Genomic DNA, 57,671 nt, shown 5'->3' on the forward strand with positions numbered 1-57,671 from the left:
CCCGGGGGCGCCTGCGTGTGGCCCGCGTCCCCCGGGGGAGGGCCGGGGGGGGGGGGGGCGGCCGGCGGGGGGGGGTGGGGGGGGCCCCCCCCCCCCCGGGGGGGGCCCCCCCCCCCCCCGCGCCGCCGCGAGGCGAAGAGGCCCGGCTTCCGCGCCCGTGCGCGCTCTTCCTCACCTCCTCATCGGGGCCTTCGCCGCCTTCGCCTTCGTCGCCCCGACTGTCCGCTCTCCCAGTACGGTCACTCGCGCCAGAGCCGCCGCCAGCAGTGAGGCTTACGGCGACAACGGGTGCCGCAGCTCAGCTGGCCGGAGCCGTCAGGTACGTCAGGTACACCCCTCCCCCGCAGTCGGGCATCTTCCGTAGGGTCCAGCGGCCGTCGAAGGTCGGGGAGGAGAAATTCGACTCGGCGTCGTCCTCCTCCACCTCTCCCTCCTGCAGGGTGTATCCGGCCTCGGGGAGCTGCTTCTGCAGGAAGGCCAGCGTGCGGTCGAAGCCGCTTGTGACGACCGTGGCGACGACGAGTCGCTCACCCGAGCGGCGCTCCACCGAGGTCACGAGCGCGCCATCGGGCACCGGAAGGTCCGCCGGGAATTCCTTGGGCAGCGGCAGCGAGGCGGCAGTGGGACAGCCGCCGGGTGTGGTGACGATCGGCGTTGCGGCCAAGGGTTTGGCATTCCTTGTCGGCGCCGAGCACCCGGTGACGGCCGGCAGGCCGAGGACGGCGGCGGCCAGTACGGCAGCCAGAGGCCAGGACTTCACCTACTGACCTCCTGTCGGGTTCCTGCGCTTGCCGGCGACCATGGCGTCGTAAGCGCCGTACAGCGTGTTGCCGGAGGCCTGGCGGGCGATGGAGGCCAGTGCGTCATAGTTCTGCGCGCCGCCGGTGGCGCAGGCGCCGGTGCAGCCGTCGGCGTAGGCGGCGAGCACACGGCCCCGGGCGTCGATGGTGATGTCGTTGAAGTCCAGGAGATTGCGGTCCTTGCCACAGGTGGTGCCACCCGTGCAGATCGACCCCTTCTGGACCGGGTCGGTGGGGGTGGCGTCCGCGGTGACCCAGGACTGTCCGCCGTCGTAGGTCGTGGCCACGTACAGGTGCCAGACGCCCTTGAAGTTGTCCGCGTCCTGGTAGTTGCCGCCGGTGGTGGTGCCCAGGAAGGCGAAGGCGGCGCGGTTGTCATCGCCTGCGGTCACGGCCGGGAAGACGACGTTCTTGATGCCGAGGGACGCGCTGACGTTCTGGTCGTACAGCCACGTCCTGCCCTTGTCGTGGCTGACGGCGATGCGTGCGGTGCCGTCGCTGTTCTGGTAGCCCATGTAGACGGTTCCGCCGGCCCCGATCCCGACGCTCGGGTCGGAGTCACCGGGGGTGCTGGAGGGGTTCTTGCGGACGCTCCAAGTAAGTCCGTTGTCCTCGGAGACGGCCACGGCCTGGTTGCCGCCGCAGCCCTTGTTCGGCACGTACACCGTGCCGTCCGGTGCGGCCTTCACATGCCCGTGCAGGCCGCCGCAGTTCAGCAGCGAGTACATCGGAACGGCCGGCCCGTACGTCAGACCGCCGTCCCGGCTGACCGCGCAGGAGGCGTCGGCTATGTCCTGGGAGCAGTAGTAGACGGCGTTCGGATACGACGTGACCGGGCCCGGGCTCCCTGGGGCGAACGGGCCGCCGCCGATGCTCTGGTGGTCGACACCGGAGTTGATGCCGGAGCCGCCCGTCGGCGTCCACGTTTCGCCGTCGTCGTCGGTGTAGCAGGTCAGGGCCGTCTTTCCGGCCAGCTGCGACTCGAAGGTGCGGTGGGTGGCCGGATCGGTGAACAAGATCGGGTCGAGGCTGGTGGTGCTGCCCTGGGGGCATCCATTGGCCGCACTCGCGCTCTTGTCCCGCCAGGTGGCGGCACCGGCGCTGTCATAGGTGACCTTGAGCGTCGAGGTGTACGCCTGGAACATCGCGGCGCCGGTGGCGCGGTCGACACCGATCGAGGGTTCACCGGCGTCGTGTGCGTGCGTGAGGCTGTCGGGTGCCGAGGAGTTCGCATACGTGGGGGGAACTGCTGTACTCGGCGGCGGATCGACCGGGTTGGCGACCAGGCTCGCGGTGCCGGTGAAGCTGTCGCCGAGCGGCGCGTACGGCACCACGCGCACCGTGTACGACGCCGCCACCGCCGGCAGCAGCAGGCGCTCGGGGTCGCTGGTGGAGGCCGCCGCGGCCACTTCGTGGCCGTCAGCGTCGAGGACGTACAGGTCGAAGTCGGCAGCAGGGTCGGGCCACTTGGCCTCGACGCGCAGGCTGTGACCGGCGTCGTAGCCCACCGGCACCGACACCTTCAGGGTGTAGTCGTCGCAGAGTTGCGGGCTGCCGCAGCTCACCGTCCCGGTGGTGCCGGAGACGTTGGGGACGGCGAAGGGACCGGCGCTCCACGTGATCGTGGGTGCTGTGTCGCTGACCGTTCCGGAGCGCGGTGTGGCGGCGTCTGCCGACACGCTCGGCAGAGTGCCGACGAGGAGCGCCAGCAGCCCGAGGACGACACGCCCCCGCGACCGCGGGTGACGCTGACGACAGAGTGCGGAGAGGAGAGCCACAAGCACCTCAAGGGTTCCGAGTCGGACAAAGGGCGATCGTGTGCGGCGGTACGGGCGGGGCCTTTGTCTGCTCTACGGAGAGGCGTGCGACGTCCGTCGCGAGAAGTCGAAGTGTTTCCGGCCCTGCTTGCCGAGGCCGAAGAGGTTCAACCTCATGCAGGCCGGTCGGCCCAGTGGGGGACCTTGTCGGCCGCGAGCCGCGTGTCACCCCCCGGTGGCGGACAAGAAGCCGCGTGGCCGCCCGTCGCGGCAGGCGGCTCACCGCGGCAGCGGTGGGCGCCAGCGGCACTGCCGACTGCGATTGCGGTCGGCGAGCAGCGAAGGAGCAAGAAAAGCTTGGGAAAGGTGCAGTCTTTTGCTCGTTTGGGGACGATAAAACACCCATTCATGCGCCGTGGTTTCATGGAGGTGCGCACATTGTGGCGTACACCACCGACAGGGAGTTGTGAGACATGGCGGCACCACAGGCCCGGTGGAGCGCGCTGCTCGAGATGCTGACGCGCGACGGGCGGATCGAAGTCGAGGCGGCTGCCGAGGAGTTGGGGGTCTCCACCGCGACCATCCGGCGCGACCTCGACGAGCTGGCCCGCCAGCAGATGGTCACCCGCACACACGGCGGGGCGGTGATCAATGCCATCGCCTACGACCTGCCGTTGCGCTACAAGGCCGCGCGCAACGCTCCGGAGAAGGAGCGGATCGCGCACGCGGCTGCCGCGCTGGTGAAGGCCGGCGCCGTGGTGGGACTGAACGGCGGCACCACGACCACCGAAGTGGCGCGGGCGCTGGCCACCCGGGCCGACCTGAGTTCCGGCGGTGCGGAGACGGCGGTCACCGTGGTGACCAACGCCCTGAACATCGCGAACGAGTTGGTCGTACGGCGCCATGTGAAGCTCGTGGTGACCGGCGGGGTGGCCCGGCCGGCGTCCTATGAGCTGATCGGGCCGCTGGCCACCGAACTGCTCGCCGAGATCGCGCTGGACCAGGTCTTCCTCGGGGTCGATGCCATCGACGTGGCCCACGGCGCGACCGCCCACCACGAGGGCGAGGCCAGCATCAACCGGGCGCTGGCCCGCCGCGCGCAGCAGGTCGTCGCGGTCGCCGACGCCTCCAAGCTGAACCGACGGGCCTTCGCCCGTATCTGCCCGGTGGAGAACATCGACGTCCTGGTGACCGACAAGACCGCCTCGGACCAGCTGACCGAGTCGTTCACGGCGGCCGGGGTCGAGGTCATCCGCGCCTGACGGCGCACACCGCTCCCGACGGCACCGGCGCGGATCCCGGCGTCGTCCCCGGACACCACCCGCCGTCAGCCCGGCCACGAGGTGGCGATCCACGAAGACGAACAAGAACACCACCGGCACGATCGCGATCAAGCGAACTGGCGAACAGGTACTGCCACTGCTCGTGGCACGAGGTGACGAAGCCGGGAATCGCCCTGGTCAGGGTCATCCGGTTGCCGGCCGAGGTGACGGTGAGCGCGACCACGTACTCGTTCCACGCGCCAGTGAAGGTGTAGACGAGCGCGGTCAACACACCGGGCATCGCGAGCGACAGGGCGACGCGGGTGAGGCGCCGCGCCCGCGGACCCGGTGCCGGGCGGTGCGGCAGGCCACATCTGGTCGCTCACAGACCCTGACGTGGGGGAACGCTCTGCTGTTCTCGCTGTACGTCGCCGGGGCGGCGACGCCGCTCACCCTGGCCGTCGGGCTCCCCGCCGCGCCGTCAACAGCATCTCGCGGCGCAGGGGCGCGAGAAACACCAGGGCCACCAGCCATCCGACGGCGGTGAGCAGAACGGTGCGCAGTTCAGGTAGACCAGCACCACGGCCAGGACCAGCCCGAAGTTGACGACGGCCATGGTGGCCGACTCCCCCACCGACTGGTTGTCGAAGGCGAGTTTGTACAGGTAGGTGGTGGTCGTGTCGATGGCGAAGCCGGGGCCGCCGCGCGTCATGGCCCAGATGACGGGGAACGAGTTGAACCCGTTGATGACGTTGATGATCGCGGCGACCACCAACGAGGGACGCAGCAGCGGCAGGGCGATGGCCAGGTAGCCGCGGACCGGTCCGGCGCCGTCCATCCGCGCCTCGTCGTCCCCTACGGCGGGGATGCTCCGCACTCCGGCCAGCAGGACGAACGAGGTGAACGGCGCGAGACGAACACCGCCACGCCCATCAGCACGGACGAGGCCCACGGCACCATCAGCGCCCACCGCACCAACCGGCGCCCGAAAACCGGGAGTTGAGCAGTGGGACCGGCCGAGCAAGACCACGACCGTGACGACGCGGATGACCCACACGAGGATGCACAGCAGCACCCCGGGCAGATCGCCCTCGGCGAACAGGTCGGCGTAGTTGCGGAGGCCGGCGAACCCTTGGGACAGTCCGGTGGAGCTCACCCGCGCCCGGCCGGACGACCATGGTCAGGATCATCGCGGGCCCCAGCCACAGCAACGGCTCCAGCGCGCGCCATGACCTGCTTCCGCTTCGCGACGCGGGTGTACGGCCACCGACGTCACTCGCCCTTCTGCGCGGTCTGCAGGACCTTCCCCGGGTCGCCGGCCGCCACAGCCGTGCCGATGCGCTGTTTCACGGCGCCGTCGACCGCTGCCCAGGCGGGGTTGTCTTGTGCGTGCTGCCGCCCTTGCTCGGCGGGGGCGCGACCCCGGTGACCTCTCCATCGTCAGCGTGCGCACATAGGTGAGCGTGTCTAGATTCTCCTGATTGTCCTGCTGGTCGATCGCCCGCTTGCCCGAGGTGTCGGTCCATCCGCCGCCGTTGTTCATCGCCCGGATGTGGAACTCGGCCTCGGTCTCGGCCCAGGTGGATGGCGGCCGGGCGATGCCCGCCTTTTGGAGTCCATCTGCTCGCCCGCACTGCCCAAGGGCACCACCATCCGCGTCTGGGCCGACACCGACGGAAAGATCACCGACCCGTCCCTGAGCCCCAGTCAGATCCGCAACCGCGCCAGGGAGTCGGCCGTCATCGCCCCCCTCGGCATCCACGCAACCGCAGCCGCCGCCCACCGGACCGTCAGCCGCGTCATCGCAGGCGATAAACGCGGCGACATCGGCGCTGCCCCTCGGGATACTGGTCGCCCATGGATGAGGTCCAAGTCGTCGTCGCCCATTCCGAGCGCGTGACTCTCCGCGTCGGCGACGTGTTCCTGAAGGTGGACGCCGATCAGGCGCGCATCGACGACGAGGTCGAGGCGATGTCCCTCGTGCCGGTCCCGACCCCTGAGGTCCTGTGGTGCAAGCCGCCCGTGCTCGCGATCGCCGCGCTCCCGGGGACGACGCTTGGGCGCCTCGGCGGGCCGTCGACCGGGTCGCCGGCGGCGTGGGCCGCGGCGGGCGCCGCCATCCGGAAGCTGCACGAGGCGCCGCTGCCGCCCCGGACAGGCCGGGCCGGGCGGAGCATCGTCGAGCTGGCGGCGGAACTGGACGACGAGTGCGAGTGGCTCGTGACGAACGGCGTCCTGCCCGCCGACCTGGTCACCCGCAACCGCCAGGTCGCCGAGGCCGCGCTCCGGCCCTGGACTCCGGCCTTCACCCACGGCGACCTGCAGATCAATCACGTCTTCGTCGACGGCGACGAGGTCACGGGCATCATCGACTGGTCCGAGGCGGGCCAGGGTGATGCCCTGTACGACCTCGCCACCTTCACGCTCGGACATGAGGAACACCTCGACGACGTCATCGCCGGCTATGGCAGCGGCATCGACCTCGATGTGATCCACGCGTGGTGGTCGTTGCGCAGCCTGCTGATAGTTCGCTGGCTGATCGAGCACGGCTTCGACCCCTTCGCGCAGGGCTGTGAGGTCGACGTGCTGAGATCCAGGATGTGAGGGGGCGCACACAGGCAGGCCCGACTGCTACGCGTCCGTTCTTACGCGTCGAGCAGGCAGCAGGCCATCCCCTGGGGCGCATCGCCTGCCCCGCCACGCTGGTCGACGACATCAGGGCCCAGCAGAGAAACGGGTTGTAGTGGCTGGGCCTGAGCTGGACCACCAGCGCCACCACGAACACCAGGACAGCGCGATCTTGGTGAGGAAGTAGCCGAGCTGGGCGCCCGCCCCCGGAACGGGACGGGAGCACTGGGCGACGAATCGGCCGCCATCGGCAACCGTGCGTTCGCCCCTGGCAGACACCGTCTGAACGTTTCCTCAATGCCCGTCAAGGCAGGTCAGGCCGCGTGCCGGGCACTCCGCGCCTGCTCGGTGACGTCCCTGCGGGTCACGGCCAGGTACGCGACCAGTCCGAGGATGACCGTCAGGAAGAGCGTGCTGGTCACAACCGCGCCAAGACCCATGCCGCCGTCACCGTTCGGCCGGGAGAGGTAGTCGCCGAGGGAAGCCCCGAGCGGGCGGGTGAGGACGTAGGCGATCCAGAAGCTCCACACCGCGTCCAGGCCCAGCTGGAAGTGGGCGAGTCCCACCGCCGCGATGGCCAGGCCGAACAGCACCGCGGACAGCCAGTGGCCCAGGCCTATGCGCTCCGAGACCAGGTCGCCCGTGGCGGTGCCGAGGGCGAAGGTGAACAGCACGGCCAGCCAGTAGCAGGACTCGCGGCCGGTGGTGTCGATGCGGTGGATCGACAGCGTTCGCTCGCGGCGGTACCAGACCACGAACACGATCGCGAGGGCAATCGCGAACACCGTGGTGCTCGTCTCCAGCGGGACGCCCATGTTGTCGGTGAGGTTGTCGCTGATCAGAGTGCCGACGACGCTGACCAGGGCGACGGCCGGCCAGTACACGCCGGCCCGGTACGCCGTGGTGTGGAACTGGAGGGCCAGCACAACCGCCAGCAGCACGCTCATCAGCACCGACACCCCGGCCAGACCCAGGTCGGCCTGCTCGTTCAGCAGGCCGGCGGCGGTCTCTCCGACCGTCGTGCACAGGACCTTGATGATCCAGAAGTAGACGGTGACCTCGGGGACTTTGTTCCAGCCCAGTCGGCGGCCAGACGACGGCGCAACAGACCCACCCGCCGCCGGAATCGCGGTTGCCTCAGGCGTTTCATAGGTCATGGTGCACGACCGTGCCACGGGGTACCTGAACGCATCCTGACTGCCGCGCGGCACCGCCTGCCCCGCCCGTCGCACACGAGCTACGACCCGCCGCCCACCCATCCGCTGACCGCGCGATTGCCTGGCTGCGGCATCGACTCGGCCGGGCGGCGGTCCTGTCCTACGGGCCGCCGTGACTCCTTCCGGGCCCCGGGCTGTGGCTGCGCCGGACCCACGCGTTCCTCCTGTACCAGACACCGGACAGCGACAATGCCGGTGGCCCTGGTCGGCCCGGGATGTCTCCAGCGCGCCGAACACCGGTGCGTGCTGTTCCGGCCCGGCCGCCCATCGCTGGTCCACCGACGCCGTCGATGAGCCTGGGGTGACAGTGGGGCGGTTCGAAGCCGTTGGCGCCGGCTTCGAACCGCCCCAAGGGGGCTTCTCGGCACATTCGACCCGCAGCCGGGCGCTGTGCGGTCGGTCAGCCCATGTCCGTCAGGAGGGCGTTCAGTTCCTTTTCCTGCTGCGCAGGCGGCATCGGCGGGTTCGAGTGGTCGATTCCGAAGGTCCCCAGCACCTTGTCCATCTGGGCGTCGATGGAGGTCCAGCCGGTCTGGTCCAGCGGCTGCAGCGAAGCCTGGTCGGCATCCCACAGGTCACGCAGCGACTGTGCGGCCGCGTGCGCGCCCTTCGCGTTCCCCGAGCGTGCGTCCTTGAGCGAGGTGGAGGCGAGGCTCTTCAGGGCGGCGACCTTGGCGGGCGGGAACTTCTTCACCGCCTGGCCGGGAGCCATCTGGACGGCGGAGGTGTTGTCGGCTTCCGGCGCCGGACCAGTGTGCGGCTGACCGTGGGCCCACACCAGCAGGCCCGTGGTCGCGACGGCCAACAGGCCGAAGCCGGCCAGCCCGACGCGCTCCCTGCGCGGGCCGCCGCTGGCGTGTGCGGCATGGGCTGCCTCGTAGGTCTCGGTCACGTCCGAGCGCGTCACCGTCAGGTAGACCACGGTCGCCAGGATCAGGCCGAGGAAGATCAGGCTGGTGGTGAAGGTGCCCAGCGCCAGGCCGGTCGGCTCGCCCGGCTGAGCGACCTTCGGGGAGGCGAGCCAGTCACCGATGTTGGCGCCCAGCGGGCGGGTCAGGATGTAGGCGAGCCAGAAGGACAGCACCGGGTTCGCGCCGAACTTCCACAGCAGCGTGATCGCCGCGATGAGGCCGAGCGGCAGCAGCACCGAGGCGCCCGGGCTCCAGCCGGTCAGCTCCAGGGTCCAGTCGCCGGTCGCGGTGCCGAGCGCGAAGGTGACGAGAACGGCGAGCCAGTAGAACGACTCTCGCGGCAGCGTGGTGACCGAGTGGATCGAGAGGGTCCGTTCACGCACCCACCACACGCCGAAGACCACCGCGAGCAGCACCGAGAACACGGCGGAGCTGATCCACAGCGGCACGTTCAGCTGGTCGGTGAGGATGTCGGTGTACAGGGTGCCCGTGACGCTGACAACGACCACGGTCAGCCAGTAGGGGAACGGAACGTACCGCTTCAGCCGCAGCTGGACCGCCAGGACCGCTACGAACACCGCGGTGAAGATCCAGGCCGTGTTCACCAGGCCGACGCCCAGTTTCATGTTGATCCAGTCGGCGAAGCTCTCACCCACGGTGGTGCACAGGACCTTGATCACCCAGAACCAGATGGTGACCTCGGGGACCTTGTTGAGCATGAGGCGCCCGCTGCGCGTGCGTGCTTCCGTTGTCGTTGTCATGCAGGGAGGTTTACGCGGGGAACCTGCAAGCAACCTGACTACGTGGCCGCACGCGCGGCCGGGAGTGTCATCTCGACGTGGCCGCGGCCGTCCGCGATCGCGCGGACCTCCACACCGGCCGAGGCGGCGATGCGCCGGACCACGGTCAGCCCCAGCCCATATCCATCGCCGCCGGTCACACCCGCTTCGAAGACCCGGTCGACGTCCGCGGGATCGAAGCCGGGGCCGTCGTCCAGGACGTCGACCACGATGGCCTCGCCCTGGTTGCGCGCGGTGACCCACACACGGGACTTCGCATGCCGCAGGCTGTTCTCCAGCAGGGGCGACAGCAGCGACACGGCGACGTCGGCCGCCACCGCCACCTCGACCTTCGCGGGAAAGGCGACCTCGACCGGGCGGCTGCCGATCGCCTGCCGCGCCGCGGAGCGCAGATCGCACCGGGTCCCGTCGTCCGTCCGGGCGCGCGCCGCGCGCAGAATCGTCGTGATCGCCGTATCGAGGCGGTCGACCTCGCTCAGTACCGCCTCCGGCGCCACCGGCTCGCCGGACAGCTGGGCCAGCTGCGCCTCGCCCCGCAGGACCGTGAGCGGTGTCCGCAGCTCGTGGGCGATCTCGTCGGTGAGCCGGCGCTCGTCCGCCAACGCGTTGTCGACCCGCTCCAGAAGGTGGTCCAGGGTCTGTCCCAGTTCCCCGAACTCGTCACGGGGGACTCCGAGGTTGAAGCGGCGCCCGGGTTCGTGATGGCCCCAGTCGTCGGCGAGGGCGGCCATCTCGTGCACGACCCGCAGCGCGCGGTGCACTACGAGGTGTGCGACACCCCCGGCGAGGAGGATCGTGAGGCCGCCCAGGATCAGCGACAAGGTCAGGCTGCGCTGCTCGGATGTCTCGTACGGCGTGAGGTCCACCCGGACGATCACCATGACGTGGTGGCCGTCGATCGGGACCTGTCGTGCGTACAGGAGGTATTTGCCGACGGACGCGGTCTGCGATCGCGTCGAGTCCGCCAGTTCCTCGACGCGATCGACCACGCTCGGCGGTACGTTCCCGTCGATCAGGCGGCCGTCGGCATACACCCAGGCGACCTCGTCGAGCGCCTCGCTGCTGTTCTCCGTGAGCACGACACGGCCGCCTTTGGCGGTGACGTTCGCCGCGACCGCCTCGGCCCGCGTATGTGCCAGATCGTGCGCGTCGGCGTCCGTCACCCGGCTGAGCAGCACGTGCGAGACCACGACCAGGATCGCGACCACGGCGGTGGCGATCAGCACGGTGAGCGCGACGACGCTTCTGCGGAATCCCGTCACTGCCATCGGTAGCCCACGCCGCGGACGGTCGCCAGACGCTCGGCCACACCCAGCGGACCGAGCTTGGCCCGCAGCCGGCGCACGTAGGAGTCGAGGGTGTTGTCGCTGACCTGCGCTCCGTGCGGCCATCCGGCGGCGACGAGGGCGTGGCGGCGTACCGCGTCGCCCTGCGAGGCGATCAGGCGGCCCAGCAGCCGGAACTCTGTCGGGGTCAGACTCATGCTCACCGAATCGTAGGTCACCACGTGCTTCGCCGGATCGAGGACGACCTCGTGCGGTGTCGGCGCCACGGTGGCCCGGCGCAGCAGCGCTCGGACGCGGACCAACAGTTCCGGGATGTCGAAGGGTTTGGTCATGTAGTCGTCGGCGCCGGCCTCGAAGCCGCCCACCTTGTGCTGCAGACCGTCCAAGGCGGTGAGCATCAGTACGGGTACGTCGACGCCGCGGGCCCTCAGGGCCAGGCAGACGTCGCGGCCGTCGGCGTCGGGCAGGCCGAGATCCAGGACGACCAGCTGCGGCGCCGGTGCCAGCTGCCGCAGCAGGCTGTCGGCCGTGGCGGCGACGGAGACCGTGTGGCCGTCGTGCTCCAGGGCGCGCCTGAGGATGCCGCGGACCGCCGCGTCGTCTTCGCACACCATGATGAAAGCCACGTGCTGACCCTAGATACTCGCGTTCCAGTTCTCCATCTGCCCTGGTCAACCGCCTTGCAGGTCGGAGAGGTGAGCCGTATGGACTCCGTGCGGAGTAGCCACCCTTCGGCTGCGGTCCACTGACTGCGAGCGCGGCGGTCGGGGACCCGCAGTCGGTGTGGGCGTGGATGCGCGCGGCTTAACGCAGCGCTGCGGCGACCAGGCCTTCGAGAGCCTCACGCTGGACTTCGCCGCCGTTCACCAGCCGGTCGAAGACCAGTCCGTCGATGCAGGTCAGCAGGGTGTGAGTGCGGTTGTCGACGTCTGTGACGCCGTGCGTGACGAGGAACTGCCGGACGGCCTCACGGCCGACGTTCTCGCGGGGCACGAGGATCTCCCGCAGCTCCGGGTCGCGCACGCTCTCGACGGCGCAGGCATGGCGGGCGAGTGAGCGGCGGCGGCCCTCGCCGGTGAGCCGCTGCCGGGTGAGCAGCACCATGCCGTCCACCAGCTCCTCGACGGTGTGCAGGGGTGCGAGCTCTTCGGCCAACGTCTGAAGTTCCGCCTGGTCGAGTTGGACCAGGCGCGTGACGAGTCCGGTCAGCAGTGCGGCACGGGTACGGAAGTAGGCCGAGGTGGTGCCGGGCGGCATGGCGGATTTGCGGTCGACCGCGCGGTGGGTCAGGCCGCGCATCCCTTCGTCGGCGAGCACGTCGAGAGCCGCGTCTGCAAGAAGGGTGCGCCGGTCCGAAGCCATGGCCTCTTTCTACACCCGTAGAGACTCGGGATAGGGTGCCTTCTACAGGTGTAGAAGAAGGGGGCTCCGGCATGGGGAACACGGCAGTGGTCATCGGAGGGGGCATCGGAGGGCTGGCCGCCGCGATCGGTCTGTACCGCATCGGATGGGACGTGAGGGTCCTCGAGCGGGCGTCCATGCTTGAGGACGCCGGGGCAGGCATTTCACTGGCCGCCAATGGCCTGCGGGCCCTGGACGAACTCGGCGTCGGCGAGGCGGTGCGGGCTGCATCGCGTGGTCAGTACAGCGGCGGCACCCGGACGCCCCGGGGCCGTTGGCTGGCTCGGATGGACGGCTCGGCGTTGGAGAAGGCGGTGGGTACGCCGATCATGGGCATCCCCCGCTCCACCTTGCACCGGCTGCTCCGCGACTCCCTGCCCGGCGGATCGCTGGTGATCGGCACGGAGGTGGCCGGGGTCGAACAGACCGGCCCCGGGACGGTTCAAGTCGACTGCGGCACCGAGGTCCTGAACGCCGATCTGGTGGTGACGGCCGACGGCATCGGCAGCAAGGTCCGCAGCCGACTCTTCCCGGACCATCCCGGCCCGGTCTACAGCGGCTCGACGGTGCTGCGCGCCGTCACCGAGCGCGTGGTTGATCTGCACGCCGACTTCGAACTGACCTGGGGCCGAGGCACGGAGTTCGGGCACATCGCCTTCGTGGACGGGCGGGCCGAGTGGCACGCCGTCCTCAGCCACCCCGCCGGAACACGGTTCGCCGACCCGCTGGCCGGACTGCGCCGACGGTTCCACACCTGGCACGACCCGATACCCGCCCTGCTCGACGCGACCCGGCCCGAGGCCGTGTTGCATCACGACGTGTACGAACTCCGCACGCCGCTCCCCTCATACGCGGTCGGCCGGATCGCGCTGCTCGGCGACGCGGCCCATGCGATGACCCCCAACCTCGGACAGGGTGCCTGCCAGGCACTGGAGGACGCGGTCACCCTGACCGCCGTCCTCGGCACCGAGTCCACCGTCGAGGCCGCACTCGCCCGCTACGACGCCGAGCGCCGGCCCCGCAGCCAGGCCGTCGCCCGGGCTGCCCGGCAGGCCGGGAGAATGGGCCAGCAGCTTTCCCACCCACTGGCCGTCCCCCTGCGGAATACGGCGATGCGACTGACACCGTCCCGGGTCGCCACCCGTATGATCCTTCGTCATCACGCCTGGGTCCCGCCGTCGCTGAACTGATCCGGTTCGTGCCGCCAACCGAGCTGTGCACCACGAGGCGCGCGACACCGCAGGGGCCGTGGCCGTGCCCAGCACCACCGCGTTCAGGGCGAAGTGCAAGGGAGACGGCCGACCCTCAGCCGACAGGGGCGAGGATCCCGGGCGTGCCCCGCGGCCGGGCTCCCCCGCGAAACCGGCTGGAGACAGCCACGGCTCCCGCTGCGGGCGCAGTGCCCCAGCCCGAGCAGAAACAGGAGCAGGAGCAGGAGCCGAACCTGAATCAGTCCGGTGGCTCGGTTCGGCAGTTGCGGCCTGCCGTTGACCGAGCCGGAAGCCGTTACGCCCCGGCCGCCTCGATGAACTCGCGCACGGCGGTGCGCGGGTTCCCCGAGCGGACCAGCGCCTCGCCGACCAGCACCACGTCGGCTCCCCAACCGCGGTACTCCGCGACGTCCTCCGGACCCGTCACGCCGGATTCCGCAACCTTGACCGTGCCTTCCGGGATGGCCGTCACCAGGTCGGCGAACACCTTGCGATCCACGTCGAGCGTCGTCAGATCCCTCGCGTTGATGCCGAGAAGCTCGGCCCCTGCGGCAGCGGCACGCCGCACCTCGTCGGCCGTGTGCGCCTCCACGAGCGGCGTGAGACCCAACTCCTTGCACAGCCCCATCAGATCGGCGAGTTGGCCGTCGTCGAGTGACACGACCATGAGCAGTGCAAGGTCGGCGCCGTGTGCGCGGGCTTCCCACAGCTGGTAGGGGTCGACGATGAAGTCCTTGCGCAGCACGGGTACGTCGACCCGGGCGCGTACGGCGTCGAGATCGGCGAGGGAACCGCCGAAACGCCTGCCCTCGGTCAGCACGCTGATCGCGGCGGCACCGCCGGCCGCGTACTGGGCCGCGAGGGACGCAGGGTCGGGGATGTCCGCCAGCGCACCCTTGCTGGGACTCTTTCGCTTCACCTCGGCGATGATGGACACCCCCGGCGCCCGGAAAGCGGGCAGCGGGTCGAGCGCGGGTACCGCGTCCGCCACCCGGGAGCGCAGCTCCGCCAGCGGCGTCGCACGCCTACGCTCCTCCAAGTCCTCGCGAACTCCCGCGAGGATCCCGTCAAGAACGCTCATCGTCTTCTCCCTGTGTCGATTCGTCTGCCGCTGTGGGCATGCCCGGGCCGGCGTGAGGCCGTGCGTCACCCACGTCCAAGTCGTACGGGGAGTACGGTCTCATTCGGATCGATCATGGCGCTGGTCCGGGTCGGCCGCGAGGCGCGGACGCTGAACTCCTCGCGGATGATCCATGAAGTGCCGTGTCCCGGAACTGGCGACCTCGAGGCTGCATGCAAGCGCTCGGCGCCTCCATGCAGCCTCGGTGTATGGAGTCGAAACCGCGGCGGAAGGGCTCAGGCCAGACCGAACCGCTCGGCGTGGACTTGCCGCTCGGGAACCTGCAGGGCGCGCAGTGAGCCGAGCACGGCCGCGGTCATCGCGGGCGGACCGCAGACGTACACATCGCGTTCGGCTATGTCGGGAACCAGGGCATGGAGACTGTCCGGCTCGAACGGCGAACTCCCCTCCGCCGTACGGCCGGTGACCAGATGCAGCTTCCCACCCCGATCGGCGACCAGGCCTTGTACCTCGTCGGCCAGCACGGCTTCGTCCTCGCTGCGCACCCGATGGAGCACGACGACGTCACCGGAGGATTCCTCCTCCAGCAGGGCTCGAACCGGTGTGATCCCCACTCCCCCGGCGATCAGCAGCGCGCCGGGCCGCGTTCGGTGCAACGAGGTGAATGCCCCGTACGGCCCCTCCACGAACGCGCGGCTCCCGACCGGGAGGTGCCGCAGACCGGCGCTGGCGCTGCCGACCGCCTTGGCGGTCAGGCGCAACGTACGGCCGTCGGGTACCGCCGACAGCGAGAACGGGTTGGCCAGCCACCAGTGGTTGTGCCCGGGGAACCGCCAGATGCAGAACTGGCCGGCCCGGGCCGGGAGCTTGTCGAGGTGGCGGCCGGTGACATGCACCGACACCACGTCGTCCGATTCCAGCACCACCGCCGAGACCTCGAACCGGTGATAGGCGTTGCGCCACACGGGCATGACGATCCGCCCAGCGATCAGGGCACCGAACGAGAACAGCCACAGGAGCCACCAGTAGATCTTCGCGAACGCGGAAGAGGTGAAGGTCGTGGTCTCCTGCAGCTGGTGGACGAACGCCAGCCCCAACGCCACGTACAGCAGCAGGTGCAGACCGTGCCAGACCTCGTACCGCAGCCGCTGCCTCACATACCGGGCGGAGACCGCGGCGACCACGACGACGATCGCCGCGGCGCACATTCCGAGCAGGGAGGCCGGCACTCCGGCCAGCGAGAAGAACGTCTTCGTCATCGACGTCGCACCGAGCCTCGCGAAGCCCAGCACAATCAGCACAGCGTGGGTGAGGATGGTCCAGAGCAAAGTGAAGCCGACCCACCGGTGCCACACCGTCAACCGGTCCATGCCGATACGGCGGTCGAGCCACGGCAACCGGGCCACCAGCAGCAGCTGGAACAACATCAGCACGGCGGCATGCAGGCCGAAGAACTTGGCGGCGGTGAGCACCCCGTTCTGGCCGGTCCCGGCGGTGAGGAACAAGACCTCGACGATCACCAAGTTGACGATGACAAACGTCCACAGCGCCCGCCGCGCCGCCACCACCGGAGGTATGGTGCTCTGCCGCACCTGCGAAATCGTCGCCTCCACCGCTTCCCCTCTTGTCCATGTGACGCACTCGCGCCCGGCACACAGGTCTCGAGGACCCCAAGGCCCTCACCCGGCGACCGTCCCGGCCGCTGTCGCTCGGTAGGTTGAGTGATTAAGGGCTTAACCACAAGCCATCACAGGGCAGTTGAGGTACACATGACGAGCTCGCGTGTCTGGCGGCGTCCCACGCTCGGCGCCGTGGCCGCACGAGCCGGGGTCTCCACCGCCACGGTGTCGAACGCGCTCAACGGCACCGGGCGGCTGTCCGAGCAGACCAGACAACGCGTGCTCACCGCGGCCCGCGAACTCGGATACGCCCCGGCCAGCACGGCCCGTGCCCTGGCCCGCGGCAGCACCGGAGTCCTCGGCCTGACCATGACGACGTACGGCGACCTGCCCGTCCCGTACACCGAGATCCCGTACTACGCACAACTGGCGCTGGGCGCCATGGCGGCGGCCCATGAACGCGGCTATCTGCTCACGGTGATGCCGAGTTCGATGTCCCCGTGGATGTGGCTCAACACACCGATGGACGGCGTCATCCACGTCGGACCCCGTGCCGAGGACCCGGTGCGTGCCATCCTGCGCGAACGCGGCATACCGATGATCAGCGAAGGCCGCCCGCCCGAGTGCAGCTGGCGCGACGCATGGGTGGAAGCCGACCACGGAGCGGCCCTGCGTCTGCTGCTCGGCCACCTCACGGACTCCGGCGCCCGGCGGATCGCGCTCTCCCTGCCCCTTCACGACGATGCGTACCCGCATCTTGTCGCGGACGCCTACCGGTCCTGGTGCGACGAACACAGCACGCCCGTCCTCGTCGAGGAATACGCCTCACTGCCCGACTACTTCACGACCGAACAGAACGCGGTCAGCCGCCTGCTGCGCCACGATCCACGACCCGACGCCGTCATCGGCGTCTACTCCGACTCCGGCCACAACATCCTCGCCGCCGCCCGGCAGCACGGGCTTCGGGTGCCGCGAGACCTGCTGGTCGCCTGCGTCAGCGAGGATCCCGACTACGCGACGACCAGCCCACCCCTCACCACCGTCAGCCTCTGCCCGGACCAGGTGGGCGCCGAAGCAGTCGACCTGCTGATTGCTGTCATCAACGGCCGCAGCGGCGTGGACCGGCGCAGGCTCGTCCCACCCGCAATGATCCCTCGTCGCTCCACCCGGCACCCCGGGCAGCAAGACATGGGATGTCAACAGAGGAAATGAGACAGTAGGCGACCCCTCTTCGCCAATGACCCCAGACTTCTGACGATTCATGGGATGTATCGCCTGGGGTCGTGGTATCCATACCGGTGCGCTTTGCACTCGCAGAAGGGACGCTGCATGAGAAGAACCTGGTTAATACCGCTGATCACGCTTGTCGCTCTCGCACTTGGGATGACGGCGGCAGGCGTGGCCCCTGCCTCCGCCGCCTCCAACACGCCCTTGCGGCTCATGCCGTTGGGCGACTCGATCACCTGGGGCGTGGGCAGCAGTACGGGCAACGGCTACCGCGGTCCTTTGTGGAACGAGCTCGCGGCGGACGGCCATCCGCTCGACTTCGTGGGCACGGGGCGCAACGGTTCGATGTCCGACCCCGACAACGAAGGCCACTCCGGGTACCGCATCGACCAGATCGCCGCACTGGCCGACGCCTCGCTGACCCGGTACCGGCCCAACGTCGTGACGCTGGAGATCGGCACCAACGACCTCAACCAGAGCTACCAGGTCTCCACGGCCACCGACCGGCTGAAGTCGCTGGTCAACCAGATCACCGCCGACGTCCCCGACGCGACCGTCCTCGTGGCCTCCCTGGTCGTGTCCACCAGCGGCTCGGAGGAGCAGTACCGGGCCGCGTACAACCGGGCCGTCCCCCAAATCGTGAGCGACGCCCAGGCGGCGGGCAAGAAGGTCGCCTACGTGGACATGAGCAGCCTGACCACGGCCGACCTGTCCGACACCCTGCACCCCAACGACTCGGGCTACCAGAAGATGGCCGACGCCTTCCACCGCGGCATCCAGTCCGCGGACGGCGCCGGGTGGCTCAGGAACCCCGCTCCCGCCCCTGCCCGCGTGCAGTCGGGCATCGCCGGCAAGTGCATGGACGTCAACGGCGCCAACACCGCTGACGGGACCGCCGTCCAGACCTGGAGCTGTGGCGACAGTGCCAACCAGCTCTGGTCCGCCTACACCGACGGCACCCTGCGTTCCCTGGGCAAGTGCCTCGACGCCGCCGGCGGGGCCACCGCCAACGGCACCAAGGTGCAGCTCTGGGCCTGCCACGGCGGCGCCAACCAGGTCTGGCAGCCCTACAACGGCGGATACCGCAACCCCGCCTCGGGCCGCTGCCTCGACGTTCCGGGCTTCTCCACCACCGACGGCACGCAGCTCCAGCTGTGGGACTGCAACGGCGGCTCCAACCAGAAGTGGACCACCCTGACCGCCGGATGACCTCCGCTCCCGGGATCCGGGCCCTGTGCGGGCCCGGATCCCGGGATGGGTCATTGATCCTCCGAACCGGTCATGCCGTCAGTCGCCAGAGGGATGTGGTTTCGGCGCTGCGTGCTGTATGGAGTGCGTCGGCGGTGTCCATGGAGCGTGGGTGCCGGGGCTTGGTGTCGATCTTGCCCATGACGCGGAGCTGCGCTTTCTGGATGGCGCCGAGCAGTTGCCGACGTGTCCGGAGGCCGAGGTGCTCTGCCAGGTCGGACAGGACGAGCCAGCCCTCCCCGCCCGGCCGGAGGTGGGCGGACAGTCCGTCGAGGAAACTGTGGAGCATGGTGCTGTCCGGGTCGTAGACGCCTTGCTCGATGGGACCGGCCGGACGGGCGGGGAGCCAGGGCGGGTTGCACACGATGAGGTCGGCGCGGCCCGGCGGGAACAGGCCGGGGCCCGACACCTCGATACGGCCGGTCAGCGCGAGCCGGTGGGCGTTCTCCCTGGCGCAGGCAAGGGCGCGTGGGCTGATGTCGGTGGCCACGACGCGTTTGACACCGCGGTGGACCAGGACCGCGGCGAGGACGCCGGTTCCCGTCCCGAGGTCGAATGCCGTACTGGTGGCAAGGTTGCGCCGGGTTGCCGGTGGCAGTGACGTGCGGGCGACCAGGTCGACGTACTCGCTTCTGACGGGAGCGAACACGCCGTAGTGGGGGTGGATTCGAGCCCCGAGCGCCGGCACTTCGATCCCCTTCAGGCGCCACTGATGAGCGCCGATCACTCCCAGCAGTTCACGCAGAGAGACCGCCATGGGCCCCTTCGAGGGGCCATAGGCTGCCAGACACGCCTGGCGGACGTCAGGGGCCCGGCGCAGCGTCAGGATGTAGTCGTCGTCCAACAGCACAAGAAGCTTTCCGAGGACACGGGCGCGGTGACGACTCCTGCGGCGGTGCAGGTGGAAGTTCTCGCTCGGAGACAGCCTGGACTTGAGCGGCTTGCGGTCGATGCGGCGGCCCATCGCCTGGAGGAGTTGCCGGGCGTTGTGGAAGTCGCCTTGCCAGAGCAGGGCTGTTCCTTCGCACGCCTGCCGGTAGGCGTCGTCGGCTTTCATCCGGTCGTCGGCGACGACGGTTCGTCGAGGGAGAGGGGCGGCGTTCTCGGAATGCCAGAGGGCGGACTGGTGGGTGTGGCTTTCGGTCCAGTGGATGGTGGACACCACGTACTCCTCGTGGTCGAACATGCAGGGGGACGAGGAGCACTTCGACGAGGAGCAGACTGAGCCGACGCCTGTCCGTCGGACAGGCGTGTGCGTTGAGGCAGGTGGCCGTTACCGCTCTCGCGTCGAAGCGCGAGAGCAGACGTCCCAGACGACCATGCCGAGCATCGGGTGAGCCCTTTCGGAGGAGTGGCAGCAGGCTCGCACAGGTGCTGCTCGGCTGCCAAAAAGCACCAGGGCTGTTCCCCACTGAGTGCCGTAGACGGCCGCTACGGCACTCGGCGTTGCATACGGTTGGGGACCGCGGTGGCGGGTCAGCGCTGCAGGGTGAGCACGCCCGGCCGGTACGGCAGCTGCTCGTAGGGGGCGCCGTCCGAGCTGGGGGACCTTCCCTGGTAGAGGAGCTGCAGGTTGCAGGGGTCGATGGTCATGGTCTGGTCGGGGTTGTTGCGGACCAGGTCGCCGTGGCTGATGTCGTTGGTCCAGGTGGCACCGCTGTTGGCCTTGCCCGCGAAGGGGCTGGTCTCGGTGGCGGCCTGCGGGGTCCACGAACCGCTCAGGCTGGAGGCCGTGAACGAGCGGAAGTAGCGCTGTTCACTCGCACCGCGCGCCTCGACGATCATGAGGTACTGGTTCTGGCCCTGGACCTTGTAGACCTGCGGCGCCTCGAACAGGTTCTTCACCGTGTCGCTCATGACCGTCGTGTACGACGAGCCGAAGCTGCCAGGGAAGTTCCCGATCGGCATGGTCGACTTGTAGATGCTGCCGTTGTCATTGGCGAAGAACAGGTACATGTTCTGGTCGTCGGCAATCAGGGTCGGGTCTATCGGACTTCCCGTGGGCAGGCTGCCGGTGAACAGGGGCTGCGGCGCGGACCAGCCGTTGGCGTTGGTGGGGTCGCTGGACGTGCGGTAGGTGAAGGGCCAGGCGGTACCCCAGCCCAGTGAGGCCAGCACCCAGATGTTCTTGGGCGCGAAGTAGAACAGCGTGGGCGCCACAGCGCCCTGGCTCATGCCGGTCTGAGTGGCCGAGGCCATGTCCGACCAGTTCGTGAAGGGGCTGAACGCCATCGAGCCCCATCCCGATCCCGAAGAGTTCGTCGCGTAGACCAGGTGCTTGCCGTTGTACGTCACGTTGGTGAAGTCCTTCAGCGAGTACCACCCGTTCGACGGCTGCGCCAACGGGCCGGTCGAGCTCCAGCGGTAGGTCGACGGGAGAGAACATGAGTTGGTCGCCCCGGACAGGCCGGTCCACTTCTGGTTGCCCGCGCCGGTGCAGTTCCAGAGCTGCACCGCCGTGCCGTTGGCGGTGGCCCCGCCCGACACGTCCAGGCACAGCCCGGACTCCACGCCGACGACCGTGCCGTCGGAGTTCACCCGCCACTGCTGGTTGGTGCCGCCGTTACAGGACCAGATCTCCACTCGGGTCCCGGCCGCGGTGGCATGGCCCGGGACGTCCAGGCACTTGTTGCCGTAAACGGTCAGCTGGCTGCTGTCCGTCAGCGTCCACTGCTGGTTGGATCCGCCCGTGCAGTCCCAGATCTGCAGGAGGGTACCGTCGGCCTGGCCGGCGTTCGGCACATCGAGACACCGGCCGGAACCGACGCCGCGCAAGGCGCCGCTGGTGGCCGCCTGAGCCGGGCCGGCGACGAGCAGCGCCGCCAACGAGACCAGGGCCGCAACGGCGGCGGCGAGCACCACAGACAGATGTCTGCGGCTGAAACGTCTTGTGCGCATGGGAACCTCGCATCCCTCGAGTGAATGTTCGTAATACCGAACGATGGTCGAAGCGTCGAGCAAGATGAACGGACGAGTAACGGCACAGATCTAGCGGTCGACCGCGCCCGAGTCGTTCCACTGCAGAGCACGGCCACCGTCGGCCGTGTGATCCGCGCGAGACTCATCCGGCAACACGGTTCGCCCTCTTCGATCGCCGGAACCCCGCCCGGACTCGGCACCTTCGTCACGGCAACAGCGCGGCCCGGCAAGGAGGTTCGGGATCCACAAGGGGTGCGGCTCCCTCGCTCGTCTCCACTGCGACATGGGATGGATTAACGGATACGAACGTTGCCTGTGTCTAGGCCTGTGACACAACTTCCTTTGCAGCGCAGGGGTGAGCGTCCGAATTGCACCCTGGCAGCTTCGCCAAACATTGGATGTTTCGACAACCCGCGGCTGCTTCCTCAGTGGTGGGGAACGAGGGCTGCAGAAGATGCAACCGATGCACCGTCGTCCCAAGCGGTGCATCACGTTCCACCACCTATTCGCTCTGCAACTGTGCCTTGTTGACGGCCGCTTGAAGTTGAAGCCAGGTGGGATCGGTTGCGTCGACAGCTGTCACCGTTGCCAGATCGTCTGCTTCCCAGGTGCGGGTTCCGTCGGTCAGGACAAGGTGCGCCTCCAGGTCGTCGCCGTCGTCCGGGACCTCGGCGGTGGACTCCCGGAACGCCATGGCTGCCGCCCTGGCGATGTCCCTGCTGGTAGTGCAGGTCTGCGTGGAGCCGAACAGCGCGGACAAGAGCACCAGTTCTCCCCCGCTGCCGGCGACCAGAAGCTCGCCGCTCGCCGTGGCAGCCAGCGCGGCCAGGCGGGACCCGGTCAGCACATGGTGCTCGACCGCTTGCCGGGTTTCGACGTCCACCTCGACCAGCGCCCCCGTGGGCGTTGCGATCCACAGCACGCCCGGTTGCGGTCCGAAGGCGATGTTGTGACGCGACCAGGCTTCCATCTGGTCGAGCCACTCTCGCGGGTACGGATAACCAGGGCTGGGGTCGCCGAGGGTTGTGGCCAGAACCCGGTGCAGCGAAGGAAACACGAATACCTCTACCGAGTTGTCGTACGCGTTGCCACGGACCGCCATATGACGTCCGTCCGCGCTGAAGAGCGGAGTCTCGTAGCCGTCACAGTCCAGGATCAGCGCCCGGCGCAGCGGTCGCATCACGGCAGGCGCGGTCCCCTGATCGACGCGCACGAAAAGGCAGTACGTGGCCCCCTGGTCGCTGGCGAGCGTGGCAACAAGTCCGCCCCCGGGATGCTCCGCGACCCCTGTGTCCCACGCGGGTCCGGCACCGACGGTCCCGGAGGCAAGGTCAAGGACGTCCGAGCTCTCCCACCCGCCGCCTTCGTCGCGGAACGACGGTGAACCCCACAGGGTCTGCCCGTCCGGGCTGAAAGCCAGACTGCGGTAGGAGTCCGCGGCCGAAGCACCTTCCGGTTCGGAAACCCCGGCAGGAGTCCAGTGCCGTAGCCCGTCCTCCCCTGCCACCACAAGCAGTGGCTGCTCCGGATGCCACGCCACAGCGGGCCTCCGCTCTGCCCGCTCCCACCCAAAGGCCTCTCCGTAGGCGTTCGATGTGAGGCCCACGGAACCGAGTTCGCGTAGCTGCCCCGCGCCGCATCCCCAGATATGGACCGCCGGACGCTCGGAGTCCAAGCAGGCCACCAGCGGAAGCCGCGGATGGCATCTCAGCTGTTCAAAGGAGCGTCCGCCGCCCACCAGCCCACGTGCCACTACATCAAGATCAGTCACCCCAGCACCGTAGTTCTCGTCGGCCTGCGCGGCGAGGCCCTCACCGTCCCGCGCCGACTACGCAGGCACCTCCACCGCGGAGGAGTGGGATGCCTTCCTCGGCCACTTCGAGCGCCGCAAGCTCTCCATCGGCATCTGCGCTCGCGCGTTCGGCACCTCGTGCATCCACGAACACGCCTGCGTCCGCTGCTCGTTGCTGCGTCCGGAGCCCGACCAGCGCGGCCGCCTGGTCGAGATCCGCGACGGCCTCCTCGCCCGCATCATCGAGGCCGAACGCGAGGGCCGGCTTGGCGAGCTGGAAGGACTTGAAGTCAGCCTTTCGGGAGCCCAGGACAAGCTCGCCCAGTTGGATGCCGAACAAGCCCGCCGCAGCACCGCCGTGGACCTCGGCATCCCGACCTTCCCCGACATCGCCGGCCGGCACGGCAGCGCACCCCTGCAGCCGTGAGGCCCTCCACTACCGGTGCGTGCGGAGTCCGTCGAGGATGAGCGCGAGCATGTGGGGGGCCCGGTCCACGGGGCTGGACGCGGCACGCCACAACGCGCCGGTCAGCTGGAGGAAGTCCCCAGGTGCGGCGTCCACACGGATGCTTCCGTCCTTCTTGCCGGCGTCGAGGAGTGCTGTGATCGCGGCGATGACCGGCCCGTAGCTCTGCTCGGTGATCGCCTGGTGCACGCCCGGGGTGAGTGCGTCGCCGAGGCCGTGCTTTCGCCGCATGGCCTCGACGAGGTCCATCGTCCAGTGTCGCAGGGCTTCCAGTGGCGGCATCTGGGCCAGTAGGTCGGGCACGGTGCCGGTGATGCGTGCCACCTCGTCCTGGTTGACGGCCAGGACGAGCGCCTCGCGTGTGGGGAAGTTGCGGTAAAGGGTGCCCGCGCCGACTCCGGCGCGCTGGGCGATCTGGTTCATCGACGTGCTGCCGTCCGCGGTGAGCGCTTCGCGTGCGGCGGCGAGGATGCGTGCCCTGTTCTCACGGGCGTCTGAACGGACCACGGGACCTCACGTTGCTAAGCGGAGAGTTCTCCACTACGTTATGTGGAGAGCTCTCCGCATACTTTAAGGAGCGTCATGCATTACATCAAGCTCGGCATGACCGGCCTCGACGTGTCCCCGATCGCGATCGGCGCGATGACCTACGGCGAACCCGACCGCGGACATCCCGTCTGGTCGAAGGGGGAACAGGACGCGCGCCCGCTCATCAGGCACGCATTGGAGGCGGGGATCAACTTCTTCGACACCGCGAACATGTACTCCAACGGCTCCAGCGAGGAGATCCTCGGTCGCGCGCTCAAGGACTTCGCCGACCGTGATGCCGTGGTGATCGCCACGAAGCTGCGCCACCCGATGCGGCTGGGACCGAACGGCCGCGGCCTGTCGCGCAAGGCGATCATGACCGAGGTCGACCACTCGCTGCGCCGCCTCGGCACGGACTACATCGATCTCTACCAGATCCACCGCAACGACCACGCCACCCCGTGGGAGGAGACGCTGGAGGCACTCAGCGACCTCGTGAAGGCCGGCAAGGTCCGCTACCTCGGCGCCTCGTCCATGCACGCCTGGGAGTTCGCGAAGGCGCTGCACCTGCAGAGGCAGCACGGCTGGGCACGGTTCGTGTCGATGCAGGACCACTACAACCTGCTCGCCCGTGAGGAGGAGCGGGAGATGATCCCGCTGTGCCTGGACGAGGGTGTCGGCACGATCATCTGGTCGCCGCTGGCGCGCGGCCGTCTCGCCCGCGCGTGGGACGATGCCCGCTCGACGGCGCGCTCCGAGACGGACGGCGCCTACGCGGACCTGCTCTACTCGCCGGCCGAGGAGGCATCCAACCACGCGATCATCGACGCCGTCGGGAAGGTCGCCGCCGCACACGGCGTCACCCGCTCACAGGTCGCGCTCGCCTGGCTGCGCCGCCAGCCGGTCGTCACCGCACCCCTGGTCGGCGCCGGCTCGATCCGGCAGATCGACGAGGCCGTGGCCTCCCTGGACATCGAGCTCACCGACAACGACGTGCGCGCCCTGGAGGCCCCCTACACCCCCCGCCACGACTGGCAGGGCGTATCCGACGAAGCCGAGATGGAGGCCATCCGCCAGCGCGTTCCCGGCATGGCGCTCGCGTGAACCCCATCGTCCGCTCCGGCGCTGCTGCCCGCGCCGGAGCCCTCCTCATCCTTCTCGGTCCGCTCGTGTCCTGGGGCGCCGAGTTCATCACCGCCGCCGCATGGCAGGACCCGCCGTACTCGCCCCTGTACAACTGGGTCAGCCACCTCGGCCTGACCGGCCCACCGCAGACCGCGTTCGGGCAGGTCGCCCACTCCCCCCTCGGTGCCGTCATGGACACCGGCTGGGTGATCTACGGCACCCTCCTGATCGTCGGCACGTTCCTCCTGTTCGACCCGCGCAAGGGCGCCCGCCCCATCGCCATCGTGAGCCTCGCCGTCCTCGCCGGTGTCGGAGTCTCGCTCGTCGGCATCTTCCAGGGCTCCAACGCCAACGTCGACAACGGCCTGATCGCCTTCCACACCGTCGGCGCGCAGGGCGTCATGCTCGCCGGCAACATCATGGCGATCGCCGTCGGAACCTGCGGAACCCGCATCGGTCTCACCAAACGCCGCTCGATCGCGAGCACCGCGCTCGGCACCGCCGGACTGATCGCATTCCCCCTCCTCATGACCGATGTGTTCACCGGCTGGATGTGGAACATCGGCCTGTTCGAGCGCGCCGTCATCTACCCGATCATGATCGGCCACGCCCTCCTCGGAAGCAGCGTGGCCGCCACCCAGCGCCACCGTGCGACGCATCCGCCGGCACCCCTCACCGCACGAGCCAACAGCTGAAGGAAAAACAAATGACACGAGTACTGGTCACCGGAGGAACCGGATTCATCGGGAGCTGGTGCATCCAGGCCCTGCTGGCTGCCGGGCACACCGTCCGCACCACGGTCCGCGACCTGCGGCGCGAGTCGGCGCTGCGCTCCTGGCTGCACGCGGCCACACCGTTCGACGACGACCGGCTCACCGTCGTGCGCGCCGACCTCGATCACTCCGAGAGCTGGGACGCTGCCGTCGCCGACTGCGACTTCGTCCTCCACGTCGCCTCGCCGACCCTGCGCCACACGCCGGCGAACGACGACAACCTGGTGGTCCCCGCGCGCGAGGGTGTCCTGCGGGTGCTGCGCGCAGCCCGCAACGCCGGTGTGCGCCGGGTCGTCCTGACCAGCGCCTTCGGTGCCATCGGGATCGGGCACCCCCCGCGCTCGACCCCGTTCACCGAGGAGGACTGGACAGACGTCGACAGCGACATCCCGCCCTACCAGCGGTCCAAAACACTCGCCGAACGCGCCGCCTGGCAGTTCATCCAAGCCGAAGGCGGTGGCCTGGAACTGGCGGCGGTTCATCCCGTGGGGGTCCTTGGACCCCTGCTCGGCCTGGACGACCCGCCATCTCTGCGGCTGGTCCGCAGAATGCTCGAAGGACAGGTTCCCGCGTGCCCTCCCTTCGGGATGGGCTTCGTCGACGTGCGCGACGTCGCGGACCTGCACCTGCGCGCGATGACGGATCCGGCAGCCGCCGGCGAACGCTTCCTGGCCATCGCCGGGCACAGCCTGCGCGTCATCGACATCGCACGCATCCTGCACGACCGCCTCGGTGAGCGCGCCGCGAAGGCCCCGACCCGTGAACTGCCCGTGTGGGTCGCTCGCACACTGGGCATCGTGAACCCGGAACTGCGCCTGCTCAAGCACCAGCTCGGCCGGGATCTCGACGCCACAAGCTCCAAGGCGGAGAAGCTCCTCGGATGGCGGGCCCGTCCCATCGAGGACACCATCGCGGAGACCGCCGAGAGCCTCCTCGCCCACGGCATCGGGACAAAAACCGCCTCGTAGCCAACCGACGCGACAGCCTTGAGGCACCGAAGGTGCGTTGGACTGGTGACCCGGAGCGACTTCTCGGTACCACCGATCCGAAAACGATCAAGATAATCAGTACCCAGCTGGGAACCTGGGCTCGCCTCGGCCTCCTGCAACGCATTGCCCGCGGCGCCTACAAGATGCTTCTTCACGGGGACTTGTCATCATCCGACGCCCCTTAACTTCGCGGCATTGCAAGATCAAGGGGAAGCTTCTCTTCGCCCACGAGCCCTATTACCCGGGCCCGGGAACCCGCGAGGTCAACACCACGGTCGTCGCTGCTGACGCGCTGCGCCATCCGCGGGTGGTGCAGCCCGATGGCGCCCGCATCCACGACCTGCTCACCCGGGGACGCACGCCGGGCGAGATCATCCCGCTGGCCACCCTCACCCACGAACTGGGCGGTGGCGCCGGCTGGCCGGCGGTCGCAGATTTCGAGCGCGTCGTATCCGACCTGCTCACCCTCGTGCAGACCCAGGGGTTCGACGCTCTCAGTCTCGGACTTCCCGACCTCGCCCGGGCTTTGTTCTGTACTGGACCCGAAAGCCGGGTGCGTACCTTCGACGCGGCAGCCGGGCAGTTCACCGTCCACGGGTCAGCCGAGCGTGCCAGGGTCCTCACCAAGGTCGGCGTGTTCCTCACCGGCCTCACCGCCGAGCAGCCCTTGTGGCCGGGCGACGGACTCCTGCCGCCGCTGCGCCAAAACGCCTGACAACACCAAGGGGCAGCAGAACCATGATCAAGCGGCGCCGGAGGTGCCGACGACCGGTCACGGCCAGCGCGGAGAGGATCCGTCCCGCCGCCGTGGCCCTCGAGCGGTAGGACCGGATGAGAGGCGGGCGCCACGGCGTACGGCAAAGGCGCCGCCACGGGGGTCGTGGCGCATAGCGCAACAAGCCCCGGCTGGACGGGGGAGGCCAGCCGGGGCCGTAGGCGGTGGCGTGCGCAGGGCGGTCGCCTCTCGGCGGGATGCTCCATGGGGCTTCAGCCGGACGATCGTCCCCATGGACTGTAGGTGAGGCCCGGGGACACTGCCCCCTGCGCAGCCACGTGCATAGGAACGGCGAACTGCCCCTGGTTTCTTCCGCCGTTGCCGCTGTGCGGGTGTGAGGTGAGGCACGCTGTTGCATCGGCATCAGCGTCCATCGGCGACGTGCGTGCCCGGGGCGCTGTACCTCCCCAACGGCGCTGGGGGCAAGGCCGCCGAGTCGGGCGTTTCAGTCGCCGTCCTCGTCTTCGGTGTACGGTTCGGCAAGCCGCAGTCCGAGGTCGTCGAGCCAGTTGTGGACCCAGGCGCGCAAGGCGGCGATGCCGGCGGGATGTATGCCGTACGCGGCGTACTCACGGTCGGAGGTGAAGTCGACCACTTCGAGCCGGCCGTGCAGTTCCTCGAGGTCGAACTCCTCGTCGTGCTGGGCGCCCAGACGTTCGAGTTCGGCGATGGTGTACAGCTCGCGGGCGCTGAAGACGTCGATGACGTCGCGGGGGAAGCCGCGGTCGTGCAGGGCCCGGACCTTCAGTCCAACGGCGTCGTCGCGGGAGAGCATGGGCCCGGATTCGGTCTGGGCGGGAGGCTTGTGGAAGATCTCCTTGAGGATGTCCAGCTCGCAGGACTGATCGGTTGCCGTGTCGGTGGCGAGCGGGCGGGACATGCGCGGGGCGACCTCGACGGTGCGGATCGCCCATCCCCTCTCTTCGAGGCCGGCCACAACGGCGTCGGTGATCTCGTTCATGCCGGCCGGTGCGTCGGTGGCCAGGTCCAGGTCCTGGCTGGCGCGGCTGACCAGCTCATGGGCCTGGATGGCCTAGCCGCCGGCCAGCACCAGCCGATAGGCCTGACGGCTGTCCAGGGCGTCACGGAGCAGGCGCCGGTGCAGCTGTGGAAGTCTCATGCCGCAGCGGCGGCCGCTAGCTCGGGGAAACGCTGTTCCCAGCAGGTGCGCACCGGTTTGCCCAGGGCGATCCGCAGGCGCGGCCAGTGCCTGACGAGCAGGTCGGCGTTGAGGTAGCCGGTGAGGTCCTCGCGCAGGCCGTTGGTGAGCACGATGCGGTACAGGCCCAGCAGCAGCTTCTCGTCGCTGATGTCGAAATGCCTGAGCCCCGACCACGCCAGATGCAACGGCAGCTCCACCGTCCCGGACGTGGGTCCGGACAGTTCGGCGAGGTGCGCAGGCAGACGCTCGGCCACATGAGCCCAGCGCGCAGCGGCGGCATGGTCGATGGTCACGATTTCAGTATGACCCCTGACGAGAACTCACGGGGCATGGGGAGTGACCCCCGGCGTCCCCACGGCGGCCGCTGTGTCGATCGCGGGCCCGGCGGCCAGGTCATAGGCGGCAGCGGCAGCGGTTCGGACATCGAGGACGACGGACCGCACAAGGTGACGACGCCTGCGACGCTGCTTTCCGAGTACAAGAAAGTGCAAAGCGATGTCTTCGACAAGAAGAACAAGCAGCAGGTGGCGAAGTACGGCGTCAAGAACGCCCATGGCGTGAACGCCAGCTACGAGGCCCGGGACGTGGACCATCCGGGGACCCTGCGTACTCTCCAGCTCTCGGGCGCCTACGGCGAGAAAAGCGACACGGCGGACGACGGGATCGACCTCGTCGGCAGCCCGAAGGCCTACACACCCAGTGAGCTCGATGGCGCGGTCCTCAAGTGCCAGGAGAACAGGATCAAGGGCGGTTCTGTGGCTGCGGACTCGTCAGGTAAATCAAAAGACGCCAGCGTGCCGGTGTGCGTCTGGGGCGACAACAGCACTCTGGGTGTCGTGATGCACGTCGAAACGGCGAGAGCGACGCTCGGCATGCCCGTCAACATGGAGTACGCGGCAGAGCAGACCGCCAGGTTGCGCAAGGAAGTCCGCGTCAAGATCTGAGACCGAGCAGGGAGGAGCTCCTGCCCGACCTCGAAAGCCGCTACCCCAACGATCCGCACACCGAGCGTGCGCGGCACGTACTCGAAGCACACCACGCAGGCATGCAACCGCACCCCCAGCCGAGCGCCGCCTCGACTTGAGACATCAAGGAGGGGCTTCGGGATCTCAACCGGTAGTGGCCGGCACGGGTCAGTCGGCCGCCGCCCCGGCCGAGCAGGTGACGGCTGGGGACGTGGGTATTCGAGCCCTGGCCGACACGCTCATCCCCGCCCGGGTTCATCAGGGCGATCTGGGCTCCGCCCCGCACCGGGTCTGGTTCCTTCGATTATTTGTCGATGACCGCGCTCTGGTCGGCCACGGTACGTGGCCATCGACATGTCGACCACCTACCGGGCCGCGATCCGCACCGGCCTGCCGAACGCCGTCGTCGTGGTCGACTCTCGATGAGCACCCCTAGCTCAATCGCTCCCCAGGACGTAAGGGCGACCAGGTGCACAGCCGGTCAGAAGGTCGCGCGTGCGGGCGGTTTCGTGGGCTCGGGCGCGTCGTCCATGGTGCGGTTGGCGTTCAGTCCGATGGCGACTGTGAAGGAGATCCCGCAGCCGATCAGCATGTACATAGCGACCAGGTACCAGCCGCCGTCGGCCCACAGCACGAGGACGCCGGCGATGAGCGGAGTGAGGCCCCCGCCGATGGCGCTGGCGAGTTGATAGCCGACGCCTGCACCGCTGTAGCGGTATTCGGCGCCGAACATGTCGGTGAACAAGGACTGCTGGACCGAGACGGCCATGTCGTGCGCACCGTTGACCAGCAGAATCGAGGCCACCAGGATCAGGACCATGGAGCCGGACTGCAGCGCCGCGAAGAAGGGGAGGGAGCCCAGAACACCCAGCCCGGCGCCCCACGCGTATATGGTGCCGCGGCCGTAGCGGTCGGCGAGGTAGGCGAAGACGGGAATGGTGACGATGGCCGCTGCGCCCACCACGAGGTTGATGGTGAGCATGCTGTCGCGGTTCAGACCGAATTCCGCGGTGCCATAGCTCACGCCGAACGTGGTCACACCGTAGAAGGTGAAGAGTTCGACGAACCGCAGGCCGATGATGGCGAGGAATCCGCCGGGGTTGGCCTTGATGGCCGCGAGCAGTGGCAGCCGCAGAGGTTGGTCTTTGGATCGGGCGGCGATCTGCTCGGTGAAGACGGTGGATTCCTCGACCGTGATACGCACGATCAGCCCGACGATGACGAGGGCCGCGCTGAAGACGAACGGGACGCGCCAGCCCCATTGCTGGAAGTCCGCTTCGGGCAGGCGTCCGGAAACGATTTTGATGGCCGCGGTAGCCAGCAAAAGCCCCACCGAGGCACCGACCTGGACGCCGCTGCCGTAGAGGCTGCGCCACTTTCGAGGAGCGCTCTCGACCGCCATCAGAGCTGCGCCGCCCCACTCACCGCCGACGGCGAAGCCCTGGACGGCACGTAGAGCGACGAGCAGGACCGGGGCCCAGATGCCCACTTCACCGTAGGTGGGCAGGACACCGATCAGGGTGGAGGCGAGCCCCATGATCACCAGGGTGAGGACGAGCATCTTCTTGCGGCCCACCCGGTCGCCGAAGTGGCCGAAGACAATGCCGCCCAAGGGTCTGAAGAGGAATCCGACACCGAAGGTGGCCCATGCGGCGAGGGTTCCGACGGTGGGACTCACTTCGGGGAAGAAGAGATCGTTGAACAGGAGCCCGGCCACGATGCCGTAAAGGAAGAAGTCGTACCAGTCGACGACCGCCCCCATCAAGCCGGCGACAGCCGCGCGCTTTGCATGAGGTGATGTCCGGCTCATTTCAACGTCCAGGTGTTGATGAGGAGGGGACGGCCGAAGGCCGTCTGTGGGGTCATGATGGGAGAACTCGGGCAGCGCGCTGCCCGGTCTGGGGAGCACGCAATGCCCCGAGCACAGGCCGTGAGTGCGTGATGGATCGTTTTGGCGCTCCGTGAGCGTCCAGCGGTCCGATGAGCCCACTTGGTGACAAGGCGTTCCGACAACCACGGGCAATGGTCCGTGTGGCGGACCCATAGATCCGCTGCGCAGAAGTTACGCCTCTCCAGGGATGCCAGCAAGGGCAGTCGTCGAATTGATCCCCACCGGTTCGTTCGCCACGTCTGCCGCGATGATGCCCGAGGTGGCAACTGCGATCACGGGCCTGCGACCGGCGTCCCGCGGCGAGGAGTGGTCGACGAGTCCGGGTGTTCGGGTGATGGCTTCACACCGTGCGTTCCCCCAACTCCCAGGTGATGTGGCCGAACGCTGGTCGCCGACTGCGGTCTCCGCGCTGGTGCGCGTCGCCGCGCGGATCGCGCTGGTGGACACCCCGAGGTCCGGGGCGCCCGTGTGAAGCGCGTTGGACGGACAGAAGCGGCCCCGGCCTCGACGCGACGGTCTGCAAGGCGCGCCCGTCCCCGCGCTGCTCGCCACGACCGAACAGCGATGCAGGGGCCGTGCCCCCGGCTGTCGACAGGGCTTGAAACACAACTCGGACGAGGGTTGTGCAAAACGTTTTGGATCCCTAGCGTCCGGTTTGAACGGAAGGATTCCAGGATGCGGCGACTGATCGTGACGTCCTGCTCGGTGCTTGTGGTGCCCGAGCAGGGCCCGTGCCGGGTGGAAACGGACCAGGACATCCTGGTCGAGGACGGGGTGATCGTGTGGCTGGGTCCCGCGGGTACCCGGCCGGAGGCCGCCCGGGACGCGAGCTTCTCCGGAGCTGAGACGGTCGACGGGACCGGGCTGTTGGCCATGCCAGGGTTGGTGAACTCCCATACGCACAGCCCGATGGTGTTGATGCGGGGTGCCGCCGAGGACGTCAGTGTCGAGGCGTGGTTCAACGAGCGGGTGTGGCCGATGGAGGTCAACCTGACACCCGCCGACATCGGCCTCGGTGCCGAACTCGCCTGTGCGGAGATGCTGCTCAGCGGGGTGACCGCGTTCGCCGACCACTACTTCCACGCCGAACGGATCGCCGAGACCGTGGTACGGACCGGGATCCGCGCCGACATCGCGCCCACATACTTCAGCAGCCGTGGCGGCAGGGCGCTGGAGGAGAGCATCGAGACCGCCGGAACGCTGCACGGCGCGGGCGGCGGGCGGGTCACCGCGTCGCTCGGGCCGCACGCGCCGTACACCGTGGACGACGAGGACCTGGCCCGGATCGCGGAGCGGGCCCGTGCCATGGGCGTACGGATCCACATCCACGCCGCCGAGCACCTGGAGCAGACGGAATCGAGTCTCGCGCGGCGCGGCATCACCCCCATCGGGGTGCTGGAGCGGACCGGCGTTCTGGACGCCGGGGCGCTGATCGCCCACGGATGCGGGATCACGGAACCGGATCTCGAGGTGCTGTCGCGGTACCGCGACCGGACGGCAGTGGCGTGCTGCCCGAAGGTGTACCTGAAGCACGCCCTGCACCCGCTCACCCCGGTACGGGGCCTGCTCGGAGCCGGGGTGACCGTCGCGGCGGGGACGGACGGAGCCGCCGGACACAACACACTCGACGTGTGGGAGGCCATGCGGCTGGTGGCACTGACCCAGAAGCAGGCGGAGCGGGACGCCACCTGGATGACGGTCTCCGACACCATTCGGCTGGCCACGCGCCGCGGGGCACTGGCGCTGGGGCTGGGCGACCGGATCGGTGCCCTGGAACCCGGCCGCCGGGCGGACATCGTGCTGGTCGATCTGTCCGGCCTCCACTGCCGACCGCTGCACGACCCGGTGGCAGCTCTCGTCTACAGCACCCGGGCGAGTGATGTGCGCACGGTGGTCGTGGACGGGCGGGTCGTGGTGCGCGACGGGCGCCTGCTGACCGTGGACGTGCCTGGGCTGCTGGCCGAGATCGAGGCGCGGGTGCCCGCGCTGCTGGACACCTCGCACGGCAGGGCGGTTCAGCGCTATGACCCCTGACACAGACGCCGACGAGGGCAGACGCCGGGTGCGGCGGCCCGCGTCGATCAAGGACGTCGCGGCCGCTGCCCGGGTGAGCCCGACTACGGTCTCGCACGTGCTGAGCGGCAACCGGCCGGTCGCCCAGGAGACCGCGGACCGGGTGCGCGCGGTGGTCGCCAGGCTCGGCTTCGTGCCGGCCTCGACCGCCCGCAACCTGCAGGCGGGTTCCACGAACGTCATCGGCCTGCTCGTTCCCGACATCACCAACCAGTTCTTCGCGGAGCTGGCCAAGGGCGTCGAGGACGCCGCCCACGACCTGGGTTACGGGGTCATCCTGTGCAACACCGAGTTCGACCCCGAGCGTGAGGACCGCTACCTGGAGCTGCTGCGGGGCCGGTTCATCGACGGGATGGTCTACGCGTCGGGTTCACCACCCTCCCGCGACCGGCTGGCATCGCTGCTCGGCCGCTTCCCCATAGCCCTGGCCGACGAGGTGGTCCCTGGGCTGCTGGAGCAGACGATCCTCGTCACCGCCGACCACCGCGCGGGCGGCCGGCTGGTCGGGCAGCACCTGCGGGAGCTGGGCCACCGCAGGGCGCTGGCGGTGAGCGGCCCGGGGGACCTGGTCAGCAGTGTCGAGCGGATCGCGGGATTCCGGGAGGCGTTCGGCGACGAGGGCGTCACCGAGGTCGAGGGCGCCTTCGTCGAGCGGTCCGGTTACGACATGGTGGCCGCGGCCCTCAACGGGGGCGGCCCGCGCCGCTTCACCGCGGTGTTCGCGGCCAACGACCTCATGGCGCTCGGCGCGGTCGCCGCCCTGGAGGATGCGGGGCTGAGCGTCCCGCACGACGTGTCGGTGGCGGGCTTCGACGACATCATGCTCGCCGCCCGCGTCCACCCGTCGCTCACCACCGTCCACCAGCCCGCGTACGACATCGGCCGCACGGCCGCCGCCCAGTTGCTGCAGTACGTCCACCGGGGCGAGGTACCCCCCGCCTCCCGTCACATCCTCCCGGTCCGGCTGAAAGCCCGCGCCAGCACGGCCGCCCCGCGCTGACACCGCCCGTAACCCAGAAGTCCCGTAACCCAGAAGTCCCGTAACCCCATAACCCGAACTGAAAGGCACGGCGCAGCGATGACGCATGTCCTCGTCGTGGGTGAGTCCTGGTTCACCCACTCCATCCACCACAAGGGGTTCGACTCCTTCCACACCTCCGAGTACGTCGAGGGGGCGGGCGCCTTCCTGGGCGCGCTGCGCGATCGCGGCCACGAGGTGACGTACGTACCGGCGCACGAGATACCCCACCGGCTGCCCTCCTCGGTCGAGGGATTCGCCGCGTACGACGTGGTGGTGATCAGCGACGTCGGGGCCAACAGCTTCCAGCTCCCGCCGGAGACCTTCGCCCGCTCCGTTCCCGCGCCGGATCGCCCCGAACTGCTGCGGGCGTACGTCGAGGGCGGCGGCGGCCTGCTGATGGTGGGCGGCTACCTCACCTTCACCGGCATCGACGCCAAGGCCCGCTGGGGGCGCACCCCGCTGGCCGCCGCACTGCCGGTCGCTCTGCATGACCGCGACGACCGGGTGGAGCTGCCCGCCGGTGCCTCGCCCCGGGTCGTCGCCCGGCACCGGGTGGTCGACGGGCTGGGCACGACCTGGCCGTCTCTGCTCGGTCTCAACGAGGTGCGGGTACGGGAAGGGGCCGAGCTGCTCGCCGAGTGCGGCGGTCACCCGCTGCTGGTGGTCGGCGGGTACGGCGCCGGGCGGTCGGCGGCCTTCACCTCCGACCTCGCGCCGCACTGGGCGCCGCCGGACTTCCTCGCGTGGAAGGGATACCCGGAGCTCTGGGACCGACTGGTCCGCTGGCTGGCGGCGGCCGACACTGCTGCGGCAACCGACCCGGCAGGGGAGGAAGCCTGATGGTCACTCCGCACATTTCCGCCGCACCCGGCGACTTCGCCCCGGATGTGCTGATGCCCGGCGACCCACGCCGGGCCCGACGGATCGCTGAAACCTTCCTCCAAGACGCCCGCCTGGTCACCGAAGTACGCGGCATCGAGGGCTGGACAGGCTCCTACCGGGGCAGACCGCTGTCCGTCCTGGCCTCCGGCATGGGCATGCCGTCCGTGACCATCTACGCCACCGAGCTCTTCCGCTTCTACGGAGTACGCAGCATCGTCCGCGTCGGCACCGCCGGCGGGATACCACAGGCGGTGGGTCTGCGCGACGTCGTGGTGGCCACCGCCGCCCACACCGACTCGGCGATGAGCGACCATCGCGTCGATGGCGTGCATCTGAGTCACGCCGCATCGTTCGACCTGGCCAAAGCTGCCGCGGAGGCAGCGGCAGAGGCCGCCGAGACGGGTGCGCGCGACGGGCCGGGCGTGCACATCGGGCCGGTCTTCACCAGCGACCACTTCTACCTCGCCCGCCCCGGCCTGTTCGAGCAGCTGGAGGCCCACGGCACGCTGGCCGTCGAGATGGAGGCCGCCGGCCTGTACGCCACCGCCGCCGCCGAGGGCGGCCGGGCCCTGGCCGTGCTGACGGTCAGCGACCACATACGCCTGGCCCAGGCGCTCACGCCGGCCGAGCGCGAGGCCGATTTCGAGCGAGCCGTCACCATCGCAGCCACCACACTGGAAACAAGTTCCTAACACAAAGGCGTACGAAGACGTATGGCCAAAACGTTTTGCATTGCATAGCTTTCGGCCAACGCGAAGGAGAAAAGAACGATGGACAAGATCAAGGCCCTCGGGGCCATAACAGCACTCTCCGCACTCCTCGCCGGATGTGGATCAGCAACGGGCTCTTCCGGATCCTCAAGCTCTTCCGGCTCTTCGGCCGGAAAACTGAGAATCAAGTTCGTGGTCAACGGAAACCTCGGCGATCGTTCGTTCTTCGACTCCGCCTACGCGGGCCTGAAGAAGACGGAGAAGGACCTCGGCTACAGCCTCAAGGTCGTCGAGCTGGGCGGCGACCGCACGAAGTGGCAGTCCGGCTTCGAGGACGCGGCCTCGGGCGACGACTACGACGTGCTCGCGGCGGGCACCGTGGACACCGCTGCCTTCATCTCCAAGCTGGCGCCCGAATACCCGAAGAAGAAGTTCTGGCTTTTCGACTCCACCGTCGACTACACGGGCAAGAGCGGCTGTTCCAACAAGTGCACCAATGTGTACTCCGTCACCTTCAAGCAGAACGAGGCCGCCTATCTGGCAGGATTCCTCGCCGACAAACTGGTCGCAGCCAATTCCCTCCCCGGCGCCTCCGGCAGCAAGAAGGTGGGCCTGATGGGCGGGGTGAAGATCCCGGTGATCGAGGACTTCGTCGTCGGATTCAAGGCCGGATTCAAGGCGGCCGGCGGAAATCCGTCGTCCGGTGTCCTGGTGCAGTACGTGGGCGGCGACAACCCCTTCGGCGACCCCGCGAAGGGCAAGGAGATCGCCTCGTCCATGTACTCGCAGGGGGCGGCCCTGGTGTGGCCGGTGGCGGGCTCCTCCGGCCTCGGCGTGTTCGAGTCGGCCGTCACCGCCAAGCGCTACGCCTTCGGTGTCGACTCCGACCAGTACAAGACCCTGGGCGACCCCGCCCAGCAGCAGACCGTGGTCACCTCCATCCTCAAGAACGCCGGCAACGCCCTCTATCTGGCAGCCAAGGAGAACAAGGCCGGCACCCTGGCCTACGGCAAGTCCTCCGCGGTCGGCCTCGCCGAGGACGGCGTGGGCTACGTCGACAACGCCAACTTCGACAAGCTCGTGCCTGCTGCCGTACGCGCCGAACTCAAGTCACAGGCGGCGAAGATCGCGTCCGGTGAGGTCCAGGTCCCGTCCGCCTTCTGACCTGCGGCCCTGGTACGGAAGGAGCCCCCGTGGACCAGCATCCCCCACCCCGCCCCGCCCTCGCCCTGCAGGTCACCGGCCTGGGGAAGACGTACCCCAACGGCACCCGCGCCGTCAGCGACGTCGACCTCGAGGTACCCGGCGGCGAGATCCGGGCGATCGTCGGACAGAACGGCGCCGGCAAGTCGACGCTGATGAAGCTGATGTACGGCCTGGAGCAGCCGTCCGCCGGACAGATCCGTGTCCAGGGCGAGACGGTCAGGCTCTCCGGACCCCAGGACGCCATCGCCCTCGGCGTGGGCATGGTCCACCAGAACCTCATGCTGGTGCCGTCCTTCACCATCGCCGAGAACGTCGTCCTCGGCGTGGAACCCGGCCCTGCCGCCCGGGTCGACCGGGCCGCCGCCGTTGAGCGCACCGCCGCGCTGGCAAAGGAGGCGGGCCTGGCCGTCGACCCCCGGGCCAGGGTCAGCGACGTCTCCGTGGGGATGCGGCAGCGAGCAGAGATCCTCAAGGCACTGCACCGGGGCGCCCGCATCCTCATCCTCGACGAGCCCACCGCCGTCCTCACCCCACAGGAGGCCACCGACCTCTTCGAAGCCGTACGCGGACTCCGCGACCAGGGCATGACCGTGCTGTTCATCTCCCACAAGCTCAAAGAGGTGCGGGCGATCAGCGACCGCGTCACCGTAATGCGTGCCGGGTCCGTGGTCGGCACCGTACGCACCGAGGACGCGTCCCCCGCGCAGCTGGCGTCCATGATGGTCGGTCGGGAGATGTCCTTGGACGTCCCGAGGTCCCCCGCGCACCCCGGTGCGACCGTGCTCAAGGTGCGGAACCTGGCCTCCGGGGCGGACGTGGGACAGCCCCTGCACGGTGTCTCCCTCGACATCGCCGCCGGGGAGATCGTCGGCCTGGCGGGCATCGAAGGAAACGGCCAGACGGAACTGGTGGAGCTCCTCGCCGGGCTGCGCCGCCCGGCCGCCGGCTCCGTCACCGTCGACGGCACCGATGTCACCCACCTGGATGCGGCGGCGCACCGCGCGGCCGGTATCGCCCACGTCCCGGAGGACCGGCTGTCCAACGGGGCCGCCCTGGACCAGTCCATCGCCGACAACCTGATCGTCGACCGCTTCTCCAGGCCCCCGCTCGCCCGGCGCGGCGCGCTGCACATCCGCCGCATACGGGAGCTGGCCGAGGACCTGATCCGCCGTTACGCGATCCGGGCCCCCCACCCCGCCGTACCGGCCGGAGCGCTGTCCGGCGGCAACCTGCAGAAGGTCGTCGTCGCCCGCGAACTGTCCTCCGAGCCGCGCCTGTTGCTGGCCGCCCAGCTCACCCGGGGCGTCGACATCGGCGCCATGCACTTCATGTACGAGCGACTCGTCGAAGCCCGCGACGCGGGCGCGGCAATCCTTCTGGTCTCCGCGGACCTCGGCGAACTGCTCGCGCTCTCCGACCGGCTTCTGGTGATCAAGGACGGCCGGCTGGTCGGTCGCTTCGACGATCCGGCCGGACTCACGGAGGAAGAGACCGGGTTGTACATGCTCGGAGTCGAACAGCACTCACAACAGCGGATCACGGCAGGTGCACGATGACGACCACCGTCGAGCTGGAAGGCCGCCGCGAGTTCCTCGCCGCCAGGCGCCAGTCCACCGCCGTCGAGCTGACGATGACCGTGCTCACCGTCGCCGTCGCCGTCCTCATCGCCTTCCTGGTGATCCTGGCGACCGGCAAAGACGCCCCCGGCGCACTGAACGCGCTCCTCACCGGCCCGCTCGACCGCACCCCGCGCATCGGCCGCTGGCTCGCCGACGCCACGACGCTCTCCCTGCTCGGCCTGTCCGTCGCCATCCCCTTCCGGGCCCGGCAGATCAGCCTCGGCGCGGAAGGCCAGGTGTACGCGGGTGCCCTGGCGGGCGCGCTGGTGGCGATCAACGTCCCCCTGCCACCGGTCGCCGCCATGGTCATACCACTGGGCGCAGCCGCTCTGGCGGGCGGCGCGCTGGGCGCGGTGCCCGGGGTGATGAAGGCCCGCCTCGGGGCCAACGAGATCGTCGCCACGCTCATGCTCAACGCCATCGTCGTACGGGTCTTCGACTGGCTGCTCACCGACCACCTCAAGGCCCCCGCCAGCGCCGCCGTGCAGTCGGCTCCCATCCGGCCCGACTCGGTGCTCCCGCTGCTCTCGGACTTCTTCGGCGTCCCCCTGGACCAGGCCAACATCGGACTGTTCGGCATGCTCGCGGTGACCGCCGCCGCGTGGTTCCTGCTCGCCAGGACGCCCCTGGGCTACCGCATCCGCATGACCGGCTCCAACCCCGAATTCGCCCGGTACGGCGGCATCGACGTGCCCCGCACCATCGAGTGGAGCTTCGTCATCGGCGGCGCGCTGGCCGGACTGGCCGGCGCTCACCTCGCCCTCGGCGTGTACGGCGGGCTCCAGCCCGACATGGCCGGCGGCCTCGCCTTCGAGGGCATCGTGGTCGCCCTGCTGGCGCGCAACAACCCGGTCGCCGTGGTCGCCGCCGCGCTCCTCTACTCGTACCTGCGCGTCGGCGGTGACGTGATGGAGCAGCAGACGGACGTCGGTTCCGAGGCCGTGACCATCATCCAGGCGGTCATCGTGCTGCTGGTGACGGCCCGGACGCTGCCCGAACTCGTCAAGCGCCAGCTCGCCAGAAGACTTGCCCGAAGGGAGGCCCGCTGATGGGCCCCGTCCTCGACGTCGTGCTCAGCGCCGGCTTCCTCGCCGCGATCCTGCGGGTGTCGACCCCCTATGTCCTCGCCGCCCTCGGCGGACTGCTCGCCGAACGGGCCGGCGTACCGAACATCGCCCTGGAGGGCTCGATGCTGGCCGCCGCGTGCACCGGGGCCCTGGTCGCCGGATACAGCGGCTCGGTAGCGGCCGGGGCCGTCTGCGGGATCGCCGCCGGCGCGCTGCTCACCCTGCTGCTGGGCGTACTCCACCTGTACCTGGGCGCCGACGCGATCATCGCGGGCATCGGCCTCAACCTGCTGGCGTCCGGCGTGACCGCGTACGCCGTGTACGCCCTGCTCGGCGACAAGGGCGGCACCAGCCGGCTGCACAGCGGAGCCCTCCCCGAGGTCCGCCTTCCGCTGATCGAGGACATCCCGGGCCTCGGCACAGTGGTGAGCGGGCAGAACCTGATGACCTGGCTCGCCCTCGCCGCGGCCCCAGCGGTCGCCTGGCTGCTGCACCGGACCCGGTTCGGCTTCCACCTGCGCGCCGTTGGCGAGTTCCCCGACGCGGCCCGCTCGGTCGGCATCCCCGTCCGCCGGGTCCAGTTCGCCACCCTGGCACTCAGCGGCGCGCTGGCCGGCGGAGCCGGGGTCTTCCTCAGCATGGGCGCCGTCTCCTTCTTCGTCACCGGTATGACGGCCGGCCGCGGCTACATCGCCCTGGCCGCCGTCTTCCTGGGCGCGCTGCGCCCCTGGGGCGTCTTCCTGGCAGCGCTCGGCTTCGGCGCGGCCGAGGCCCTGGCGGTGCAGCTCGGCAACCTGAGCATCCCGTCACAGCTGGTCTCCGCCATTCCGTACGCCCTCACCCTGCTGGCCCTGGCGTTCTTCGCCTGGCGCCGCCGTCGCCCGGCCCGCCCGGCTTCCCCGGTCTCCGGCGTGGCCGCGGATCCGGCGACCAACTGAACCTCGCCCCCTGTTTCTGCGCCGTCCCTCCCTTGTTCCCTCCCGCATGCCCTGTCCTGCATGCCCTGCCAAGGAGCATCCATGAGCATCCGTGCCACCCGAGCCCGGATCATCGCTTCCGCCATCGCCCTCGCGTCCGTGACGGCCGTCTCCGGCGCCTCACCGGCTGCCGGGCACGACAGCGCCGTACGACTGGACTTCATCGGCGAGCAAGAACTGCCGAACGCCATGGCGTTCCAGGGCACCACCGTCGGCGGGCTCTCCGCCATCAGCTACGACATCCGGACGGGCTTGTACTACCTGATCAGCGACGACCGGTCGCAGACCGGCCCCGCCCGCTTCTACAGCGCCCGTGTCACCTTCGGCGGCGGCCACCTCACCGGCGCCGAACTCATAGGCACCCACTCATGGTTGCGGCCGGACGGCACCACCTACCCGCCCACTTCCACCCCCGCCGGGCAGACCGCCACGGTGGCCCCGGATCCGGAGGGGATCGCCGTCGACCCGTCCGACGGCAGTCTGGTCTGGACGAGCGAGGGCGAGCGCATCGTGCCGTCCGACGGCCCCGCGGTTCTCGGTGACCCCTGGATCCGGCGTGCCACCACCACCGGCGCGTACAGCGGACAGCTCCCGCTGCCCCCACAGCTGCACATGAACTCCCAGGCCATCGGCCCCCGCCGGAACCAGACCCTGGGAGGCGTCACCTTCACCCCCGACGGCCGCCAACTCGTCACCGCCATGGAGGACCCCCTCTACCAGGACGGCGACGACCCCACCCCCGACCACGGCGCCCTCACCCGGATCACCGTCCACGACGCACGCAACGGACTGCCCGTGGCGCAGTACGCGTACCCCCTGGAACCGCTCTTCGCCACACCTCCCGCAGGCAGCACGGACACCAACGGCGTCAGCGACCTGGTCGCCCTCGGCGACGACCGCTTCCTGGTCCTCGAACGCGCCTCCCTCTTCAGCACCAACACCTGGAAGGCCCGCCTCTTCCTGGTCGACCTCCACGGCGCCACCAACGTGCTCGGCCGCGACTCCCTGGCCGACGGACCCGTCCGGCCGGTCCACAAGACACTCGTGTCCGACCTGTCCGACGTTCCCGGGCTGCCCAGGGTGGACAACGTCGAAGGCATCACCCTCGGCCCGCGCCTGCCCGACGGCCGTCGCACGGTCGTACTCGTCTCGGACGACAACTTCGCTTCACGGCAGGTGACCCAGTTCATCGCCTTCGCCGCCGACGGCATCTGAGGCCCGGTCGGCGGGTGGACCGGAGATTGTTCGCTCAGCGTGCGCACCGTTCCGGTCCTGCCCGGCCCCGCCGCGACGCGACCCACATGGAGCCCGGCGCAGAGCAGGTGCTGCGAGCCTGCCGGCAGCTGCACGTGCACGGCCGTCCGGGCCGCCCGGCGGCGGTGGATCTCACTGTCCGCCCTGCCGTGGAACCCGACTGCGCCGCCCGCCGGTCCGTGGTGGAACCGCTCGCCCGGGTCGCCGACGTCGTCAAAAGGCCGGCGGCGAGGACCTGGGCGGGCTGTGGCCGGAGAAGGGCCCGGGCAGGTCCGCCCGCGCACTCCCGGCGCCAGGTGGTACGGGAAGCAACGCCGGCCTCGCCCACTCGATCGGGGGCCGGGGATGGCCGGTGCCCCGGGTCAGTGGGCCTGGCTGAGGGGGTGGTCGAAGCCCTGGGCCGAGAGGAGGGCGGCAGCTTCGGCGAGGTCGGTGGCGAAGTGCTCGACGGCCTCGTACGGGAAACGGTGGCTGGGCCCGCTCAGGGAGAGGGAGGCGACGGCCTTGCCAGTGCGGCCGATGATGGGTACCGCCACGGCGGTCAGGCCCTCGTCGAACTCGCTGCTGCTGACGGCGTAGCCGCGCTCTGCCGCCTCCGCCGCCCAGGCCCGCAGGCGCTCGACGTGGGCCTCGCCGTGGGGCGAGGCGAGAGCGACTCGGCGAAGGAGCGCGTCGGAGGCGTCACGCAGCAGGATCTTGGAGGAGGCGCCGGCCCACAGTGGCTGCTCGTCGCCGACATCGACGACGTGGCGCAGTGGACGGGGGCTTTCTTCGTGGGCGACGCAGATCCGGTAGAGGTCCCGGGCGACGAAGAGGTTGACGGTCTCCCCGAGCCGGTCGGCGAGGTCGCGCATGACCTTGCGGGTCTCCTGCGGCACCTCCCATTGGCTGCGGGCGAGGTAGGCCCAGCGCCACAGGCCGGGTCCAGCTGCGTATCCGGAGGGGTGGGACCGCAGCAGGCCGGTCTCCTCCAGCGTCTGCATCAGGCGCAGCACGGTGGTCTTCGCCAGACCGGTGCCCTCGGTGATTTCGCGCAGGGTGATGACGGGACGGTCCTCGCTGAGGAGGTTGAGGATGTCGAACGCCCGTCGCACGCTGCGCACGCCGGTGCCGTGCTGCTCCCGCTCGACTTCCGTTTGCGGCTCTCCGTCGCTCACCTGCTACCTCCCCGTCGTGACGGCCATGCCCTGTCCGCCGCGCTTGTCCGTCTGTGGCACCTCGACCATAGTCCGCTAGGCGGACCAAGGGAACTGTAATGCTGAAGCAATCTCGGAGTAACCCTTGATGCGGCTAATCCGCCCCCCTATGGTGCCGTCCATCGGACTTTTTGATCCGCATTGTGGACCAAGTGATCGAGGGTCGCCGCCCGCACCTCCGTGGCGATGGCCCGGTACGCACGAGACGTGTGCTCGCACCCCAGGGCCCCTCGCCGTCGCGTCGCGTCTGTCCCCACCGCAGCCATCCCGGCGGTCCCGCCCCGCGTGACTCTCACGTGGCCAGCGGCCACCGGTCCAGCCCATACAACGGAGTGTGTGAGATGAGCAGTACCCAGCAGGCGACCCAGGCCGGCGGCGCCGGCCTGGCGAAGAGGGCGGCGATCGCGAGCTTCATGGGAGCCGTGGTCGACTGGTACGACTTCTTCCTCTACGGCATCGTCGCGGGCCTCCTCTTCCCCGACCTGTTCTTCCCCGGTTCCTCCCCGGCCGTGGGCACCCTGGCGGCCTGGGCCACCTTCGGCGTCGGCTTCCTCTTCCGTCCGCTGGGCGGCATCGTCTTCGGCCACTTCGGGGACCGGCTCGGCCGCAAGCGGATGCTGGTCCTCACCATGCTGATCATGGGTACGGCCAGCACCCTGATCGGCGTGCTGCCCACCTACGCCCAGGCCGGGGTCTGGGCGCCCGCGCTGCTCGTGCTGCTGCGCGCCACGCAGGGCTTCGCGGTCGGCGGCGAGTGGGGCGGCGCCGCGCTCATGGCGGTGGAGAACGCGCCCCGCAAGTGGCGCTCCCTCTACAGCAGCGGAGTCCAGGTCGGCGCGTCCGTCGGCCTGCTGCTCGCCACGCTGATCACCAAGGTCATGTCGGGCACTGTCTCGGACGCCGCCTTCCGCTCCTGGGGCTGGCGGGTGCCCTTCCTGGTCAGTGCCGCCCTCGTGATCGTCGGACTGATCGTCCGGGCGAGGGTCGAGGAGTCCCCGGTCTTCACCGAGCGGGTCGCCACGATGGCGAAGACCGCGCGACCGCGCGTCCCGCTGCTCAGCGCGGTCCGCTCCAATCCGACCGGCTTCTTCGCCATCATCGGGCTGCGTCTCGTGGAGCTGTTCACCTTCTACGGCGTGACGACCTTCGGCCTTGCGTACGGCGCCGGCGAACTCGGCCTGAACCGGGACAGTCTGCTCAACGTCAACCTGGCCGTCGGCGGTCTGGCCGTCCTCACCATCCCGGCCTTCGCCTACCTCGCCGACCGTTTCGGCCGCCGCCGGGTGTACTGCTGGGGCGCGCTGATCGGCGCGGTGAGCGTGCTGCCGTACTTCTGGGCAATGGAGTCCGGCTCGATCGTGCTGATCATCCCCTGCGCGGTCCTGCTCGTGAACGGCGCGCACGACATGGCCGTGTCCGTCCAGCAGTCCCTGTTCACCGACATGTTCGGCCCCGAGTACCGCTACAGCGGCGCCGGCGTCGGCTACCAGCTCGCCAGCGCGATCGGGGGCGGCTTCACCCCGCTCATCGCCGCCTCCCTGGTCATCTGGGCGGGTGGCGGCTGGACGCTGGTCGCCGCCTACATGGCGCTGGGCTGCGCGGTCTCCTTCCTCGTCGCGCTGCGCATGCGGGGCGACGACGTGACGGCCGGGGCGACGGAGGGCGTACGTGACCACGCGGCGGCGGACGCGACCGCCTGACCGTCAGAGGTGCCCCCAACTCTTGTTGGGGGCACCTTTCACGCCGTACGCTGACCGCACAGTGGAATTATTGAACCGTCTAGTGGACCGCTTGGAGTTCTGGTGAAAGCAGCTGTCCTCACCGCACCGGGCCGGATGGAGATCGTCTACGACCACCCGGAGCCCCACTGCGGACCGTACGACGTCGTCGTGGACATGCACGGTGTAGGGCTGTGCGGTACCGACCTCGCCGTCTTCCACGGCAGGCGGCGGCCGCCCGCGATGTCATGGGTCATGGGCCACGAGGGCTTCGGCAGGATCGCCGCCGTGGGCACCGAGGTGCGGGACCGCCAGGTGGGCCAGAGCGTGGTCATTGAACCCAACTACGCCTGTCTGAAGTGCGCCGACTGCCTCACCGGCCTGACCTCGGCCTGCCCGCACCGGGCCATCGTCGGACTGAACACCCCGGGCGTCCTCGCCGAACGCGTGGCCCTGCCCGCGCACTTCTCCCATCCCGTCCCCGACGGTCTGACCGGCGCCGACCTCGCCGCTACCGAGCCGTACACGGTGGCACGGGCCGCCGTACGGCGCAGCGGCGTCACGGCAGCGGACCGCTGCCTGGTCGTCGGCGCCGGCGCCCAGGGGCTGCTGGTCTGTCTGATCCTGTCCCGCCTGGGCATCGATCCGGTCGTCACCGAACCGCATCCGCAACGGCTCGCCCGCGCCGAGCGGTTGGGCGCGACACCCGACGACGGCCGCACCGGGTTCACCTATGTCTTCGAGACCTCCGGCCACGGACCCGCGCTGGGCCCTGCGGTGGAGCGCGCCGCCGCCGGTGCCACCGTCGTCCTGATCGGCCTCAATGCCCAGCAGCTGCCGCTGACCACCGACGATGTGGTCCGCCGGCAGCTGGTGATCCGGGGGTCGATGATCTACGACCACCCCGGCGACTTCACCACCGCGATCGCCGAGCTGTCCGTGGCCCGCCCCGGAGCCGTCGTCGAGGCGTGCTTCCCGCTCGACGAGGCCCAGCAGGCGTTCGCCGGCGCGGTCGAGCGCGCCGGGAAGACGTGGATCACGATCGGGGGCGACCAGGATGCGTAAGACCATCGCGACCGTTTGCCTGAGCGGTTCGCTGACCGAGAAGCTGACCGCGGCCGCCCGCGCGGGCTTCGACGGCGTCGAGATCTTCGAGAACGACCTGCTGGCGAGCCCGCTCAGCCCCGAGGAGGTCCGCACCCGCACCGCGACCTGGGACTGGGTATCGACCTCTACCAGCCGATGCGGGACGTGGAGGCCGTCCCCGAGGAGGACTTCGTACGGAACCTGCGCCGCGCGGAGCGCAAGTTCGACGTGATGCGCAGGCTCGGGACCGAATCGCTCCTGGTGTGCTCCACCGTCTCCCCGCGTGCTCTGGACGACGACACCCTGGCGGCCGAGCAGCTTGGCCGACTGGCCGATCTGGCCCAGGAGTTCGGCGTCCGGGTCGCCTACGAGGCGCTCGCCTGGGGACAGCACGTCAGCACGTACGACCACGCCTGGCGCATCGTCGAACAGGCGGACCACCCCTCGCTCGGTGTCTGCCTGGACAGCTTCCACATCCTCTCCCGCTGCTCGGAACCGAAGGATCTCCAAGGCGTCGAGGACATCCCCGGCGAGAAGATCTTCTTCCTCCAGCTCGCCGACGCCCCGCTGATGGCCATGGACGTTTTGCAGTGGAGCCGCCACTACCGCTGCTTCCCCGGTCAGGGCGGCCTTGACGTGACCTCCCTCGTCCGCCATGTCATGAACGCCGGGTACCGCGGCCCGCTCTCACTGGAGGTCTTCAACGACGTGTTCCGCCAGGCGGACGCGGGCAGCACCGCCGTCGACGCGCTACGCTCCCTGATCGCCCTGGAGGAGAGCGCGGGCATTGCCCCCTCCCCGCCCTCGTCGTCCCGTCCGGCGTCGCCTTCGCCGAACTGTCCACCGTCGACCCGCAACCGGTGACCGAACTGCTGGCCGGCCTGGGATTCCGACGGACCGGACGGCACACCGGAAAGCCGGTGGAGCTGTGGGAACAGGGCGACGCCCGCATCCTCCTGAACCACGGCACCAGCACCCCCCACTCTCGGCTTCGCTCGAGCGGGGGAACCCCCATCAACGGCACGGCGCTGGCCGCCATCGGTCTCGAGACCCCCGACCCCCGCTCCGCCGCCGACCGCGCCGAGTCCGTGCTCGCCCCAGTGCTGCCCCACCGCCGCGGCAAAGCGGACATCTCCCTGGACGCCGTCGCCGCCCCCGACGGAACCGAACTGTTCTTCTGCGCCACCCGCCGTCCCGAACACCCCGACTGGACAAGCCATTTCACTCCCACCGTCGGCTCGGCCGACGGCATCGTCACCCGCGTCGACCACGTGGCCCTGACCCAGCCCTGGCACCACTTCGACGAGGCAGTCCTCTTCCACCGCACCGTCCTCGGGCTGCGCCCGCACGAGAGCGTCGACCTCGCCGACCCCTACGGCCTCTTCCGCAGCCGCGTTCTGTCCGACGAGACCGGCGCCTTCCGTCTCGTCCTCAATTGGGCCCCAAGCCCGGCGGCGGAGACCCGGACCAGAGCCCAGCACATCGCCCTCGCCACCGACGACATCACCCCCGCCGTACGCCGCATCCGAGCCGCCGGAGCGGAACTCCTGGCGATCCCCGCCAACTACCAAGACGATCTCGACGCCCGCTACGTGTTCGCCCCCGGGGAGCGCCGTCCTGACAGCCCTGCTTCCCCGGCGCCGCCCACGCATGAGTGCGCGCAGGATGAAGTGCCCGCTCTCTCGCTACCCCTTGAGCCCGACCGAGTGTCGGCCGTTGACCAGCCAGAACATCACCCACCTGGCGATCAGCATCCACAGCCCCGCCGACACGCACCTCCCATCAACAGGCACGGGGGCCGCTGCCCGGACTCCCACCACCGCGCTGGCCAGGACGGGCACGAAAGACCGCACGCTTCAGCTCTTGCGCACCGACCCACACCGGACCTGGCGCGTCCAGCGAAATCGCGAACGCGCTTCAATATCCCAACTTCAACAGTCTTTGTGCCCAGTTGAGCCGGTGGGCCAGAGAAGGACTCCTTCACAAACCCGATCACGGCACCTGCAGGCTCGCCGCTTCATGGATCCACCACGACCCACCACTCCCTGGGCCGTTGACAGATCTGTCTGAGGGTTAACTACGAGGCATTGCTTGATCACTCGTGGCGGAGGACAACGTGGCCGACGTACCTGGTCCATGGGGTCAGACGGGGTAGGCCGGCGCTGGACTGGACGGTGATCCAGCGCAGTCCGGCGGATTCCTCGAGAGCGGCGCGGGATCCGGAGCGCTCCCCATCCGCCGGCTCCCACCGCCGAACGGCATCCGGGGTTCTTCTTTGACGGTGGTCGATGTGGCGTATCCCGGACCGGATGCTGCGCGATCTGCAGGGCCGTGGCGGCGTCCTGGCCGAAGTCGGCGGTGGACAGTCCGTATTCGATGTCGCCGCTTCCCGCCGGAGGCAGGCCAAGCTCAGGACGGTCGTCACAGGGCGGATCGGCTCACACTTGCCGGCGAGTCGGCGACCGGACACAGCTCGCCTGTCCGGGCAACCGGCGGATGGCGCTGCGACGAAGCTGCTCCTCCTGGGCGACATGACGGTGGATCAGATAGCCAGTCTCGTCCGCGTGCCAGGCCTCGTGTTGCACTCCACCCACCTAGGTACCTGCTCGCCGACGGCAGGAAGACCGTGTGCTCTCCAGAGGACCGGTCCTGGGCGTGGCCGCCGGAAGGGCGGGCGCTTGATCGCCGAAGGGGCCGTACCGACCCGAAGTACCGGGTCGGTACGGCCCTTGGACGGTGGTGCGTTGCCGGCCGGCTGACCGGCGGGGACTCGTGCGCCGTGCGGCACCACTGCACCGTCCGGCGGGTTCGTGTCAGTCGGAGTCGGAGACCAGGTCCGTGAGCCGGCGCAGGAGCGTGACCAGCTGGACGCGTTCGTCCGCCGTGAACGCCTCGTAGGCGCGCGCCTGCCGCTCCCGCAACCGCTCCCGGAGCGTGGCGAGCAGCTCGGTGCCCTGTGTGGTCAGGCTGACCAGGACCCGCCGCTCGTCCTGCGCCGACCGGCGCCGCACCACGATGCCCTTGGTCTCCAGTTGCTGGAGCATCCGCGTGGCCGTCGGCACGCTGACGTCCGCGCTGCTCGCCAGCCGGCCCACCGGCAGGTCCGGCTGCGCGGTCAGCGGTTCGAGCAGGGCGACCTGGGCCAGGGAGAGTCCGCCGTAGTGGTCGGCGCCCGCCGAGCGGGCCCGGCGCATGGCGACGAAGAGCGCGTCGGCTGCCTGCGCCATCTCCTCCGCGCTGACGTCCCCGGCCGCGGTGACCTGGTCGGCCCTGTACTCCTTGCTCATGGAGGTGTAACTTACCAGAGCAATGATTAGCTGCCTAAATATTGGCCGCCCAAATATTAGGAGGCGGGAGAACTCATGACCTCTCCGTGCCGCATCGACGTCCACCAGCACCTCATCCCGCCGGCCTACCGGGCAGTGATGGACCGCCACGGCGAGACGGCCGCGGGCTGGCCCACACCCGCCTGGGACGCCGGTAGCGCGCTCGCCATGATGGACCGCCGCTCCATCGCCACCGGCATCCTCTCGATCAGCTCGCCCGGCATCCACTTCGGCGACGACACCGAGGCCCGCGCGGTCGCCCGCATGGTCAACGAGTACGCCGCCGACCTGGCCAGGGACCACCCCGACCGCTTCGGCTTCTTCGCGAGCCTCCCGCTCCCGGACGTCGACGGAGCCCTCGCCGAGGCGACGTACGCCCTGGACGAACTGCACGCCGACGGCGTGGTGCTGCTCTCCAACGTCCGCGGCCGCTACCTCGGCGACAAGGAGTACGAGCCGCTGTGGGCGGAACTCGACGCCCGCGAGGCGGTCGTGTTCGTCCACCCCGACGTACCGCCGCTGCCCCTGCTGGAGGGCATGCCCGGCCCGCTGCTGGACTTCCCCTACGACACCACCCGCACCGCGGTCCACATGACACTGAACGGCGTGATGAGCCGGCACACCCGGATGAAGGTGATCCTCTCCCACGCCGGCGGCTTCCTGCCGTACGCCGCCTGGCGGTTCACCGCCGGCGCCCAGTTCAACCCCGGCACCACCCCCCTGGGTATCCTGACCGACCTCCAGCGCTTCTACTTCGACACCGCGCTGTCCTCCACCCCGGCCGCGCTGCCCTCCCTGCTGGCCTTCGCCGCACCCGGGCACATCCTCTACGGCAGCGACCACCCCTTCGCCCCGGAAGAATCCGGCCCCCTCCTCGACTCCCTCCTCGACGACTACGACGGCTTCCAGCCGGGCCAACTGGACGCCATCAACCGCGTCAGCGCCGAGGCGCTCTTCCCACGTCTGGCCGTGATCTGACCAGGCCGTGAGGGGCCGAGCGGCCGGACTGCGCCTCTGCCATGGGACTCCGGAGGACGGGCAGGGGACAGACTTTTCTGTACGGCTGACGCCTGTTCCTGACCATTCGAAGGAAGCTGCTTGGAGTCTCCTGAGGCCGACAGGAATTGCCTCTCTCTGTTCCCATGATGGTTTTCTGGCCGGTAGGCGCGCTGACCAGTTGGGAGACGGAGCCGCTGGAGTGAGACGTGGGTCCGGCCGGTGGCCACTCGGCCTCGGTGTCGATGAGCACGTGGGTGCGTCACCCCGGTCACCGTCCAAACCCACGTCAACCGCGCCATGGCCAAACAGGGCGCCCGCGACCGCACCCAGCTCGTCGTCGCCAACGAAGCCGGCATGGTCCGAGCCGGGGAGCGGCAGAGCTGAATAGTCGAGTCTCACCGGGTCCGCTGCACCCTGAAGCGGTTGCGCCGACAAGCGACACCTGCACGCGGCTGACCGGCGAGCTCCTGGCTGATCGGGGGCCCGCTCAGCGCAGCTGCTCGGCCAGTCCGACGATGATGCCCTTTGGGCCGCGGAGGTAGCAGAGCAGATAGCTGTCCTCGAACCGGGCGATCTCGCCGACGAGTTCGGCGCCATGAGGGCGCAGGCGGGTACTGACGACGGCGCTTTGATGTCGTCTCGCCGAGGTTCACCGTGCTGACGAACAGCCCTGACGGCGCTATGTAGTTGAAGTGAGATATGCGCAAGGCGGCGGGCTGGACGCCGCGGGGCGGGCACGCCGCGAGGCGTTGCGGATGCAGGCTGCCGCGATGTTCGTCGAGGACGTCACGCCTTCGGAGATCGCCAAGCGGCTGCGGGCGACGGTGCGGTCGGTATACCGGTGGAGGGCTGACTTCGAGCGCGGCGGGACGGCGGCGCTGGCAAGCCGGGGCCCGCTGGGGCAGCGGTGCAAGCTCAGTACGAAGTCGCAGGTCAAGCTGGCCGCGATGCTGAATGAGGGCCCGGCAGCGTTCGGCTGGGATGAGGACCAGGTGTGGACCGGAGCTCGGGTCGCCAAGCTGATCGGCCGCAAACTCCATGTCTCCTACAGCGCCGACGCGGCAGCCCGGTTGATCCGTCGGCTCGGCTTCACCCCGCAGATACCGGCGCGACGGGCCGCCCAGCGCGACGAGCTCGCGATCGCCGCCTGGAAGGAAACAACGTGGCCTGCGGTAAAAGGACACAGGCCGCGCTCGGCGCCTTCGTTTGCTTCGAGGACGAGGCAGGCCAGCATCTGACACCGCCGCGCGGCCGAACCTGGGGACGTCGGGGCCAGACCCCGATCGTGAGGGTGGCCGGGCGCAGCTCCGGGCGGGTGTCGATCGCCGGACTGATCGCGGTCCGTCCCGGGACGCGCACGAGACTGTTCTACCGGCTGCCCATCCACCACGGCCGCAAGAACGAGCGACGCTCCTTGTCCGAACGCGACTACATCGGGCTGATCGACGCCGCCCACCAGCAGTTGAGAGCCCCGATCATCCTGGTCTGGGACCGGCTGAACACCCACGTGTCGGCAACCATGAAACAGATGATCGCTGAACGAGCGTGGCTGACCGTCGTGCTGCTCCCGGCCTACGCCCCGGACCTGAACCCGGTCGAGGGCGTGTGGTCCCACGTCAAACGCAGCCTGGCCAACCTGGCCGCGCTCACCGTCGATGCGCTGGAGACGCTGATCCGCAACCGACTCAAGCGCCTTCAGTACCGGCCCGTCGTCCTCGACGGCTTCGTCGCGGAGACCGGCCTGACCTTCCACCCGCTACCGCCATGACGTCGCGAAACGCCGTCGTCGGAAACTCGCCCGCCGCGATCGTCCGCCGCGCAGGCAATCCCCTTGCGCTGCCGACCCTGTCCAGCGATGCTCGACTGCCGTGAGCGGCTTCCAGATCAGCACCCTGACGGCCACCGAGGAGCGGCTCTGGCACGCTTTTCCCACCGGCGCCCTGGTCGACCTGCGCTCCCGCCCCGACGACGGCCCCGGCCAAGCGACGTCGTGGCCGCGCACCCGCGACATTCGCGCCGAGGCGATCGCGGCGCTGCTGACTGGCAGCGGCCCCGATGCGAACGGCGGCGCTGGCGTCAAACTGGCCGGCGCTCGTGTCGTTGGGCGACTCACGCTCGCCCATACGCAAGTCCCCTACGCACTCGACTTCGAGCACTGCTGCTTCGACGACGGCCTGGACCTCGCCGAAGCCGAGACGCGCAGCGTGCGCCTGCGCGGCTGCTACCTCACCGTGCTGGAAGCCAACCGCGCCGACATCCGCGGGGAGTTCCAGATGGAGGGCTGCCGCCTCGGCCGGCTCAGCCTCTATGCGGCACGCGTCTTCGAGATCGAAATCAGCGGGACCACGATCACCGCGCCCCCGCTCGAACCACCGGCCCCTGACGCCGACTGGACGCCGCCGCGCACCGCCATCAACGGCGACCTGCTCGTCGTCGACACCGCGATGTACTGCCACGACGTTGTCATCGACGGACAGTTCCGGCTCCCTGGCGCGCGCATCGGCGGATACCTGCATCTCGATGGCGCCCGGATCACCCACGAGGAGCCCAACCGCCCACCCACGCCCGCCCTGCTGGCGCAGGGGTTGCGCGTCGACACCGGCATGTTCGCCCGCCGTGGCAACACCCGAGCGAAGAACCCCTTCACCGTCACCGGCGGCGTCGACCTCAGCGACGCCACGATCAAGGGCGGGCTCATGCTGCCCGACGCCGACCTGGTGGACGACCACGGCCAAACGGCGCTGCGCGCAGACCACATCTCGGTCGAGGGCGGTGTCGACCTGTCGGGCGTCACGGCTTCGGGCGCGGTCCGGCTCAACTCGGCCCGTGTCGTCGGGCCGCTGACACTGAGCGGTGCGCGACTGGGCACGCTCGACGCCTCCGGCGCGCGCGTCGAAGGGGCGATGTTCTGCAATGAGGGATTCACCGCGCACAGCCTGGACCTGCGGCGGGCACGGACTACGACGTTCGAGGACGACGCCGCGTCCTGGCCCGACAAGCTGCGCCTGGACGGCTTCGTCTATGACGAACTGATGCCGTTGCCGACGGCCGGGACGCGACTGCCGTGGCTGGCTCGCGACGCGTATCACCCTCAGCCTTACGAGCAGCTGGCCGCGCGCTACCGCGCGGTGGGGCGTGACGGCGAGTCGCGGCGGGTGCTGCTTGCCCAGCAGCGGCGGCGACGTGAGGCGGCGGGCCTGCCGGCGAAAGCATGGGGCCTTCTCCAGGACGCAACGGTCGGGTACGGGTATCGGCCGTGGCTGGCCGGGCTGTGGTTGTTGGGCCTGCTCGCCGCCGGATCGGCATACTTCGCCTCCCACCACCCCGCACCGCTGGGCACGGGCGGCCCGCATTTCAACCCGGTCGCCTACACGCTCGACCTGTTGGTGCCGGTAGTGAGCCTCGGTCAATCGGGCGCGTGGAATCCGAGCGGGTCCAGCCAGGCGCTGGCCTATGCGCTGATCATCAGTGGTTGGACACTAGCCACGACGCTGGTCGCCGGGGTCACACGAATACTGGTGCGGCCCTGAGATAACAGGTCCCTCTCCGGCTGGCGCGCCTGTCACGAGACGACATCAAACCGTCGTCCTCAGTAACGGTGTCCTCGATGTCGTCGACGGCCAACATGACGCGGTGCGTGCCCACAACGTTGTGCGGTCGATTGCGCGGCCCGGCGCTGATGGCTGCGGGGCTGTGGTACTTCGCCAGCTCGAGCCGGCTGTGACCGTCCGGGGTCCGGAGCATCGCGATATCGCAGCGGACGCCGTCGAGTCCGGTGCACTGGTCGGCGAACGTACCCTTCGTCTCGGCCCTGCCCTCAAGTTCCATACCGAGTTCCACGAAGAACGCGATGGCGGCATCCATGTCCTCGACGACGATGCCGACGTTGTCCATCCGCTGGATCCCCATGCCGTTTTCTCCTTCTTCCTGGTGCGGCCGGTGGTGGCCGCTGATGTCCCTGGGACGGAGCCGGTGACACGTTCTCGACATCCGCAGACCGTCTGGCGCCGAGAAATTTGGATCGAGCCTCAGCACCGCTACGTCAGGTGCAGTGCGGGCCGCTGCTTCATCCAGTGGCGGTACCTCATCGGGGACGCTCGTATCACGCCGGCGAACCGCTTCGGGGGAAGCAACATGCCGATGGTTCACGAGCCCTCAGGCACCGTGTCTCTGCCCCGCCCAGGGGCCGCGCAGTTCTCTGCCCACCGCCCACGCCACCGACACCATCGGCACCGCCACGACCGCTCCGACCACCCCCGCCAGGACGCCGCCGGCAATCACCGAGACGGCCACCACCACCGGATGCAGCCGCACCGCCCAGCTCATCACCAGCGGATGCAGGACATGGCCCTCGATCTGGCCTACGACGACGATCAGCGCCAGCACCACGATCGCGATGACCGGACCGCGCGACGCCAGGGCCACCACCGTGGCCACCCCCAGCGCAATCGGTGACCCCACCAGCGGGACGAACGCGGCAAAAAACTCCAGCAACGTCAGCGGCAGCGCCAACGGCACCCGCAGCACGAACAGGGCGACACCCACCAGCACCGCATTGGTGGCCGCCACAATCACGATGCCCCGCGTGTATCCGGCAAAGGTCCGCCACGCCGCGCCACCCGCACGGCCGAACGCATCCCGGGCCCGCGGCGGCAGTCCCTCCTGAAACCAGGACCACATCCGGTCACCGGAATGGATGAAGAACACCGAACAAAACAGCGCAAGCGCCGCAACCGTCAGGACTTCAAGCAGCCGCCCGGCTCCGCTCACCGCGCCGCTGACCAGAGCGGAGTGATGCGCGGACAAAAAGGAATTCACCTTGCCCTGAAGATCCGAAATCGCCGTGGGACGCACATGGAAAGGAGCCCTCTGCAGCCACTTCTCGATGCGTCCCACTCCCCCGCTGAACTCCCGCCGCAGCTGGCCCCACTCGCTCGCCACCAGCTCACCCACCAGTGCCAGCAGCCCAAGGAGCGCCATCAGGCTGCCCGCGACACCCACCAGCACCGCCAACACCCTCGGCAGCCACCGCGCCAGCAGATCCACAAGCGGACGCAGGACGGACGTGCCCACCAGAGCAAGAAACAGCGCCACGGCAACCAGCTGCAAGCGCCCCAACATCACAAATGCCGTATACGCGACCACCCCCACCACCAACAGCCGCCACCCATACGCAGCCCCCACCCTGAGTCCCCGCCCCACCACCACACCCTCGCCCGCCCCCTGCCCTGCCATCCGCGCCCTGCGGGCACGCGCCACCGACCTCACCCCCCGGGCCGGCCGGCTCCCGAGCACCACGAACCGCAATCGCCCCCCGCCACGACGGGCGCCGCTACCGCCACCCGGATACCGACGCGACCAGCGCACGGCACCACCCACCCGCACATCACCACCTCACCTCACCAGAACCACGCAGCCATGTGTCCCCCCGGCGGCCGCCTTCTCAATCGCCGGTGCTCTCACGGACCAGCCCGGACTGGATGGAGACCACCACCGTTGCGAGGGGATGTCGCCGGTGCACGGCGAGCGCGGCGAAGCGGGAGGCGGTGCCGTGACGCCCGTACTCGAGTCGGCGCAGCCCCACTCCACGCCCGCTGCCAGAAGCTCAGCGGTGTCTCTGCGACTGACCGGGTACGCGTCGCCCGAGCGGCATCGCACCCCAGCAGCACGGTCAGCCGACGTGCCTCGGCGAGCGTGTCTCCGTGATCACACCCGACACGAAGGCCATGGCACCGCGGTCAGTCGTCGTGGGACAGGCCTGGCCGATGCCGGCGGTCCAGAAATCGCATCCTGACCTCACCCGGCCCGCCGTCCGACACGCAGGACGCTCAGGTAGCGGCGTGGTGCCCGGTCCCCCATGCGCGTGCGGATGCGTTCGGCGACAGCGTCCAGCAGGGGCTCACGGACCTCCCGGTCGAGCCTGAGATACAGCGACTGCGAGCGCAGGAGGTCGGCGAAGCCGTCTCCGGTCAACCACTGAACCGTCGGATACCAGCGCACCACAGTCGGGCCGAACAGTCCTCCGGGATCCTCGACCAGGCCCCACCCTTCGTCGGTGGTGCGCACGTCGTCCTCCAGCGGCGGATGCCCCCAGTCGGGGTTTCCCGGAGAGAACCGCTCGTGCAGATCGGCGCTCTCGGCGTAGACCTCCGGCTCTCCCGGTCGGTGGACCACGACGTGGCCCAGCAGCGCCATCCAGCCTCCGGGCGAGACAACCTCGTGTGCCCGCTGCCAGCCGACCGACGGATCGACCCAGTGCCACGACGACGCAGCGACAAGGGCATCGAAGCGTCGGCCACGGTCGTCCCACTCCTCGAACCGCGATGTCTCGACCTCGGCCTTGGGGAAGGAGGCGACCCGGCGGCGAGCGAGTGCGGCCAAGTCTGCGCCCGGCTCGACGGCGGTCACCGAGCATCCCAGTGCTGCCAGCGATCGCGTGGCCTGACCGCTACCGCAGCCCACCTCCAGCACCGACGACCTGTCGCTCATGCCAGTGATGGCGACGAGGTCCGCGAACAGCTCGTCCGGGTACCCCGGCCGGACCCGGTCGTAGAGCTCCGCCACCTCGTTGAACACCCGGCCGAGGCCGTACGGATCCGGACGGGTCTTCGGGTCATCAGTCACGAGCGGACAACCTACGAGGCCCGCCGTCAAGACGCCACCGGCTTTACTCACCGCCGCAGACACGCAGTATGCGGGGTGCC

The 57,671-nt window shown here is 69.4% G+C and carries 51 protein-coding genes and 3 pseudogenes; 30 read left to right on the forward strand and 24 right to left on the reverse strand.

The annotated features are described in order from the left end of the window. Window positions 1-298: 298 nt before the first annotated feature. Both ACFY1U_RS45275 and ACFY1U_RS45280 read right to left on the reverse strand, forming a co-directional pair. Complete coding sequence (locus ACFY1U_RS45275) at window positions 299-760, reverse strand: hypothetical protein (protein ID WP_390699922.1); 462 nt, start codon at window positions 758-760, stop codon at window positions 299-301. Next, complete coding sequence (locus ACFY1U_RS45280) at window positions 761-2,479, reverse strand: sialidase family protein (RefSeq protein ID WP_390699923.1); 1,719 nt, start codon at window positions 2,477-2,479, stop codon at window positions 761-763. A 551-nt stretch (window positions 2,480-3,030) separates the two neighbouring features. On the opposite strand from ACFY1U_RS45280, the gene ACFY1U_RS45285 reads away from it, so the two are divergent. After that, a complete protein-coding gene (locus ACFY1U_RS45285) occupies window positions 3,031-3,819 on the forward strand; it encodes a DeoR/GlpR family DNA-binding transcription regulator (RefSeq protein WP_390699924.1) in 789 nt (262 codons plus the stop codon). Here ACFY1U_RS45285 and ACFY1U_RS45290 read toward each other — a convergent pair. Then, window positions 3,806-4,108: a hypothetical protein gene (locus ACFY1U_RS45290; RefSeq protein WP_390699925.1), complete on the reverse strand. Its 303-nt coding sequence runs from the start codon at window positions 4,106-4,108 to the stop codon at window positions 3,806-3,808. The two genes, ACFY1U_RS45285 and ACFY1U_RS45290, sit on opposite strands and share 14 nt — an antisense overlap. A gap of 192 nt (window positions 4,109-4,300) precedes the next feature. Continuing rightward, window positions 4,301-4,975, reverse strand: coding sequence for a carbohydrate ABC transporter permease (locus tag ACFY1U_RS45295; protein ID WP_390699926.1), 675 nt, complete (start codon window positions 4,973-4,975; stop codon window positions 4,301-4,303). Between the two features lie 701 nt (window positions 4,976-5,676). Between ACFY1U_RS45295 and ACFY1U_RS45300 the strand changes: the two genes are divergently transcribed. Continuing rightward, complete coding sequence (locus ACFY1U_RS45300) at window positions 5,677-6,423, forward strand: phosphotransferase family protein (RefSeq protein ID WP_390699927.1); 747 nt, start codon at window positions 5,677-5,679, stop codon at window positions 6,421-6,423. A 338-nt stretch (window positions 6,424-6,761) separates the two neighbouring features. On the opposite strand, the gene ACFY1U_RS45305 is transcribed toward ACFY1U_RS45300, so the two are convergent. The 5 genes from ACFY1U_RS45305 to ACFY1U_RS45325 all read right to left on the reverse strand — a co-directional run bounded on the left by ACFY1U_RS45305 (window position 6,762) and on the right by ACFY1U_RS45325 (window position 12,023). Beyond that, entirely contained in the window at window positions 6,762-7,604 is an 843-nt protein-coding gene (locus ACFY1U_RS45305; protein WP_390699928.1) for a hypothetical protein, read from the reverse strand. 460 nt (window positions 7,605-8,064) lie between these two features. After that, entirely contained in the window at window positions 8,065-9,336 is a 1,272-nt protein-coding gene (locus ACFY1U_RS45310; RefSeq protein ID WP_390699929.1) for a hypothetical protein, read from the reverse strand. 38 nt (window positions 9,337-9,374) lie between these two features. Next, the gene (locus tag ACFY1U_RS45315) at window positions 9,375-10,643 is read right to left on the reverse strand and encodes a sensor histidine kinase (RefSeq protein WP_390699930.1); all 1,269 of its coding nucleotides are present in this window, start codon (window positions 10,641-10,643) and stop codon (window positions 9,375-9,377) included. Next, complete coding sequence (locus tag ACFY1U_RS45320) at window positions 10,634-11,287, reverse strand: response regulator transcription factor (protein ID WP_390699931.1); 654 nt, start codon at window positions 11,285-11,287, stop codon at window positions 10,634-10,636. The genes ACFY1U_RS45315 and ACFY1U_RS45320 overlap by 10 nt, the downstream gene beginning before the upstream one ends. Window positions 11,288-11,465: 178 nt before the next feature. Next, the gene (locus tag ACFY1U_RS45325) at window positions 11,466-12,023 is read right to left on the reverse strand and encodes a TetR/AcrR family transcriptional regulator (protein WP_390699932.1); all 558 of its coding nucleotides are present in this window, start codon (window positions 12,021-12,023) and stop codon (window positions 11,466-11,468) included. A 71-nt stretch (window positions 12,024-12,094) separates the two neighbouring features. Here ACFY1U_RS45325 and ACFY1U_RS45330 point away from each other — a divergent pair, with 71 nt between their 5' ends. After that, window positions 12,095-13,252, forward strand: a complete 1,158-nt coding sequence (locus ACFY1U_RS45330) for an FAD-dependent monooxygenase (protein ID WP_390699933.1) — start codon at window positions 12,095-12,097, stop codon at window positions 13,250-13,252. A gap of 316 nt (window positions 13,253-13,568) precedes the next feature. Here ACFY1U_RS45330 and trpC read toward each other — a convergent pair whose 3' ends face one another. Next, a complete protein-coding gene (gene trpC, locus ACFY1U_RS45335; RefSeq protein ID WP_390699934.1) occupies window positions 13,569-14,354 on the reverse strand; it encodes an indole-3-glycerol phosphate synthase TrpC in 786 nt (261 codons plus the stop codon). A 275-nt stretch (window positions 14,355-14,629) separates the two neighbouring features. Further along, window positions 14,630-15,946, reverse strand: coding sequence for a ferric reductase-like transmembrane domain-containing protein (locus ACFY1U_RS45340; protein WP_390699935.1), 1,317 nt, complete (start codon window positions 15,944-15,946; stop codon window positions 14,630-14,632). Between the two features lie 177 nt (window positions 15,947-16,123). On the opposite strand from ACFY1U_RS45340, the gene ACFY1U_RS45345 reads away from it, so the two are divergent. Both ACFY1U_RS45345 and ACFY1U_RS45350 read left to right on the forward strand, forming a co-directional pair. Continuing rightward, a complete protein-coding gene (locus ACFY1U_RS45345; RefSeq protein WP_390699936.1) occupies window positions 16,124-17,185 on the forward strand; it encodes a LacI family DNA-binding transcriptional regulator in 1,062 nt (353 codons plus the stop codon). A gap of 117 nt (window positions 17,186-17,302) precedes the next feature. Next, window positions 17,303-18,409: a ricin-type beta-trefoil lectin domain protein gene (locus ACFY1U_RS45350; protein ID WP_390699937.1), complete on the forward strand. Its 1,107-nt coding sequence runs from the start codon at window positions 17,303-17,305 to the stop codon at window positions 18,407-18,409. Window positions 18,410-18,479: 70 nt separating this feature from the next. On the opposite strand, the gene ACFY1U_RS45355 is transcribed toward ACFY1U_RS45350, so the two are convergent. The 3 genes from ACFY1U_RS45355 to ACFY1U_RS45365 all read right to left on the reverse strand — a co-directional run bounded on the left by ACFY1U_RS45355 (window position 18,480) and on the right by ACFY1U_RS45365 (window position 22,580). Then, a complete protein-coding gene (locus ACFY1U_RS45355) occupies window positions 18,480-19,634 on the reverse strand; it encodes a methyltransferase (protein WP_390699938.1) in 1,155 nt (384 codons plus the stop codon). Window positions 19,635-19,924: 290 nt separating this feature from the next. Continuing rightward, window positions 19,925-21,346, reverse strand: a complete 1,422-nt coding sequence (locus tag ACFY1U_RS45360) for a non-reducing end alpha-L-arabinofuranosidase family hydrolase (RefSeq protein WP_390699939.1) — start codon at window positions 21,344-21,346, stop codon at window positions 19,925-19,927. Between the two features lie 523 nt (window positions 21,347-21,869). Continuing rightward, complete coding sequence (locus tag ACFY1U_RS45365) at window positions 21,870-22,580, reverse strand: hypothetical protein (protein ID WP_390699940.1); 711 nt, start codon at window positions 22,578-22,580, stop codon at window positions 21,870-21,872. A gap of 751 nt (window positions 22,581-23,331) precedes the next feature. Here ACFY1U_RS45365 and ACFY1U_RS45370 point away from each other — a divergent pair. Continuing rightward, window positions 23,332-23,586, forward strand: coding sequence for a hypothetical protein (locus tag ACFY1U_RS45370; protein ID WP_390699941.1), 255 nt, complete (start codon window positions 23,332-23,334; stop codon window positions 23,584-23,586). Between the two features lie 9 nt (window positions 23,587-23,595). Here the strand turns inward: ACFY1U_RS45370 and ACFY1U_RS45375 are convergent, their stop codons facing one another. Further along, window positions 23,596-24,132: a TetR/AcrR family transcriptional regulator gene (locus ACFY1U_RS45375; RefSeq protein WP_390699942.1), complete on the reverse strand. Its 537-nt coding sequence runs from the start codon at window positions 24,130-24,132 to the stop codon at window positions 23,596-23,598. Between the two features lie 75 nt (window positions 24,133-24,207). Between ACFY1U_RS45375 and ACFY1U_RS45380 the strand changes: the two genes are divergently transcribed. The 4 genes from ACFY1U_RS45380 (at window position 24,208) to ACFY1U_RS45395 (ending at window position 27,755) form a co-directional block, all read left to right on the forward strand. Continuing rightward, window positions 24,208-25,257 (forward strand): aldo/keto reductase, encoded by a 1,050-nt coding sequence (locus ACFY1U_RS45380; RefSeq protein ID WP_390699943.1) that lies wholly within the window; start codon window positions 24,208-24,210, stop codon window positions 25,255-25,257. Next, window positions 25,254-25,973 (forward strand): DUF998 domain-containing protein, encoded by a 720-nt coding sequence (locus ACFY1U_RS45385; protein WP_390699944.1) that lies wholly within the window; start codon window positions 25,254-25,256, stop codon window positions 25,971-25,973. The genes ACFY1U_RS45380 and ACFY1U_RS45385 overlap by 4 nt, the downstream gene beginning before the upstream one ends. An 11-nt stretch (window positions 25,974-25,984) precedes the next feature. Continuing rightward, complete coding sequence (locus tag ACFY1U_RS45390) at window positions 25,985-27,019, forward strand: SDR family oxidoreductase (protein WP_390699945.1); 1,035 nt, start codon at window positions 25,985-25,987, stop codon at window positions 27,017-27,019. Between the two features lie 328 nt (window positions 27,020-27,347). Then, complete coding sequence (locus ACFY1U_RS45395; RefSeq protein WP_390699946.1) at window positions 27,348-27,755, forward strand: hypothetical protein; 408 nt, start codon at window positions 27,348-27,350, stop codon at window positions 27,753-27,755. A 505-nt stretch (window positions 27,756-28,260) separates the two neighbouring features. On the opposite strand, the gene ACFY1U_RS45400 is transcribed toward ACFY1U_RS45395, so the two are convergent. Together ACFY1U_RS45400 and ACFY1U_RS45405 are read right to left on the reverse strand one after the other, a co-directional pair. Continuing rightward, window positions 28,261-28,845: a nucleotidyl transferase AbiEii/AbiGii toxin family protein gene (locus ACFY1U_RS45400; protein WP_390700039.1), complete on the reverse strand. Its 585-nt coding sequence runs from the start codon at window positions 28,843-28,845 to the stop codon at window positions 28,261-28,263. Between the two features lie 86 nt (window positions 28,846-28,931). After that, the gene (locus tag ACFY1U_RS45405; RefSeq protein ID WP_390699947.1) at window positions 28,932-29,270 is read right to left on the reverse strand and encodes a hypothetical protein; all 339 of its coding nucleotides are present in this window, start codon (window positions 29,268-29,270) and stop codon (window positions 28,932-28,934) included. A 9-nt stretch (window positions 29,271-29,279) separates the two neighbouring features. Between ACFY1U_RS45405 and ACFY1U_RS45410 the strand changes: the two genes are divergently transcribed. Then, window positions 29,280-29,921 (forward strand): hypothetical protein, encoded by a 642-nt coding sequence (locus tag ACFY1U_RS45410; RefSeq protein ID WP_390699948.1) that lies wholly within the window; start codon window positions 29,280-29,282, stop codon window positions 29,919-29,921. A 363-nt stretch (window positions 29,922-30,284) separates the two neighbouring features. Beyond that, complete coding sequence (locus ACFY1U_RS45415; RefSeq protein ID WP_390700040.1) at window positions 30,285-30,368, forward strand: hypothetical protein; 84 nt, start codon at window positions 30,285-30,287, stop codon at window positions 30,366-30,368. Between the two features lie 55 nt (window positions 30,369-30,423). On the opposite strand, the gene shiA (ACFY1U_RS45420) is transcribed toward ACFY1U_RS45415, so the two are convergent. Then, on the reverse strand, window positions 30,424-31,932 hold the full coding sequence (gene shiA, locus ACFY1U_RS45420) for a shikimate transporter (RefSeq protein WP_390699949.1): 1,509 nt from the start codon (window positions 31,930-31,932) through the stop codon (window positions 30,424-30,426). 235 nt (window positions 31,933-32,167) lie between these two features. Here shiA (ACFY1U_RS45420) and ACFY1U_RS45425 point away from each other — a divergent pair, with 235 nt between their 5' ends. From ACFY1U_RS45425 to ACFY1U_RS45470, 10 genes are all read left to right on the forward strand, one after another. Then, window positions 32,168-32,305 carry a hypothetical protein gene (locus ACFY1U_RS45425; protein WP_390699950.1) on the forward strand — a complete coding sequence of 46 codons (138 nt, stop codon included), beginning with the start codon at window positions 32,168-32,170 and terminating at the stop codon, window positions 32,303-32,305. A gap of 203 nt (window positions 32,306-32,508) precedes the next feature. Continuing rightward, window positions 32,509-33,867, forward strand: coding sequence for an amidohydrolase (locus ACFY1U_RS45430; protein ID WP_390699951.1), 1,359 nt, complete (start codon window positions 32,509-32,511; stop codon window positions 33,865-33,867). Continuing rightward, entirely contained in the window at window positions 33,857-34,906 is a 1,050-nt protein-coding gene (locus ACFY1U_RS45435; protein ID WP_390699952.1) for a LacI family DNA-binding transcriptional regulator, read from the forward strand. The genes ACFY1U_RS45430 and ACFY1U_RS45435 overlap by 11 nt, the downstream gene beginning before the upstream one ends. Window positions 34,907-34,984: 78 nt before the next feature. Further along, a complete protein-coding gene (locus tag ACFY1U_RS45440; protein WP_390699953.1) occupies window positions 34,985-35,767 on the forward strand; it encodes a glutamine amidotransferase in 783 nt (260 codons plus the stop codon). Continuing rightward, window positions 35,767-36,501: a purine-nucleoside phosphorylase gene (gene deoD, locus ACFY1U_RS45445; RefSeq protein WP_390699954.1), complete on the forward strand. Its 735-nt coding sequence runs from the start codon at window positions 35,767-35,769 to the stop codon at window positions 36,499-36,501. Before ACFY1U_RS45440 ends, deoD begins: the two co-directional genes overlap by 1 nt. A 210-nt stretch (window positions 36,502-36,711) precedes the next feature. Further along, the gene (locus ACFY1U_RS45450; RefSeq protein ID WP_390699955.1) at window positions 36,712-37,683 is read left to right on the forward strand and encodes a BMP family ABC transporter substrate-binding protein; all 972 of its coding nucleotides are present in this window, start codon (window positions 36,712-36,714) and stop codon (window positions 37,681-37,683) included. A gap of 29 nt (window positions 37,684-37,712) precedes the next feature. Further along, window positions 37,713-39,281 (forward strand): ABC transporter ATP-binding protein, encoded by a 1,569-nt coding sequence (locus ACFY1U_RS45455; protein WP_390699956.1) that lies wholly within the window; start codon window positions 37,713-37,715, stop codon window positions 39,279-39,281. Then, a complete protein-coding gene (locus tag ACFY1U_RS45460) occupies window positions 39,278-40,393 on the forward strand; it encodes an ABC transporter permease (protein ID WP_390699957.1) in 1,116 nt (371 codons plus the stop codon). Before ACFY1U_RS45455 ends, ACFY1U_RS45460 begins: the two co-directional genes overlap by 4 nt. Then, entirely contained in the window at window positions 40,393-41,349 is a 957-nt protein-coding gene (locus ACFY1U_RS45465) for an ABC transporter permease (protein ID WP_390699958.1), read from the forward strand. Before ACFY1U_RS45460 ends, ACFY1U_RS45465 begins: the two co-directional genes overlap by 1 nt. An 81-nt stretch (window positions 41,350-41,430) precedes the next feature. Continuing rightward, window positions 41,431-42,603 (forward strand): esterase-like activity of phytase family protein, encoded by a 1,173-nt coding sequence (locus ACFY1U_RS45470; RefSeq protein ID WP_390699959.1) that lies wholly within the window; start codon window positions 41,431-41,433, stop codon window positions 42,601-42,603. Window positions 42,604-43,004: 401 nt separating this feature from the next. Here the strand turns inward: ACFY1U_RS45470 and ACFY1U_RS45475 are convergent, their stop codons facing one another. Continuing rightward, window positions 43,005-43,799, reverse strand: coding sequence for an IclR family transcriptional regulator (locus tag ACFY1U_RS45475; RefSeq protein ID WP_390699960.1), 795 nt, complete (start codon window positions 43,797-43,799; stop codon window positions 43,005-43,007). A gap of 380 nt (window positions 43,800-44,179) precedes the next feature. Between ACFY1U_RS45475 and shiA (ACFY1U_RS45480) the strand changes: the two genes are divergently transcribed. The 3 genes and pseudogenes from shiA (ACFY1U_RS45480) to ACFY1U_RS45490 all read left to right on the forward strand — a co-directional run. Further along, complete coding sequence (gene shiA / locus ACFY1U_RS45480) at window positions 44,180-45,538, forward strand: shikimate transporter (protein ID WP_390699961.1); 1,359 nt, start codon at window positions 44,180-44,182, stop codon at window positions 45,536-45,538. A gap of 102 nt (window positions 45,539-45,640) precedes the next feature. Beyond that, a complete protein-coding gene (locus ACFY1U_RS45485) occupies window positions 45,641-46,621 on the forward strand; it encodes a zinc-binding dehydrogenase (protein ID WP_390699962.1) in 981 nt (326 codons plus the stop codon). Beyond that, a pseudogene (locus ACFY1U_RS45490) lies at window positions 46,614-48,252 on the forward strand (TIM barrel protein); the annotation flags it as partial. The gene ACFY1U_RS45485 and the pseudogene ACFY1U_RS45490, both read left to right, overlap by 8 nt. A gap of 1,203 nt (window positions 48,253-49,455) precedes the next feature. Here the strand turns inward: ACFY1U_RS45490 and ACFY1U_RS45495 are convergent. Beyond that, window positions 49,456-49,929, reverse strand: a complete 474-nt coding sequence (locus ACFY1U_RS45495) for a MarR family winged helix-turn-helix transcriptional regulator (RefSeq protein ID WP_390699963.1) — start codon at window positions 49,927-49,929, stop codon at window positions 49,456-49,458. A 75-nt stretch (window positions 49,930-50,004) separates the two neighbouring features. On the opposite strand from ACFY1U_RS45495, the gene ACFY1U_RS45500 reads away from it, so the two are divergent. After that, window positions 50,005-50,946, forward strand: coding sequence for an amidohydrolase family protein (locus tag ACFY1U_RS45500; RefSeq protein WP_390699964.1), 942 nt, complete (start codon window positions 50,005-50,007; stop codon window positions 50,944-50,946). Window positions 50,947-51,216: 270 nt separating this feature from the next. Further along, window positions 51,217-51,351, forward strand: a pseudogene (locus tag ACFY1U_RS45505) (DNA-binding response regulator); the annotation flags it as partial. Between the two features lie 103 nt (window positions 51,352-51,454). Here ACFY1U_RS45505 and ACFY1U_RS45510 read toward each other — a convergent pair. After that, window positions 51,455-51,577 (reverse strand): annotated as a pseudogene (locus ACFY1U_RS45510) (VOC family protein); the annotation flags it as partial. Between the two features lie 82 nt (window positions 51,578-51,659). Here ACFY1U_RS45510 and ACFY1U_RS45515 point away from each other — a divergent pair. The 3 genes from ACFY1U_RS45515 to ACFY1U_RS45525 all read left to right on the forward strand — a co-directional run bounded on the left by ACFY1U_RS45515 (window position 51,660) and on the right by ACFY1U_RS45525 (window position 54,497). After that, entirely contained in the window at window positions 51,660-52,205 is a 546-nt protein-coding gene (locus ACFY1U_RS45515; protein WP_390699965.1) for a winged helix-turn-helix domain-containing protein, read from the forward strand. After that, the gene (locus ACFY1U_RS45520) at window positions 52,202-52,735 is read left to right on the forward strand and encodes a transposase (RefSeq protein ID WP_390700041.1); all 534 of its coding nucleotides are present in this window, start codon (window positions 52,202-52,204) and stop codon (window positions 52,733-52,735) included. Before ACFY1U_RS45515 ends, ACFY1U_RS45520 begins: the two co-directional genes overlap by 4 nt. 100 nt (window positions 52,736-52,835) lie before the next feature. Further along, window positions 52,836-54,497, forward strand: a complete 1,662-nt coding sequence (locus tag ACFY1U_RS45525; RefSeq protein ID WP_390699966.1) for a hypothetical protein — start codon at window positions 52,836-52,838, stop codon at window positions 54,495-54,497. Here ACFY1U_RS45525 and ACFY1U_RS45530 read toward each other — a convergent pair. The 3 genes from ACFY1U_RS45530 to ACFY1U_RS45540 all read right to left on the reverse strand — a co-directional run bounded on the left by ACFY1U_RS45530 (window position 54,472) and on the right by ACFY1U_RS45540 (window position 57,591). Further along, window positions 54,472-54,876, reverse strand: a complete 405-nt coding sequence (locus ACFY1U_RS45530; protein ID WP_390699967.1) for a VOC family protein — start codon at window positions 54,874-54,876, stop codon at window positions 54,472-54,474. The genes ACFY1U_RS45525 and ACFY1U_RS45530 overlap by 26 nt on opposite strands. A gap of 246 nt (window positions 54,877-55,122) precedes the next feature. Continuing rightward, entirely contained in the window at window positions 55,123-56,202 is a 1,080-nt protein-coding gene (locus tag ACFY1U_RS45535; RefSeq protein WP_390700042.1) for an AI-2E family transporter, read from the reverse strand. Between the two features lie 561 nt (window positions 56,203-56,763). Beyond that, entirely contained in the window at window positions 56,764-57,591 is an 828-nt protein-coding gene (locus ACFY1U_RS45540; RefSeq protein WP_390699968.1) for a methyltransferase domain-containing protein, read from the reverse strand. Window positions 57,592-57,671 lie beyond the last annotated feature (80 nt).

This window comes from Streptomyces sp. NPDC001351 (genome assembly GCF_042896045.1).
Lineage (GTDB): Bacteria > Actinomycetota > Actinomycetes > Streptomycetales > Streptomycetaceae > Streptomyces.

Bases quoted from the DNA above. Each gene is read 5' to 3' on its own strand.
- ACFY1U_RS45430 (WP_390699951.1), top strand. From the start codon at position 32,509: ATGCGGCGACTGATCGTGACGTCCTGCTCGGTGCTTGTGGTGCCCGAG.
- ACFY1U_RS45495 (WP_390699963.1), bottom strand. From the start codon at position 49,929: ATGAGCAAGGAGTACAGGGCCGACCAGGTCACCGCGGCCGGGGACGTC.
- ACFY1U_RS45470 (WP_390699959.1), top strand. From the start codon at position 41,431: ATGAGCATCCGTGCCACCCGAGCCCGGATCATCGCTTCCGCCATCGCC.
- ACFY1U_RS45325 (WP_390699932.1), bottom strand. From the start codon at position 12,023: ATGGCTTCGGACCGGCGCACCCTTCTTGCAGACGCGGCTCTCGACGTG.
- deoD (WP_390699954.1), top strand. From the start codon at position 35,767: ATGGTCACTCCGCACATTTCCGCCGCACCCGGCGACTTCGCCCCGGAT.
- ACFY1U_RS45345 (WP_390699936.1), top strand. From the start codon at position 16,124: ATGACGAGCTCGCGTGTCTGGCGGCGTCCCACGCTCGGCGCCGTGGCC.
- ACFY1U_RS45390 (WP_390699945.1), top strand. From the start codon at position 25,985: ATGACACGAGTACTGGTCACCGGAGGAACCGGATTCATCGGGAGCTGG.
- ACFY1U_RS45530 (WP_390699967.1), bottom strand. From the start codon at position 54,876: ATGGGGATCCAGCGGATGGACAACGTCGGCATCGTCGTCGAGGACATG.
- ACFY1U_RS45460 (WP_390699957.1), top strand. From the start codon at position 39,278: ATGACGACCACCGTCGAGCTGGAAGGCCGCCGCGAGTTCCTCGCCGCC.
- shiA (WP_390699961.1), top strand. From the start codon at position 44,180: ATGAGCAGTACCCAGCAGGCGACCCAGGCCGGCGGCGCCGGCCTGGCG.
- ACFY1U_RS45465 (WP_390699958.1), top strand. From the start codon at position 40,393: ATGGGCCCCGTCCTCGACGTCGTGCTCAGCGCCGGCTTCCTCGCCGCG.
- ACFY1U_RS45440 (WP_390699953.1), top strand. From the start codon at position 34,985: ATGACGCATGTCCTCGTCGTGGGTGAGTCCTGGTTCACCCACTCCATC.
- ACFY1U_RS45535 (WP_390700042.1), bottom strand. From the start codon at position 56,202: ATGGCAGGGCAGGGGGCGGGCGAGGGTGTGGTGGTGGGGCGGGGACTC.
- ACFY1U_RS45435 (WP_390699952.1), top strand. From the start codon at position 33,857: ATGACCCCTGACACAGACGCCGACGAGGGCAGACGCCGGGTGCGGCGG.
- ACFY1U_RS45410 (WP_390699948.1), top strand. From the start codon at position 29,280: ATGACCCCTGACGAGAACTCACGGGGCATGGGGAGTGACCCCCGGCGT.
- ACFY1U_RS45350 (WP_390699937.1), top strand. From the start codon at position 17,303: ATGAGAAGAACCTGGTTAATACCGCTGATCACGCTTGTCGCTCTCGCA.
- ACFY1U_RS45315 (WP_390699930.1), bottom strand. From the start codon at position 10,643: ATGGCAGTGACGGGATTCCGCAGAAGCGTCGTCGCGCTCACCGTGCTG.
- ACFY1U_RS45285 (WP_390699924.1), top strand. From the start codon at position 3,031: ATGGCGGCACCACAGGCCCGGTGGAGCGCGCTGCTCGAGATGCTGACG.
- ACFY1U_RS45330 (WP_390699933.1), top strand. From the start codon at position 12,095: ATGGGGAACACGGCAGTGGTCATCGGAGGGGGCATCGGAGGGCTGGCC.
- ACFY1U_RS45300 (WP_390699927.1), top strand. From the start codon at position 5,677: ATGGATGAGGTCCAAGTCGTCGTCGCCCATTCCGAGCGCGTGACTCTC.
- ACFY1U_RS45355 (WP_390699938.1), bottom strand. From the start codon at position 19,634: ATGTTCGACCACGAGGAGTACGTGGTGTCCACCATCCACTGGACCGAA.
- ACFY1U_RS45425 (WP_390699950.1), top strand. From the start codon at position 32,168: ATGGCTTCACACCGTGCGTTCCCCCAACTCCCAGGTGATGTGGCCGAA.
- ACFY1U_RS45360 (WP_390699939.1), bottom strand. From the start codon at position 21,346: ATGCGCACAAGACGTTTCAGCCGCAGACATCTGTCTGTGGTGCTCGCC.
- ACFY1U_RS45500 (WP_390699964.1), top strand. From the start codon at position 50,005: ATGACCTCTCCGTGCCGCATCGACGTCCACCAGCACCTCATCCCGCCG.
- ACFY1U_RS45310 (WP_390699929.1), bottom strand. From the start codon at position 9,336: ATGACAACGACAACGGAAGCACGCACGCGCAGCGGGCGCCTCATGCTC.
- trpC (WP_390699934.1), bottom strand. From the start codon at position 14,354: ATGAGCGTTCTTGACGGGATCCTCGCGGGAGTTCGCGAGGACTTGGAG.
- ACFY1U_RS45380 (WP_390699943.1), top strand. From the start codon at position 24,208: ATGCATTACATCAAGCTCGGCATGACCGGCCTCGACGTGTCCCCGATC.
- ACFY1U_RS45305 (WP_390699928.1), bottom strand. From the start codon at position 7,604: ATGACCTATGAAACGCCTGAGGCAACCGCGATTCCGGCGGCGGGTGGG.